The organism is Candidatus Vampirococcus lugosii (assembly GCF_018420025.1).
Lineage (GTDB): Bacteria > Patescibacteriota > Gracilibacteria > Absconditabacterales > Absconditicoccaceae > Vampirococcus > Vampirococcus lugosii.
This window is the reverse complement of record NZ_JAEDAM010000102.1, coordinates 1-45,051: the sequence shown is the minus strand read 5'-3', so window position 1 is coordinate 45,051 and position 45,051 is coordinate 1. Positions and strand designations below refer to the sequence as shown.

Genomic DNA, 45,051 nt, shown 5'->3' with positions numbered 1-45,051 from the left:
GTAATATAGAATAGTGTTATTTACACAAAAAGATATAATAGATAAAATTTTTATTTGTGATCAATGGTCTGTTGCGAGTTTGGCAAATAAATATAATATAAGTAGACCAACAGTGTATAAAGTGCAGAAGATTAATAATTTTTAACTTGAAAATAATTATAATATGTATATATATAAATATAATATTTTATTAATTAAATTGAAATTATTTAAATGAGTGATTTTTTGAAAAAAGCTAGACATAGTTTGTCGCACATATTAGCTCAAGCAGTTCAAAGAGAGTTTGGAACTGATATTAAATTATGAGTATGACCTGAAATTAAAAATTGATTTTATTATGATTTTTTAATTAAAGATCCACAAATAAAAATTCAAGAAGAAAATTTGAAATCAATAAATAAAAATATGGAACAAATAATTAAACAGAAACAAGACTTTTATTGTATATCTACTGATTTACAGAAAGCAAAAGAAATAAATATTTTTTTATGACAAGAATTAAAAAACGAACTTATTGAAGATTTTGAAAAAGAATGAATAAATAATATTACATATTTTTTGAATTTGATACCTATGAAAGCAAAAGAATCTTTATTAAAATGAACAAATGAAAATTATATTAAATATTATGAAGCTGTAAATGATTTTTTTCAAACAAATTGATATATTTGAAAAGATAAATTTATATCTTTCATAGATATGTGTGAATGACCACATATAAATAATACTCAAGATTTGGATTCTAAATCTTTCAAAATTTCAAAAATTGCTGGTGCATATTGGAAATGAGATGAAAAAAATTTCATGATGACAAGAGTTTATTGATATGCATTTGAAGATAAAGAAAAATTAAAAGAATATTTAAATTTTTTGGAAGAAGCGAAAAAAAGAGATCATAGAGTGCTTGGTAAGAAACTTGATTTATTCTGTTTTTCAGATTTAGTATGACCTGGTTTACCTATGTTTACTCCTAGATGAACTAAAATAATAAATTTATTACAAGAAAAAGTGGAAAATATTTGTAGTAAATATGGTTTTGAAAAAGTAATAACTCCTCATTTGGCAAAAATTGATTTATTTAAAATTTCTGGGCATGCAGATAAATATCCTGAAGAACTTTTTTCTGTGAAATCTCAAAGAAAACAAGAATATGCACTAAAACCTGTACAATGTCCACATCAAACACAAATATATGCTAGTAAAAAAAGATCATACAAAGATTTACCTATTAGATATATGGAAAGTAATAAACAGTATAGAGCAGAACAACCTTGAGAAATTTCTTGATTGTCTCGTGTAGTTGCTATTACAGTAGAAGATTGACATGTTTTTTGTACTGTAGATCAAGTAAAACAAGAAGTAATGGCTATGGTAAATATTATTAAAGATTTTTTTGTAGATCTTGGATTGCGATGAAATCATTGGGTAAGTTTGTCCGTTAGAGATATGGAAAATTTAGATAAATATATTTGAGAAGAAGAGGATCGACAGATATGTGAAAAAATGTTATGAGAAATAGCAGAAGAAATGAATTTATGAGCAATTAAGTGTGAATGAGAAGCAGCAGTTTATGGACCAAAATTAGATTTTATGTTCAAAGATTCTCTTGGTAGAGAAATTCAAATACCTACTGTACAATTAGATTTTGCAACACCGAAAAAATTTAATTTAAAATATGTTGATAAAGATGCAAGTGAAAAAGCACCTGTAATGATTCATAGAGCTATTTTATGATCTTATGAAAGACTTCTTGTTATATTGATAGAACATTTTGCTTGAGCTTTCCCTTTTTGGTTAGCTCCAGAACAAATTAAAATAATTCCTGTATCAGATAAATTTATAGATTATTGTAATAAAATAAATAATGAATTGATAAAATATTGATTTAGAAGTAAAATTAATTTGGATGATGATAGTTTTGCAAAAAAAATAAGAAATTGAGAAATACAAAAAATACCTTTTTTATTGATAGTGTGAGAGAAAGAAATACAAAATAATACTATAAATTTAAGAGATGTTTATAATAAACAACAATATGAAATTAATATTTCTGATTTAATTAAAAAATTTGATGAACTTAATTAATTTTTTGTTTAAATATTAAAATTAATTTATGTTTTTAGTATTATTTAAATATTATATTTAATATAAATTTATAAATAAAAAATGATAAACTTAAAGTTATTTAATTTTAATTTTTGGGCTAAATTCTTATTAATTTGATTAGTTATTCATTTTTTTTTGCATACATATATTACTTTTTTTTGGAATTTGGAAATAAATATTATATGGCTTTGGAAAGAAATTTTAATAATATGATTTTTTTTGTATTTATTTTATTTGATTTTCAAAAATAAAGAAATTAAGTTTTGGTGGAAAGATAAAACTATATTTATTTTGGAAATGTTATTTGCTATATTGGTAATATTTACTTTTGTTGTCAATACTTTTTTTATTGATAATAGTTTGAGTGAATATATTATGGCTTTTAGATATGATTTTTTGGCTTATTTAATATTTTTTACTATTTATAGAGTATCATATTTTATTAAACCATCAGATTATTTATTGAAATATTATTGAATAATAATTAAACGAATTATATTGTTTGGAGTACTTTGGTATATTATTATTTTTTTGAAACCTGGTTTCCTTAAATTTGCATGATATAACAAAAATATATTTGAATGAGAAGTATGATCTGCACCACCTGCCGCTTATTATACACAACTTAATCAATGAATAGTTCGTAATCAATTTCTATTTGAAAGACCTATTAATTATTGATTTTTCTTAATAGCTTTTTTTCCACTATTTTATATGTTATATTTGAGAAAAAAAGCTATTAAGAAAACTTGGTTTTGGTGGATTGTATATTGATTTAATATTTTAACTACTTTTAGTAGAGCTGCATGGTGAGCTTTTGTTTTTGAAATATTAATCTTGACTATTATTGATTATAGAAAAAATATGAAATATTTTATGAAATATATTCTATTTCCTATTTTATTTATTTTTTCTATCTTTATTTATTTTGCTTATGATCATATTATTTGAAGGCAACGAAGTAATACTTGACATATAAATGAAGTAATAAAATGAATAGATATGTTTATCTCTGCTCCGATTATTGGTAAATGAGCTTGATATGTTTGACCAGCTTCTTTTTGGGAATGAGGAATTGAATTTAATCCAGAAAATCAATTTTTGCAAATAGCAATAGAGTTTGGTTCTATATGATTTTTGATGTGGTTTTGAATATATTTATTTTTTGTATTTTATTGATTGTATTATTTATTTAAATCAAATAAAAAAGAAAAAAATAATAAATATATATTGTATGTTTTGGCTTTTAGTATATGATTGATCTGATTAAGTATTCAATGAATGGTATTACATAGTTTTGTAGATAGAATGATAATTTATCCTTTTATGTTTTTATTTGCTATTGCAATTTATTTACATAGATATAAAAATATATAATTTTTTATAAAATAGGGGAGTATTAATTATAAATTTTTTACTTATTTAATTAAATTTATTTGTTAATAAAAAATAATTTAAAAAATGAAAATATATCAAGATAGATTAAATTCTATATTACAAATAAATTTTAGAAACAAAAAAGTTTGTAATAAAAAAATTATTAATAATAATTTTGATGAATTTATAGTTAAAAATGATTTTGGAGATAATAAAGAATTAAATGTTTTTTTGTTGGATGAAAATAGATTTAATTACTTCTCTTATCTTATAAATGAAAATTTTACAAGTCGTATTACAATAAAACATATTAAAAAAATATTAAAATCAAAAATTAATGAAATTGAAACTGATATTAATATTGATAAAAATTGAATATTCTTGTTTTATCATATTTATGATATATATATAAATTGAGAATATAGTAAATATTTGATTTGAAATGAATGAAGTATAAGTTTTAAAATTATTTTAATTTATTTGAATTTGGAATCGACAAATCATTTCAAATTTCTTTGTGGGAACAAAATTTTGGAAAATAAAAATATTAAAATATATCCATCAAGTTTTTGTACTATAAATCATATGTATAAAAAATTATCAAAATATAATTTCTCTTTGTTATATATTATGGAAAATAATTTCAAAATTTTAAATATTACTTGAGGAATAATAAGTGATATTTCAAGTATATCTTTATGATATGATTTATTAAAAAATATTTTTAAGGATCAATGAGCTATAAATTGTTATTATAGCTGTTTTGATAAAAATATTGAACAAACTTTTTATAGTCAAAAAATAATTGATTATAGTTTAGAATTTTATGTAAAAACATTAATTAAACGAATTAAAGAACAATGATGTTACAATAATTCTAATATAATTCTTTCAAAATTAAATCAATCTCAAAAATTTATTGATATTTTTAATGATATTTATAATAAAAAAATATGATGATATATATTAGCATATAATTATTGAGATGATTTGGAAACTTTTTGATATAAATTTAAATATGATGAAATAGATATTGTAACTTATTTAAATTCAATTTAGTCTTGTAAAAAATGTTAGTCTATATTATATATTAACTTAATTTATTATGTTTTGGAATTGATTTTTTGAGATATTTATTTATATATTATATAATTTATATTATTTAATTTTATGTTGTGAAAAAAAATATATTACTTTTTACATGAGAGGGGAAATTTTTATTGGATGAGAAATTAGATAGACGAAAAAAAATATTTAAGGAAAAGTATTGACAAAACAGTGTTTATGTGTTTAATAGTGAAAATGCCGATTCTTGACTGATAAGAAATATTATTTCTTCTTGAAATCTTTTTGACGAAAAAAAATTAATTATATTAAATTGATTTCCAAAAGATTCTTATTCATGAAATTTTATAAAATCTGAAATTATAGAAGAAATAGAAAAATATTTTTCCAAGAATTTAAAAAATATTTCTTCTGAAAATGTAATAATATTTGTATCTTACAAAGTAGATAAAAGAACTAAATTTTATAAATTTTTGAAATCATCCAAAGATATTGTAGAGATTGAAGAATTTAAAAAATTAAGTCTTACTGATATTAAAAAAAATGTAAAAAGTTTTTTACAGGATTTAAATCCTAATATTAATTTGATAGATTATTTTATAAATAAAGTTGGAAGTGATTTGTATTCTTTAAAATTGGATGCTGATAAATTAAATTCTTATTGTAAAACTAATAAATTAAGATTGGATAAAAATATAATTGATTTAGTTGTTTTTTCAAATTATGAAACTAATGCTTTTGAAGTTTTGGATAATGTCTTTTTTAATAAAAAGAAAACATATATTTTGTTGGATGAGTTAAAAAATCAAGGTTTACATTATCTTCAAGTATTATGAATGGTCTATTGGTGATTTAGAAATATAATTCAAATGTTGGATTTATATATTTTGTGAGATAAAGATTCAAAATCTATTGCATCCAAATTATGATTAGCACCTTTTGTTGTATCAAAAAATATTTCTGTATTGCCAAAAATTGTAAATAGGAAAAAATATATACATAAAACTTTTGAACAACTTATAAATCTTGATTTTTCAATTAAATCTTGATTAATACCTGTAGAATCATTTTATATAGAACTTAAAAAAATAATAAGTTATATACCTGATAAATATTAATTTTTTAATAAATAATTTAAAATTATGGAACTAAAAATAATATCAATTATATTCTCAATATATTTTTTTGTATTAATGTCTTCATCTGTTTTTGCATCAATGGCAATGCCTAATTATTGAATAAATGAAAATACAAAAGAATGTTCAAGATTTTTTATGTGAGATGAATGTTCATCTTGTGAGCTTCCAGAAAATTGGAAAATGATTGAAGATTTTCAATGTCCTAATTGATATAAAGAAATTGATAAAAAATCAGTTTGTAAATCTACAAAAAATCCTTTTTGTTGTACTCTTTGAAATTCTGGATCGCGTGGTGATTGTGAAGATCTTGTTGTAAATTATGTTGATCAAAAATGTGCTTTTGTTGAAAATATTGATAAATGTGAAAAACTACCGATGAATTGGGAAAAATCTAAAAAAGAAGATTTTTGAATTTGTCCATCAATAGATTATAAATGGTTGGATGAAACATTAAATTGTGAAGAAAAAATTAAAGATAATAAAGAAATTAAAGATAATAAAGAAATTAAAGATAATAAAGAAATAACTGAAGATAGAGATAAAATATATTATAATATAATTATTAGAATTCCTTTGGCTATTAATATTTTATGAAAAATAATATAATTTTTTGATATAATAAAATTGTGTTATTTTTTTAGTAATTTAATTGTATTTATTTTAAAAACATTTTTTATTGAAAAATAGTATTTATTTGTTAAATATTTAGTATTTTGTTTTAAAAAAATAAAAAATGTATTGCTTTTTTTAAAAAAATATTTATACTATATGATTGAGATATCTGTGTAATTTTGCAGTAAAAAATTTTACTAATTAAATTTAAGTATTTATGGTTAAACAAAGGATTTGGGATAAGTTAAAAGATGATATTAATGAATTATCGCAGGATTTACAAAATTTATTGAGTAAATGACTTGATAAATGATATATAACTGAAGATGAAATAATTAGTAAACTTAATAATATTGATGAACAAATAGAAATAGTTGAGAAATTCTATGATATAGCTGAAAAAATGTCTATAAAAATAGAAACTATTGAAGAAATTTTGGAAAGGGAGGCAAGGGAAGTAATACAAAATAGAAAACTTGGTAAAGTTTCTTTATATGAAACACAATATCATGTGAATGATCATCAATATAAAGATTTTATAAAATTATATTTCAATGATATATCAAAAATTCCTTTACTTAAAGCACAAGAAGAAAAGGATTTGGCAAATGCTATTAAAGAATGAGATGGTGAAGCTAAAAAGAAATTAATGGAGTCTAATTTGAGATTAGTTATAAGTATTGCAAAAAGATTTTTGTGAAGTAGAATGTCTTTTATGGATCTTATTCAAGAATGAAATATTTGATTAATTAAAGCTATAGAAAAATTTGATCCTACCAAAGATTTTAAATTTTCTACATATGCAACTTGGTGGATTAAACAATCAATTACTAAATCTATTGCTGATATTACAAAAAATGTAAGAATTCCTGTTCATTTGATAGATGAAATTAATGCTTTCAATAGGGCATCTCAAGAACTATTCCAAAAATACTGAAGAGAACCAAATGTAAAAGAAATATCTAAATTTTTATGATTTCCATATAAAAAAGTAAAAAAATTGGAGGAAGTAATATTTGGTAATATTTCATTGGATGCAGAAGTAGGTGATGATGGTAAAAATAGTATTTGAGATCTTATTGCAGATGAAAAAACATTAACTCCCGATGATTTTGTAGAAAAACAAACTATCTCTTCTAATTTGGATAAAATTCTTGATATGTTGGATGAAAGAGAAGCAAAAATAATTAAAATGAGATATGGTATAGAATGACCAAGATATACTTTGGAACAAGTTGGTGCAGAGTTTAATGTTACTAGAGAAAGAGTGAGACAAATTGAACAAAAAGTTTTGCAAAAACTTAAAGATCATGAATGATTACAAAAATTACTTGGTATACAGGATTATATAGAAAGAATTAAGTTTATTGAAAATGATGCTTGATTAAAGTCTGGTAAATATCAAATTTAATTAATTTATAATAATATTTTAATGAAACTTTCGCAAAATTTTGTAAAAACTGCAAAACAAGTTGGACATGAGGAAGTAGCAAAAAATGCTCAACTTCTTATAAGATGAGGTTTTTTGGATAAATGAATGGCTTGAATTTATTCTTATTTGCCTATGTGAATTAGAGTTATATCAAAGATAAAAAATATTGTAAATGATGAAATGTTGAATTTGTGATCTCAAGAAATTTTGATGTCAAGTATTCAAAATAAAGAAATTTGGGAAAAAACTGATCGTTGGAGTGATGAAAATGTTGATATTTGGTTTAAGTCAAAATTGAAAAATTGAGCAGATATTGGCTTGGCATGGTCTCATGAGGAACCTATTACACAAATGGTAAAATCTCATATTTCAAGTTATAAAGATTTGCCAGTATATGTTCATCAATTTCAAAATAAAATGAGAAATGAAATTCGTGCAAAATCATGAATTATGAGATGTCGCGAATTTATTATGAAAGATATGTATTCTTATAGTGAAGATGAAAATCAACATATGGAATTTTATAATAAAGTAATAGATGTTTATAATAAAATATATTCAAAATTATGAATTTGAGATATTACTTATGTAACTTCTGCTTCTGGTTGAGTTTTTACAGATAAATTTAGTCATGAATTTCAAACTATATGTGATGCATGAGAAGATAATATATATGTTCATAATGATTGAAAAATTGCATTAAATGAAGAAATTTTTGATGATGAAACTTTATTAAAAATGTGATTTAAAAAAGAAGAATTTACTAAACAAAAAACAGCAGAGGTTTGAAATATATTTACTTTTGGTGTAGGAAAATGTGAAGAGCTTGATTTGTTTTTTATAGATCAAAATTCTAATAAAAAATGAGTTTATTTATGATCTTATGGTATTTGAATTAGTCGTTTAATGGGAGTGATAGTAGAAATTTTTTCTGATGAAAAAGGTATTGTTTGGCCTGAAAATATAGCTCCTTACAAATATGTAATAATTCCTATATGAAATAAATGAATTTCAAAATCTGAAGAAATATATGATTCTATGTTAAAAAAATGAATTGAAGTTGTTTTGGATGATAGAAAAGAATCGCCATGATTCAAACTTAAAGATGCTGATCTTATAGGTTATCCTTATCAAATTGTTGTATCTGATAAGACAATGGAAAATTCTGAAAATGTAGTAGAACTTATTAAAAGATCAAGTGGAGAAAAATTATTATTGGATTGGACTACTATTAATTAGATTGTTAATAATTTTTTATGTTTAAATATTTATAAATAATAAAATTAACTAAATGAATACAAGTAATACAAAGGAAAAAATGGAAAAAATAATTAAATATTTTAAAGAAGAACTTAGTCATATGCAAGTTGGTAGAGCATCAACTAATATGATAGAATGAGTAAATGTATATATTGAAGCTTGGTGAATGGAACAAAAACTAAATAATCTTGCAAATATTTCAATATTGGATTCTCAAACTATTAAAATACAAGCTTGGGATAAAACTACTGTTTCTAGTATAGAAAAAGCTATATATAATAGTGATCTATGATTAACTCCTATAAATCAATGAGATTGAATTATAATTAATGTCCCTCCTCTTACTTGAGAAAGAAGAAAAGAATTATCAAAAGTTGTTTGAACAATGTGAGAAAAAACTAAAATTTCTATAAGAAATGTAAGAAAAGATAGTATGCAAGAAATTAAAAATGAATTTGAAGAAAAATTAATATCAGAAGATGAAAAAAAAGATTTTGAAAAACAAATTGATAATCTTACAAAAGATTATAATCAATTAGTTGATAAATATGTAAAAATTAAATCAGATGAAATTTTGTCTTTATAAGTTTAAAAGGAAAAGTTTAAATATACTCGTTTTAAATTTTTAATAATTAATATTTAAATTATACTAGATTTAAAGATAGAAACTACTAGTATCTAATATCTAAACTTAATTTAATAAAAAACTCTTGGCTTTTGCCAAGAGTTTTTTATTAAATTAGGTTTTATCTTTTATTTATTTCATTTTCTATAATATTTTGTAAGAAGTAATATGCAGTAATTCTTCTTGTTTGTATATATCTTGCTATTCTTTGTTTTTTAAGTTGTTTCTATCATTTTTTGATAATTTATCATATGCAGATTCCAATTTATTAATACTAATATTTTTCAAAATATCTCATAAATTTGGATACTTATTTTGATATTCCTGTAATTTATCATAATCAACAAAATTTTCTGTATTCATAAAATTTTCTGTTTCTGGATTATTTGCATTACATTCTCATTTATATGCAATTTCTACATTATTTTGTTGTTTAGCTACACAAGAATTTGAATAAGTTTTTCAGTCTATTCAACAAACTGGATCATATTGCATAGTACACATTACCATATTTCAACCCATTTCACCAGTTCCACCTTCTTCCAAATTATTATTTTCATTATTTTCTTCTTCTATTTTATTAGGTTCTACTTCAGAACAATCAAATTTACAATTTGGTCATGTTCTTCATACCCAATTTCAATCAGGACACTGTTTCATATCCATAGGACAAACTCAAATATTATTATTTTCTGTTTGTTCTTTTTCATTAAGATTTTTATCTTCATACATAGTATCTATATTTAAAGTAGTTTCATTAGTTATATGCCCATCCTCTGAATAAACTTTCATTTTTTTATCAGATAACCGTTCAATATCAACTACATACCATGTTCATCATAAAACTGGATCTTCATTTATTAAGTCAGATATATTTGCTTTAACATATTTTTCATGTTCCAACTTTTCTTTATTATCTTCATTAATATGTGTTAAACAAGTCCATTTTTCTTGTCAATTTTCTCAATAAATATCTTCACAATACATCATAGTACTTGCTCAAGCTTCTCAATCATTTATTTGAATATTATTACATCCATCACTTGCAAAAGTACAATATTCTCAATGAGTTTCCAAAAAATTTTCTTTAGAATTAAAAGTTCTAGCTTCAAAATAATTTTGTGTATCATCACAAATTCATTCTTTTTCGCAATCATTAATTCAATCCAAATCCATATCCCATGTCCAATGCATTACTTTATTAGCTTGATTTGAATCATTATTATTTGTTGCAACTTGATCTGAACTTGAAACAGTATTAGCAAGACTAAAAGATATAAATGTAAAAAATATTACAAAAACAGATATTATTATATTTCTCATAATTGTTTGTTTAGTTATAAATTAAATTTTATTATGTATCTGTATAATTTAATACGATAAAAAAACATAAATATTACAATTCAAAAATGTTTTTTATATAAATTATTTAATTTTTTTATATTAATATAGAATAAAATATTAAAAAGATATTGACTTTTATGATAAAAACATTATATACTGGACACTTCTTTGAAGTGATTTATGGAGGTAATTTATCATGAAAGAAAGAATTGATGAGTCTTCTCAGAATGCTGTTGTAGGCATTCTTGTGTCTATAATTATTTCTGTGGTATTTTTGACTCTATTATATATAATATTTTATTTTTTGTCTTTTATCTTTGTTTAAAAATTGATAATTGACTACTATTTCTTTCAAGGTTTTTCCTTGGAAGATTTTTTAAATTAATTTTTTTTATTAAGTTTATATATTATTTATAAAAAATATATTTTAATATATATAAGCTATAATATACTTTTTTTCGGTTTTTTTTTGGATTTTGTAAAAATCTATATGCCCATTCAAGTTTAATTTTTCTTATTATTTTAGGAGCTCTTTTTTCACTTCCTCACAAAAATCATATCAATCAGCCAACACCAAATGTCAAAAATCATTTTTTTATCAAATATTTTCTATTTTCATATATCCGATTTTCTTGTAAAGGAGTTCATCTTCATACTAAAAGAATTTTATTTTTTTTATTTCAAATTTTTATATTTTTTGCATTTAATTTTTCATATCAATTTTTGTAATAAAAGACTTGTATACCAAAATCATTTTCTATTTTATTTTTACATTTCATTAAAGTTTCTTGATCTGAACCATAAATATATATTTGTGTATTTTTTTTATCTATATTTTGTAAAAAATATGGTAAAAAGTCAGTTCAATTTATATTATTTAAACTAATTTTATACTTTTTTTGAAAATATTTCTGTAAAGCTATTCAATCAGGTAATAAAAAATTGCTTGTAAATAATGTATTTAAATATTTTTTATTTATATTATTTTCTTTATGTAAGTTATTTGAAATTAAACTAGCAAAATATATGAAATTAACAATTCAATATCATTCTTTTTGATAATATTTATTTATATCAAAAAAAGCTTCTTTAAAATTTTTTTTATAAATTTTATATTTCAACATTTTTATATTATTTATTTTTTATATAAATTTAATAAAAAAGATAATATTTTATTTTAATTAATTTAAGAAATCTTTTATATTAATTTCAGAAAAAGTTTAATTAAACTAAACATAATTAAATTAAAAAAAGTCTCTAATAATATTAATTAATCTTATAATAAAACTAATTGGACAATATACTATATGTGATAATATATGTATTATTTTTGATAATATAAAATAAATTGGAAAAAATACAATTTTTAATGATTTATATATTGTAATCAAAAAATAATTTATTTTTGATACTACAAAACCAATTGGAAAAAAAATAATTTTTAATCATTTATATATTTTATTCAAGAAATTATTTATTTTTTTCATAAATTAGGTATATTATTTTAATAAATTAGGTATATTATACTATAATAGCACTAAAAACGAGTTCATCTCATTGATAAAAAGCAAAAGTTTGACCACTAGCTATAGCTCTCTGTTCTTTTTCAAATATTACTTTTACTTTATTTTTTCATAAATCATAAATAATACATTTTTGTAAAGTTTGTCAATGTCTAATTCTTCAAAATCACTTTTGTGGAAAATTTAATTTATCAGATAAATAATGACAGTTATCAACTAATAATTCTTTACTAAATAAATTTAAATCTTTTTCTTCTCATACTGTTATTATATTATTATTTATATCTTTATTTACTATATATAATGGATTTGGTCAAGAAACTCATATTCATCTTCTTTGTCATATTGTAAAAAACCAAGCTCAATCATGTTGTCAAATTTTATTTCCGTTTGTATCTAGTGTAATTCATTTTTGCACTGGTAATTTCTTTTTCAAAAAATCTTTCATATCTACTTTTCATATAAAACATAATCATTGACTATCTTTTCTATTTGCATTTGGTAATCAAATATCTTTTGCAAATTTTCTTACTTGTGATTTTTGTAAATTTCATATTGGAAATATTGCTTTTGATAATTGCCATTGTTCAAGTCCAGCCAAAAAATAAGATTGATCTTTAATAGCATCTTTTCATTTTAATAATTTATATTTTTTTTGTTTTTTATTATTTTCTATTTCAAGTATATTTGCATAATGTCAAGTTGCTATTCAATCAAATCATAAATTTAATGCCTCTTGTAAAAATAGTTTAAATTTAATCTCAGTATTACACAAAATATCAGGATTTGGAGTAAATCCTTGTTTATATCATTCAAAAATATATTCAACTATTTTGTTCCAATATTCTTTTTGATAATCAAAAGTAAAAAAATTAATTCATAAATATTCAGCAACTTTTTTTGCTTCTTGAATATCTTGTTTAGTAGGACAAGAATTATCATCTGCCATATAATTTATCATAAATCAAGCAGTTACATCATATCATTCTTTTTGTAATAAATAAGCACTTACTGCACTATCTACTCATCAACTAAGTCATACCAATATTTTTTTCATAAAATGTTAATTCATTTTAAATATACAACTTATAATTTTAAATATCTTATAAGAAAAATTATTAAAATATCAACTAATTTTTTTAAAATATTTTGTATTTCAACACAATTTATATATTAAAACATAGATTCCTGTTTTATTTGAATTAAACTAGAAAAATCAATAATTCAATTTTTTGCTTTGACTAGGGCATCATTATAAATTAATTTATTATTTGTTTGAATAATGTGATTTTTAATATCATTAATTGATTTATTTTCAAATATCATTTGAGATAATTTATCATCTATTTCAATAACTTCGGTTATTAGAGTAAGTCAACTATATCAATTTTTACAAAATTCGCATCATTTTTCATTAGCATTATAGATTTTATCTCATGAAATAATTACTCATCATGGATTATTTTTATTATTTAATAGATCAAAATCTTGTTTTAATTCTGAATTATTTGAAATATCTAATTCAACTTTACACTTATTACAAAGTTTTTTAACTATTTTTTGAAATATAATCATTTTTAATCAACTAGAAATTAGATAAGATTCAATTCAAAGTTGTTTTAATCTATTTATTACTCATATTCAAGAATTAGAATGAATTCATGCAAAAACTAAATGTCATGTATTTGCCGCTTGTAAACAAATAGATGAAGATTCTTTTTCTTTTAGCTCACTAATCATTATTAGATCTGAATCTTGTCTTAATATTCATTTAATCCATTTATTTAATGCTTGTTTGTCTTCTTCATCACTATTATTTGAATTTAATTCTGATTGAACAAAAGAATCATTTTCATATTCTACTGGATCTTCTATTGTATAAATTGATTTTTTACTTGTATTAAACATATTTAATATAGAATATAATGTAGTAGTTTTTCATGATCAAGTTTCTCATGAAACTAAAACCAATCAATTTCTAAAACTTTTAATAGATTTTATTTTTTCATAATCTTCGTTTATATATCATAATTTTTCTATATTTAAAAGATTTTCATCATCTACCAAAATTCTTATTACAATATTCTCTCAAAATATAGATGTAATTACAGATATTCTAAGATTTATATTTATATCTTTTCATTTAAATTTCAATTTTAATTTTATTTTTCAAATTTTGGGATTATATTCTTTTGGTTCATATTTTATTCATGCTTTATCTTTAATAAAATTAAAAAATTTGTTGTAATCATTCTTTTCAATTTTACAATAAGTATGAAGAGTATCAGCAACCCTCATATTTATAATTACATTATCTTTTTTTGGATTTATGTGTATATCTGAAACATTATTTTGACATCATATCAAAATAATTTTTTGTAAAAATGTAAATGGTTCGCTAAAAGTTTTTATTTCATTCATTTTTATTTTGATTTTATCGTAAATATTATTTACATAATAATATATTATATAGTTTTATTTTTTTTGCAAATTTTATTATACTTTCTTATTATATTAAATAATATTATTATATTTATATTTTAATATTCTTGGCACAAAAAAATAAAAAATATTGATTTTAAATAAATAATAGTTATTATACTAGAATATAACTAATATTATAATATTTATTTTCTTAATATAAAATATACGGGCTATGGCAAAAAAAATAATTTATAAAAAAAAGCATAATAAAAAAAATAATAATTTTGTAATTTTAATAGCAATATTAATAGCATTTTCTGCATTAGTAAGTTGAATATATATGTGAAAAAAATCTATAGATGATATAAAAAATGATGATAATGATAGTAATATTGATATATATAGTGGCATAAATAATAATAACAACAATAATAATAATACATATAATAATTATTATATATGAGATTCTGTAAATATGAATTGAAAAATTACTGAATCTAAATGAATGGGTAGATATTTATTTAGTGATATAGATGAAAATTTAAATAGAGAAATCTTATTAAGAAGTGATACACAATTACTTAGTAAGTATATGAATGAAAATATAAATATTAAATGAAGTGTTTTTGATGTAAATCCATGAAATTATATAATAAATGTAAATAATATAGAAATAAATTTAGATAATGATTTGGATGAGAATGAATCTGATAAAAATAATAAAATAGAATATCCAACACAATTTAGTTATCTAAAAGATTGATTATATATAGATTTTATGTGAACAACATGATTTGATGTTAAAAAAAATGATTGAGTTATATCTATAGAAGAATTTGATTCTGAATATTTAACTGGTGATAATTCTGAATATTTAACTGGTAATAATTCTGAATATTTAACTGGTGATAATTCTGAATATTTAACTGGTGATAATATTGATACAAGTATATTAAAGATATCACCTTTTGTATGTGATGAAAGCTCATCAACCAAAAATTGTGATAATATAAAAAATATATTAACTATGTCATTTATAAATAGAAATTGAATAGAGTTTTATAAATTTTCAGAGATAAATCAATGGATATTTTTCAATGAAGATAATTGGGGATATTATGTAAATCCAAGGTCAGAACAAGATTTAATTGATATATCATGATATATAAATATATATGATTCTGAAAAATTAAAACAAGATATAACAAAAAATATAAAAAATATTTGTAAAAATAATAATTATGTTATTGAAGTGGTTGATCAAATTGAAATAAAAGATTTAGTTTGAGATACTAGTGCAAGTATTATTTGAAAAGATAAAAATTTAAATAAATATGAATGTAATATAAATATTAATTTTGGTGAAAGTTTAATAATAGATTTGGAACAAATAAAACTAATAAATTCTAAAGAAAATGTTGATAATGATTCAACAGAAATATCAAGTTGATCAAAAAATGAAGAAAATTTACAATGAGAAAATGATTGAGCATGAACATATGAAGTAGATAATCCAGATACTCAAGTATTTGAATCAAATAGATGATTTAATGTTGAATTGCCTTCATCAATGATATATTATGCAGAAGTTATAAGTGATGAAAATTTAACTATAAATTGATTAAATTGTAATTATAAAATTAATGCTTCTGTTTGGCAAAATCAAGATTATTTGGAAACAAATCCTGATATTGAAATATTCCTTTGTCAAACCGAGCTTGATTGAAGAACTATAAATCAACTTATTTGAAGTAGAAATTTAATATATAAGAAATGAATAGTAAGTGAAAAAAATTTCTTAATAAGATATAGAGAAGATTATTTAGATATTGCTAATTCAATAAAAATTGAATAACATTCAATAATTAAAAATATAAACAAAAAATGAACTGATTATTTATAATATTTTGAATTCTTATAATTGCTTTAATATATTGGTTTAGAAAAAGTATAACTAGTATAACATTAAAATTTATAATACTTTTTGTTATATCAATTTTATGATGAATTTTTTCTGCTAGTTTATTATTATATTCAATAGATATTTTACAAATACAAACTAATGTTTATTATTCTAGTATATTTTGACCATTTTTTGAAGAATTAGTTAAATTTATTATTGTATTTTTAATTTTTTCTGTATTAAAAAATAATTTTTCTTGATATAGATGGATTGCAACAGTTTGAATATTAGTTGGTTTATGATTTTGAATATATGAAAATATAATATATTTATATTCATGAATTGATGATTTATGAGTTTTATTTTATAGATCAATATTTATTTGAGGTATAGCATTGCATCCACTTACTTCATGAATATTTTGATATATGATTTGAATTTCTTCTGGAATAGATAAAATAATGCCAAAAATTTTTAAAAATGAAAAGAAAAAATTTAAATGAATAGGATGAATTTTTCTTATGTTTGAAGAATTTTATTATAAAACAAAAAACTTTTTTTTCATTATTTTAAAAACTATAAAAGAGATATTGTTTATAGATACTACTATAAAACATATAATATTGAAAAGTAATAAAACAACATATTGACATAGTCCTAGTGAAATAATATATGAAGCTTTATTTTTATGAATTTGGTTGCATATTTTATATAATAGTATAATAAATTATATTACAGAAACAAATATTATTATTTTGATAGTAAATATAATAATTGTAATTATATTATTAGAATTGTTTGTTGCTATATTTCAAAGCAGATTTTTTGGTAATATGATATGAGCAATAATATCACTTTCATTTGTAATAAATTATTATACACAAGCAGAATTATTGTTATTTTTAAGTTTATTATGTATAATAAGTGTTTTAATTATTTTTAGTTGGGAAGTAAATAAATGAATAAATAATATTTAATTTAAAAAATATATTAAAAACTTGAAATTTTATTTATTAAATATATAATGATTTTATAATTAATTTTTAATAATTAAATATATAAAATATATGTCCGTATTGCAAATAACTAAATTATGTACTTTGAGTTGTACTTACTGTTTTGATAAAGTTCATCAAAATCAAGCCAAAATAAATAGAGATTGATTTTTTATGAAAGATGAGGATTTTTATAAATATTTAAGTAGAATGAATCAATTTTTTCAAAATAAAAAAGAAGATAAAAGTATTTGTTTGAGTGGTTGAGAGCCAACATTGCATCCAAGTTTCAAAAAATTTGTAAGAAGTGCAGTAAATGATAATTTTAAAATATATCTTTTATCTAATTTATCATTTAATGAAGATATAAGAAAATTCTTGAAACATTATTTTGATAATTGAGATTTAAGTTGTATGACAAATATAAATAGTCCTGATGATAGACAATATTCAGGTATGAATGATTATTTATGGGAAAATACAGTAAATAATTTACAAGAATTACAAAATCCTTCTCTTAGATTTTCATTTAATATTTTTGATCCTGAAATTAGTTATGACTTTATATATGATTTAGTTTCAAAATTTCCAAAAATGGATTCTATGATAAGAATTGGTATAGAAAATACTATATTACCAGAACTTAGAAATAGAAAATCATATGTATTTCATAGAGAACTTTGGGATAAATACAAAAAATTATGAAAAGTAATAGATAAAATAGTTGAAAACCTTCATAATATGTGAAAAAAAATATATTTTGATTGTGGTGCTTGATGGTGTATTTTTGATAGTAAAACTATTTCCAGTATTAGAGAAAATGGTGGTGTTATACATTGATGTTCTTTACCAAATGATGAAGTACAAACAAAATGACAGTATAGTACTTGTTATGCTTTATATAATTATTGAAATGAGGATTGAAACTACAATATACAAAAAAATACTATGAAACAACTTAGATGGATAAGTATATTACAAACGGAATTTTTTAAAAATCATTATTTATTATTGCCAAAATGTACAAATTGTCCTTTACTTGAGCAAGCTTGTCCTAGATTTTGTGTAAGTAATAATATTAATTATTGGGAAACGGTTTTTGATTGAAAAGAAAAATATAGTCAAGATTTTTTGAGTGATCCAAATTATCAAAAACTTAGTCAAGACCAAAAAAATTATGCAAAAATTGAATATTTATTGTCCAAACAAAGATTTACTGAAGTAAAAGATTTTTTGAAAACAATTTTTGAATCCGAAAATATAGATAATCTAAAAGATAGATATAAATTATACAATATATTAATAAACTTTTTTATAGATAATAATAGAAAACAAGCATTAGAAAATTTTGAATTATTTGTAGAATGAAAAAATTTAAATAAAAAAGATTTTGCATTAGCAAAATTAGTAGATTTGATAATAAAGAATAATAAATAATTTTTTAGTAAGAACTTATAAATTAATATGTGTAATAATAAAAAAATATTTTATGTTTCAATTTAATTCAATTTACTATTTTAAAAAGTATTTTAAAATAAATTTATAATAGCATTGTACTGACAATTTAACATTGTTGGCACAGTTTTATTGTTGATATTTTGACAAATATATAATTTTAAATATAATTTAATAAAATTTAAATTTATTAAATTTATTAATTTAATTATAAAAAATGAATATTGAAAAACCTACACAAGATTTATATAATCAAGATAAATTAAATTGAAACATAGAATCTATTGAAACAGAAATTTCTTTGGAAAATTTAAAAAAAGAAATTTTTCCTGATTTTTTTGATGAATCTGGTGAACTTAAAGAAACTTATGATATAAGTTCTATGAAAAATTTAGAAGATTTTTATGACGATTTAACTGTTTTATTATGAAATAAACAAGATGCTTACAATTCATGTTTAAATTTTTTTGAATGATATTTTGTAAATCATGATAAAGCTTTTACTTCTGATTATTTTTTCTTAAAAGATTTGATAAATAATCTTTCAAAAAATGAATCAAAATCATATGTTTCAGATTTATTTAAAAATGATTCTGATATTTCATATATATGACAACATTTTGATAAATTTAAAGAATTTAATTGATATAAATTAAATGGTATTTATTATTCTATTTCTTTCATTGATTCTTGAAGTATATCAAAATTTATTGATGAAAGTAAATATTATGAAGCTCAATCAAGTTCTTTTGAAGATTGAAATCAATCAAATGAAAATTTGAATCAATCATTTATTAATTCTAATAATAATCCAAGTAATTTTGTAGATAAAATTACAAATTCAGATAAAGATTTAAATTATGAAATTCTTAATAATTATAATTTTCATAAAGCTTTTGAAAATTTATTTTGATTTTCTTTTTCTGATTTATGAATAGAACAAAAAGAATGATTTACTTCAAAAGATAATGATTTTTTAAATTATTTTTATGCTAATGTTAATAAATGATATAAATGATTTGCTTTATTCAATTTGGAAAATTATTTTAGTGATAAATTTGAAAATTGAAGAAAAGATATAATAAAAATATCTGATAAATTATTTGAAGAAAATTATGATATCTCTAGTCAAAATTGAAATTTTTTTGATGTTTTGAAATGATCTTATTTAAATAAATATTCATTTGATTTAAGTAATCCTAGTTTGTATCTTCATGCAAATTTAGCTTTGAATGATTCATGATTAAAAACATTTGCACATATTGATAAAAAGTTAAACTCATGAGAAAATTTATCTGATTTGACTGATTATATAATAAATGAATCTAATGTTGTTTATACTTCATGAGCTTTTTCTATACTTTTGGATTCGCTTTTGGAGTCTTATTGATATTCAGAAAATGATAAAGAATTTATTGATTTTAAAAATACTTTGGAATTTGCAAAAGATTCTAGAAATTGGGAATATATAAAAATTTTACAAGAAGAATGAAAATTAAGAAATTCTATATCTGAAAAATATTCTAATTTGGAAAATTTTAATGAGCAAGAAAAAGAAAAATTGATAGATCTTACTTTGGATTCTTTAGGTAAATCTTATGATTATGCAATATCAGAATGAGCAAATTTTTCAAATGATTTTTTGAGCAGTTTTTTTTGATCTAATTGAAAAAATTGAAATTTTTATAATAATTTTATTAAAGAATTTCCAGATAAAAAAAGACAAGCAAATGAACTTGTTGAAATATGGGGACAAGATAATGCTAGACATTCCTTAAATTCTTTTCTGTCAAATTTAAATGTTATACAAAATATCAAAGAATGAACGGATAAAACTAATGAATTAATCCCATATATTATAGAAAAATATTGAGATGATGAAATACTTATGAAAAATACTGGTTTATTGTCAGCAATTATTCATTATAAACAAACTAATCCTGATATTGAATGATTAGATTGATTTAAATTAGATTATTTACAAACTAAATTCTATACTAGTTTATGGAATAATCATATAAAACATGGTTTTAGTATTGAGGATTTTAGACAAAAAATTTCTTGAACTGAAAATATAGAAGATTTTTTATCTTTATCTCAAAAATATTTGAATGATAGTTGATTAAAAGTTCTTGATAAATTTCAAACTCAACTTGAATATACTGATTATATTAATTCAAGTATATCAAATGATGATTTTATTGATGAAAAAATTCAAGAAAATATCAAAATATTAGCAGAAAATAATGAAAAAAGAAATGAATGATTTTTCATAACGGAAGAAGAATATCAAGAATATTATTATTGATGATTTGTAACTAATATAAATCAAGAAAAATTTGAAGAATGGGAAAAATCAAATGCAAATGATCTAATAGATAAATCTTATCCTCAATCAAATGAAGAAATTTGACAATTGGAATTTGTATATAATTGATGAACTAGTATTAATAATCCTTTTTTTGATGAAGAAAATCCTGATTCTAAAGAAATTATAAAATGAAAAAATATTGTTGATACAAATAAGAAATTAATATGAGAATATTTTGTTAATAAATGATTAGATTTTTCTTCTTTTCCTGGAACTGCAGATGATTTTTATGATAGATTATGAATGAATTTAAATAAAGAATTTAATCAAGATGATTTTCAAAATTTTGAAAAAGTTTTGAGTAAACAAATTGTTATTGATATAGAATCTTCAATAGATGAACTTCCTTTATCTAAACAAGATATATTTAATTCTATAAAAAAAGATATTTTATTTAATCCATCTTATTGATTAAATAAATTTTTTGAATATTTTTCTATGTGAGATAGTTTACAAAATTATGATTTTTCTTTTTTGGGTTCTGAATGAAAATTTGATATATCATCTTTTGAAAAAAATTGATATATAGATATAAATAATTGGTTTTATGATAAAAAAAATGAAAATATTATTAATGATGATCCTTCAATATCTTGATATTTAAGAAATTTCATTTGAAAATAGTAAAATACTAACTTGAAATATAAAATAAAATGTTTATTATAATTTCAATTATTTATATCTTTTATTAAGTAAATGTTAGATAAAATACATAATAAACTTTTTAGAAATTATTGAAAAAGTGAAAAAAAGTGAATTTTTTTGTCCGGTATTGATAAAGATGGTAATACTATATTTTCAAATTGAGTTATAAAAACTGATGAAAATTTGTTTGATACTGTTAATCTTTTGTATGAAAATTTTGTAGAACCTGAAGAAGATGTAAAATATATAGTAATAGATGTAGTAGATAAAATACAAGAATTAAATGAAGCAGAACAAATATTTTGAACAAATGTTTCCAAAAATTGATTTCTTATAATTTGTGAAAATACAAATGAATCTGGTCTTATTTTGCCTAGTATAGAAAATGTTGCCGATGCTAAACATGCAATTTCTTTAGTGAAAAATAAATGTGAACTTAGTTGAGATGTAGAAATTTATTCATTTACTACCAAAAAAATTTTAGTAATTTAGTTTTTTATTATGTCAAAATTAAAAGAATTTGAACAAGAATTGAAACAAGAAACTAAAAAAAAGCAAATAAAAAAATCATTGATAGATAATATAAAAAGTACTTTTGATTGATCTATTAATGAAATGAAAAAAACTGCTTTTTTTGTGCTTTCTACTTCAAGTTGATGAAAAAATCAAATTTCAATAGAAATTGATAAACTTGAAACATCTGTTATCAAAAAAAAGAAAACATATATAATTGTAATCATTTTTAAGTTGTTAAAATAATAAAATGAAGAAATTCTTTTATGCATTTAGAAATTTTTTTTCTATATTTTGGGGTATTCTATCTTACTTATTTTTTGTTTATTATTTTTTCTATATGGAATACTGGCTTATGTGAACAGTCTTTTTGTTATTGTTTTTTTTGTCAATGCCTTATTTTTTTATATCACTTAGAAATTATTGAACAAATTATTTAGTTTGAATATTTTTAATATCTGCTTTTTTGATAAGTTTTATTATAGGTTATGATGATTTATTTAAAATAATTTCTTTATTTGTTTTTCATATTTGAATTTCTTTTTTTCTTTTGAAGTTGGATAGTGAAGTAAATAATAGAAAACTACTTTCATCATTTTCAATATTTACTGCTTGAACAGGAATTTTTAGTTTGTTTGTTTCATTAACTTATGCAAGTTGATTTTTGGCAAAATATGATGAATTTAATATGACTTGTGATGATATCGGTGAATATATAGATTCATTTTTGGGTATGGTTCTTTCTCCATTTGAAGTTACTGTTAACGAAGCTAATAATATTAAAAATTATACTTCTTCATTTTATGAAAAAAGTTTTGGAGAATTAATTTGAATTTCTAATTTATCTTCTATTGAACAATTAACTTGAGATTTACAAAATATAAATAATTTAACTTGAAACTTACAAAATTTAACTTGAGAAATTCAAAATTTGAGTTGAGATTTGCAAAATATAAATACAGAAATTATTCAAGATCAAAATTATAATTCTTGAATACTTGGAAAAGTAGAATCTTGGAAAAATAAATTAGTAGATAATGTAATGAAAGATAAAGAAATAGTAGATCAGTGAGTTTGTGAAGTTTTTATTGAACAAATTGATAAAAGATATGAGGAACCTTGATTTAAATTTTCTGTTATACTTTCATTATTTTTATTGCTTTGGCCATCATTTAGATTATTCATATTTATATTTAGTTTGATAAATTTTTTATTTTTTAAATTTCTTAATTTAATAAAAGTTTATTCTTTTTTTGTCAGAACTGATGAGGTAGAAGATATAAAATAATTATTTAATTTTTTAGTTTATTTTATTTATGTCAAATTTAGTTGAAGATATACTTGATAATATTGATATTGTAGATGTAGTTTGAAGATATGTTGATTTAAAAAAATCTTGAGCTAATTTTACATGACTTTGTCCTTTTCATAATGAAAAAACTCCTTCTTTTGTTGTATCTCCTGATAAACAAATGTTTAAGTGTTTTGGTTGTTGACAAGGAGGAAATGCTATTAAATTTGTTATGGAAATAGAAAAAGCTGATTTTTTGGATTCTGCAAAAATTCTTTGTGATATGTTAAATTTGGATATTAATAATTATTTATACAAAAATTGAAATGATAATAAAAATGATAATTGAATAAATCAAAAAGAAAAAATAAAACTTATTAATAAAAAAGCTTTAAATTTTTTTAAAACTTCTTTTGAAAATAATATTGATATAAAAAAATATGTTATAAATGATAGAAAATTGGAACAAAAAATAATTGATGATTTTGATATAGGTTTTGCTCCAAATAATTATTATGATTTAATAAATTATTTGAAGGATAAATGATTTGATAGTCAAGATATTATTGATTCTTCTTTGGCAAAAAAATCTCAAACTTGAGAAATATATTCTTTTTTTAGAAATAGAATGATGTTTTCTATTTATGATCATATGTGAAATTTGGTAGCATTTGCTGGTAGGGTAGTAGATAATAATGATTCTCCCAAATATTTGAATGTATCAGAAACGAAGGCTTATGATAAATCAAAAGTATTGTATTGATTGAATATTGCAAAACAGAATATAAAATTCCATAACAAAATTATTGTTGTAGAATGATATATGGATGTAATAGCATTATATAGAGCATGATTTGCAATATGAGTTGCTCCTTGTGGTACTGCTTTGACTTCTTATCAAATTAAATTATTAAAAAGAATTACAGATAATGTTGTTTTTAGTTTTGATTCGGATGATGCATGAATACAAGCAACTTATAGATGACTTAAAATATCTTGGTCAATGGATGTATTTCCCAAAATATTAATTATTCCAGATAAATATAAAGATATAGATGAATATATAAATTCCAATGATGAAATTAATTTTGATGAAATAGATTGATTTACTTATATTTTGAATAAATTAACTTTATGAGTTGATTTAAAATCTCCTGTAGAAAGAAGACAATTGAATGAAAAAGTATTTGACTTGCTTTCAAATGTAAACGATTTTTCTATACTTACTTATTATTTGGAAATATATTCAAATTTATTATGAATAAATTATGATATACTTTTTTCTCAATTTAAAACTTATTTAAAAACAAAAAGAACTTATACAAAATCTAATTTGGATCAAAAAAAACTAAATTATGAAGATAAATATGTAGTTTGAGCTTTATTTTATCAAGATTTTATAAAAAAAAATACTGATAATTCAGAAAAATTAAATAAATATGTTGATTTATTTGTTAATATGAATTATATATTAAATGATTATTTTATATCTTTATTGATAGATAATAAAATTGATTGAGAAGAAAAAGAAAAAATTTTGGAGTACCAAATGCGATGGGAAAGACAATTTGATCAAGTAAAAACTGAAAAAAAAGATGCAATATTGATTAATTTTTTTAAAAATCAAATCCATAAATTAAGTAAAAAAATATTAAAATCTTGAAATTTGAATGATAAAGAAAAACAAGATTTTGTAAAAAAAATAAGTAGTTTGGAAAAATAAAATTTTTTTATACATAATGGAATTAAATTAGTCCCTTTTTAAAGACCAATTATATATTTAATTATTTTAAATGTTTTTTTAAGTATTATATTTTAATTAAAATTTAAAATTTAAAAGTTATTTTTATATATTATTAATATTTTTTTAAAAAATCTTAAAAACTATTGAAAACTAATAAATAAACATTATATTTAATTCAAATTTATTATTGATATATATTATATTGTTGTTTTTTTATAAAAAAAATATTTTTATATTAATTATTTAATTAAAATATAACTACAAATGAAACTTTTTTTATTTTATATTTTATCATTTTTCCTTTTATTATTTTGATGAATAAGTTATTGACAAGCTCCTAGCTTTGATGACTTTTGATCTGATATAGACTCTTCTACTTATGATATAGATGTTGATTCTAAAAAGGATTTACAAACTAATATATTATCTATTTTTTATCCTACTGAAAAAAATTCACAGATTTGGCAAGCTATTAGAATAATTTGAGTTGGTATATTTTTTGTTTTTCTTGTCTGGGGTGGTGTTTTATTTTTGTTATGAGCTTGAGATGAATCAAGTTTAAAAAAAGCAAAAATGAATTTGATTTATATTATGTATTGAGGAGTTTTGTTTTTTGGTGTTACTTGGATATTAGGAACTGCTTTGAATATATGATGAGTTACATGAACTGAAGATCTTGTTTGAAATATTTGAGATAATATTATGTTTCAAGTATTATCATTTTTGAAAGCAGCTGCTTTTTTTATGGCTGTAGTTATGATTTTTTATTACTGATATAGAATGATACAAGCTTTTGAAAAGGAAGATAAAATTTCTGAAGCTAGAAAATGAATTATTAATGTTGTTGTGGCATTAGTATTTATTAAAGTTATAGACTTTATTTATTATATTGCTCAACAAAATACTTTCAAAACTCAAGCAGGGGAGTTGTTAATATGATTTTCAAAAATACTTTGATATATATTGTGAGCATTATTGATAATTAGTATATTTTATTCTTGATTTTTGATGATTACTAGTAGATGAGAAGAAGACCAATTTAATAAATGAAAAAATATTATTAAAGCAGTATTTATAATATCTTTAATAATTATGTTGTTCTTGTTGATAATTTATCAAGTAATAGGAGAATTATGATAGTTTAATTTTATTTATAATAATTATTATGAAGGAAAAAATACTTAATTTTGTTTATACTATAATTGCTAATTCTGCCAAAAGATATATAAATAAAACTAAACCAATTGTAGTTGGTGTTACTTGAAGTGTAGGTAAAACTTGATTTAGAATGATTTTGAATAAGATTCTATCTGAAGGCTTAAAAGATAAAAAAATTTATACATCTCCACATAATTTTAATTGAGAATTATGACTTCCTTTATCTATATTTTGAATAGAAAAATATAATCCTTGAATTTTTTCTCTTTTAAAAATTTTATTGAAAACATTATATTTATCTTTTTTTGAAAAAACTTTTTATGATATAATAATTTTGGAATATTGAATAGATCATATTTGAGAAATGGATTTTATGTTAAAAATTGTAAATCCAGATTTTTCCGTTGTTACTAATATAGATAAAGTTCACTGTAAACAATTATGAAGTCCAGATATTACTGCAAAAGAAAAATATAAATTGACTTATAATACTAAAGATACTAGTTTTGTAAATATAGATGATTCTTATTGAGCTAGTATTAATTGAGTATCAAATGATTTATTTTTTTATACAACTAATGCAAATGACCAAGCGAATATAACTTATAATAATTATTCTTTTGATATACAAGATTGAAATATTTATTCTTTTTTTACTGCCAAAATATGAAGTAAAGATATTTTAGTTAAAACAAATTTAGTTTGATTAGAAAATGCTTGATATACTTGTGTTTCTTTATCTATTTTGGATATTATATCTTATAAAGAAAAATATATAAATAATTTTGAAAATACAAATTCTATTGAATTTAATTTAGATTTGCAAAATTGAAGATTTTCTTTTTTAAATTGAAAAAAATGATGTGTTTTGATAGATAGTACATACAATGCTTCACCTGCAAGTATGATTAGTGTAATTAATAACTCTTATTTTATTTACAAAAAGAATTTTTCAAATAAAAATTTTGTACTTGTATTATGAGATATGAGAGAATTATGAGATTTTGAAGAGTCAGAACATAGAAAACTTGCTAGTAAAATAAATACTATAGCAGATTATATATTTTTATTATGAAATGTAATTACTAATTATACTTATGATGAACTTTTGAAATCTTGATTTGATGAAAATAAAATATTTTTATTTAAAGATTATATATCTCTTTGAAAAGCTTTGAATAATTTCAATGAAGAAAATAATTGAGACAATTTTTTTGTTTTTAAATGAAGTCAAAATACTATATTTATGGAAGAAAGTATTAAATATTTATTAAATAATGAAAATGATTTTTCAAAATTAGCTAGACAATCAGAAAATTGGAAAAAAACAAAAGCAATTTAAAATTTAATTTTGTTAATACAAAAAAATGGAGAGTATAAAATTCTCCATTTTTTTTAATGCTCATTTTTCGATGCTCGTAGTTTCGAGCTTTTAGTCTACCAAAGCTTTTAGAAGACTTACATTTTGCAATATCAGAGTTTCGATGCTCGTAGTTTCGAGCTTTTAGTCTACGGATACTTGGGGATTTACTACCAGTATTAGTGCCAGTAATGTTTCGATGCTCGTAGTTTCGAGCTTTTAGTCTACACGTTAAACATAAGTAGTGAAGACACTCTGACGAGTGTCGTGTTTCGATGCTCGTAGTTTCGAGCTTTTAGTCTACCATAGAAGAGCTTCTATTTTACTTTAGGGTCGCTTCCGACATGTTGGGTTTCGATGCTCGTAGTTTCGAGCTTTTAGTCTACATATGTTTTAAATATTAATTAAACAAATATGATAATAGGAATAAAGTTTCGATGCTCGTAGTTTCGAGCTTTTAGTCTACTTAATAAATAAACAAACATGATTATCATAAATGTTTCGATGCTCGTAGTTTCGAGCTTTTAGTCTACGAAATAAGCATAAAAGGGTTTATAATCTCCGGAGAGGAGGTTAGTTTCGATGCTCGTAGTTTCGAGCTTTTAGTCTACCTTTATACATTTTAAATTGTAATGAATAAAAAAAATGAGTTTCGATGCTCGTAGTTTCGAGCTTTTAGTCTACTTAGGTGTTGAAGTAAGTGAAATAAAGCTTGATGAGTTTCGATGCTCGTAGTTTCGAGCTTTTAGTCTACTGGAAGACTTATATTTTGCTGTTTCAGATTGAGACAGTGAGTTTCGATGCTCGTAGTTTCGAGCTTTTAGTCTACTTGAAATTATTAATAATTTTGGGTTTGAAAAGGAGGAGGTTGTTTCGATGCTCGTAGTTTCGAGCTTTTAGTCTACCGATACAATTTTAAGACCAGTTTAGAACTACTATCTGAGATAGGTTTCCGAGAAAATTTTTAATTTTTTGTTTTTTCTCTCAAAATCTATCTTTAATAGCACGAAACACTAGTTCTAAACTGTACCGAGAAAATTTTCATATATTTTTACTATTTCTCATCTTAAAATTTACTACAATAAACTATTTATTAGTATAATAATTTATTTTCATTTTGCAAGTTTTTTTATTTAAATTTATTTAAAATAAAAATTAATATAATTTTATTTAGTTTTTATTATATTAATCATTGTCTTCTTCTTCATAATCTTCTTCAATTTCCTCATCTTCTCAATCTCTATATTTTCAAGATTGTCATTTTGCTTTTATAGCAAAAATTATTACTAATATGATAAATAATCAAACTATTCATCATAAAACATATATCATAACAGAAAATAATGTACCAAGAATTCATCATTCAGAATCTTCTATTGTTTCTACTCATTCTTCTTCATGTCAACAAGCTGTTGATTTTATATCATAATATTCCAATATTAAACATATATCTGATTGAACTATGTTATAATCATTATTATCTATTGTTCATTTTTCCAATTCTTGAGAGAATATATCAAGAATTTCTTGTAAAAATGATTTTACTTGTTCCAAATCTCAATCAAGAGATTCTATATTTTTAAATATTTCTTGAACTTCAGGTTTTCTTTTATTTGGTGTAAATAATATAATATTTCATTTTGCTATTTCATAATCATTACCTCCAATAGCAGCTTGAATTCATTCATTCATAAGGCTATCCATAATTTCAAGAATTTCATCTTCTTTATCTTGATCAATAATTACTCATTGTTCAAACCAATCATATATTTGTAAAACTAATCAATCAACTCAATCTCAAGCAACAATATTATCTCTCAAATTAATTAATAATGATCTAAGATAGGCTATATCTTGATCAGCAGATGATAAAGAAGAAATTAATCAATTTAATTGATTATACATTTCAATCACATCTTGTGGTAAATCTATATTGAAATCCAAAAAATTAATTATAATATCTTTTGATACTTTTCATTGACTATTTTCATAATATAATCTGGCTATACTGTTATCAGCTTTTGGAATATATGTTTTTGATCAAAGTTTTCAACATTCCAAATCTTTGTCATTATCAGGTTGTCAATCCAAGTTGGAATCATGACTAACATCAAAATCTATATAACAATTATTTAAATTTTTACCTTTTACAAAAAAATCAACAGTATTATTAAGACTACTACCTACATCAATATTGTATTTGTCTCAAGATGATTCAGCATTTGGTATAGATAATAAATAAATATCATTTTCTTCTTCTTTTATATCAATAGTATTTCTCATTTCATCTTTATTTCAATATTTATCCGTTGTATTTAGACTTATATATTTTTTACCAGATTCTTCATATTTAAAATGAAAAACTTCTTGATTTTCCAAAATATAATCCTTATTTCATTTTCTACATTCTATTAAATCCATACAAAATTCTATTGATTCAATATTTCATAAACTAGCATCTTTTAAAATAACATCTTTTCAAGCAACATCATAAGCAAAAGATGAAGTAAGTCATTCCAAAACTTCAAATCTTTCCAAATTATCAACTCATGCATATCATCTATATGACACTTTAACTCTTGGATTATATTCTCATGGTTTTTTGTAAACATGTTTTACAGAATCACTTTTGGTAGTAAGATCATAAATTCAATCTCAATCAAAATCATATCTTATTGTTCTATTTGCTTCAAAATCATCTCTATTACCAAGTATTCTTGCATTAACTTCAAATCTTGTTTCTTCTCAAACTAAAACAGTATCAGAAGAAACACTAAGTCAAACTTCTGGTATATCAGGATTTTCAGTAGATGGAGGGAAAAATACTGAAGGTCATTTTCAAATAACATCTTCACTATCAATTTCTGAACCATTATTATCTATTATTCTTACACCAAATACAAATTCACCAGGCATTCTAGGTATAGAAAACACACTACTATGAACATTAGCTGGGGAAGTTTTAACTTGTAATATTCTTCTAGGGTTATTAATATCATAATAATATCGAATAAAATAAGATATTTGACCATCTGGATCTTCAGCTCCTTTAGCAGAGACTCTTACTATCAAAGGATCAAATTTTTTTTCAAAAATATTAGCTTGTACTTGTTGTTGTCCAAATCATACTCATACTTCATTTCAATATTGTGGGAAAGTCATTGTAATATTATCTAATTCCGGCAAAGCATTTTTTACATTAAACCAAATTCTTTTGTTATCAATTTTATTTATTGTTCTATCTTCTACTCTTAAATCTATATAAGAACATCAAACTTCAGAAAATTTATATTCAAAATTATTTTTTTGATAAGTTTGATCATTTTTTGGTCTAAAATCTATTTTTAAATTATCACTTCTTCAAGATGCATTTATAGAATCTTTTGTATTTATAGTTATATCTTGATATCTTTTTATTTCAAAAGCAGGTTTTTTTACAATTTCTCAATCTTCTTCAACTTCACATACTCAATCTTGTGTTAAAATAGCATTTTTTGAATTAACTTGATAGGCTCATACTGGATATCATCTTTGACCAACAAATACATCTCTTCTTACAGTATTTGTTTCTCAAGAAGGTGTTGCAACTTTTAAAGCTACATTATATATTCAAGTTCTATTATAAATATTAGAAATAGTATTAGATTGATTTTCTAATATTTTTCAATTACCAAAATCCCATTCATAATAACTTATAGTTTTATTTGAATCAGAAGAGAAATTTACTGTCTCTCATATTTGAGTTGCAAAAGGATTTGCTATTATGCTAGGTCTAAGTGCAGATTCTACATTTATTGTTTTTTTTATAGAATTAGATTCTCAATATCAATCTTTTACAGTAAGAGTAACATCATATTCTCATTTATCTTCAAAAGATATTAATATTCTTTTTCATCATTCAAATGATCTTTCTTTTGTTACATTTCCTCTATTAGTAAAACTCCATTCATATTCAATATCAGTATGTCAATTTATTTCATCTATATCATATGAAGAACTTGCATCAAACAAAAATTGAGATGGTTTATCCCAGTTTCTTATAGGATTAATAGTAAATTGTGGTATAGGTTTAGTTGATTTTACATTTAGCTTGTATGTTTCACTATTTTGATTTCAATTTTGGTCTATAGCTATTAATCTTATATTATAGTTTCAAGGTTTTTCAAATTGTCTATCAAAACTTTTTGATTCAAAACTATCTATTTGATTTCAATTTGGATCAAATATTGTCCATTTATAATTTTTTATTCTTGATTCTATTGAGTATGAAGTAGATGCATCAAAACTAAAATTTGTTGAACTATCTCATTGTTTTGGATTTGCTACAATTCTTGCTACTGGATCAGATACAATCAAAGGATATTCTTCGTAAATTAAATTATTTTCATTATCTTGTATTTCCAATCTTATTGTATATTCTCATTTATCTGGTAAAGATATACGAAAATTTGAAGGACTTCATCTATTTCAACGAGTTTCATTAAATCAATTTGGTCAAGTAATTTCCCAAGTTGTTTTTTCTATAGTTCTTCATCAAGTAGGATATGTTCAAGATCAATCAATTATTACTCATGAATTTCCTTCTTGAACTCATATTTTTGCATTACTTAATTCATCTAATTTTTGTCAATTTATATAAGCTGATAAAACAGCAGATTTTGGTGAAACATTTATTGAAGTTGTTGCTGATCAATCAAAAATTCATTCTGATAAACGATTAACACTTTTGGTAGTTAAATGAATAATATAGTTTCATTCTCTATTGAAAGTATGATTAATTACTGGTCATTGTCAAATTATAACTTCATTTCAAGAAGTATTTTTATAATACCAATAATAATTACTATCTGGAATAGTATCATTTGAAGGATCTATTGAAGATCTAGCATCAAAAGTAACACTTAATGGTGCTGATCAAGATTTAGGATTTGCATTAATATTTGCAATCATTGTATAATTATTATTTACATCTTTCATAATATCATTTAATTCTTGGAAACATCTAGTTCTAAATGTCAAAAATTTATCATAACTATATCAAGAGGTTAATGAATTTGTTGTTATTTTACATTGTTCAAAAACAACTCTATTATTTGGAGTTTGAGGGAAATACGGAAAAACTTCATCAAAATCTTTTGATAAAGTAGAAAAAATTTCTATAGGAACATCTTCATTTGTAGATTTATAGGCTTCTAGTTTACTAAAATTTTCTGTAATACTTTCAATATTTTCTGCTGTTTCATAATTTGGATAGTAAGAACTTGGTAAATTTGCATACGATAATTGTCAATAAAATAACAATAAAAAAAATAATATAATTTTTTTACTCATTTCAATTTTTTTATTTAATAATTTTAAACTAAAATACTTGCTCATTATTATAAAAATTTTTTTAAAAATTGCAAAATATAATTTTATTTTGTAAAGAAAAATCTATAATAAACTCAATTATAGAATATAAAGTAAATGATAATATACATATAAATAAAGTAGAACAAATAAATGAGTTTCAAAAAAAATATTTAAAATATTAAAAATAAAATTATAAAATTTGTGTAGTACATAAATCTATTTTTATTCTCTCGCAAATCCTTGTCTAAATCAAGGATTTAGAAATTTTATTCTACAAATATGAGTTATATTATTTTTAATATTTATTTTCAATGTATTTTTACCTAACTCAATTTCATTAATGTGTCTTAATTTTGTTTATTTTTTGTATTTTTGTCATTATTAAGACTCAACAAGATAATGGTAACGATAATTTAATATTGTTGCTACAAAGTTTAAAATAATTGCTTGAAATTATTTATATTTTAGTTATTATCAAAAATAATTAAATTTTATATTAAATTTTTGAAAATGAATATTTTTGATTTTAAAAGGACAAAAAACGATTTTATTGTAAAAGAAGTTATAAATGATAAATTAACTTGAAAATGAGAATTTATATATATTTTGATTAAAAAAAGATGAAAAACAACATTTGAAATAATAGATTTTATTTGATCAAATATTTGAGTTGATAAAAAAAATATAGGTATTGCATGACTTAAAGATAAAGATTGAATTACTTATCAATGGTTTAGTATTCATAAAAAAGATATAAAATATAAAGATAAAGAAAAATGTATCAGAAAATGATTGAATAAATTTTGTAAAATAATTAAAATAGAATATAATGATAAACCATTAAAAATTTGACAAAATTTATGAAATAATTTTGAAATTAATTTATATAAAAATAAAAAAATAGAACTTGATAAACTTAAAAATGCTATACAAAAAGCTTTTGAAATTCTAAAAAATAATTGATTTCCAAATTATTATTGAGTTCAAAGATTTTGAAAATGAAATTTAAAATGATTTATAGGTAAATGAATAATTAAATCTGAAGTAAAAACTAAATTTATGTCCAAAAGAGAAAAAAAAATAAAAATACAAAGTTTCTCAAGTTATTTATTTAATTGTTATTTAAAATTGAGAGAACATAGAAGAATTCTTAATAATAAAATAGATTGAGATATTATTATAGATAATATCTGTACTTGACCTGTTTATTGATTTGATATGAAATTTGCTACTGATAAGGCTTTATCTTTAGAAATTCAGATTCTTAAAGATGCTTGATTAACTATAAATGACTTACAAAAATTTTGAGAATATTGAGTATTTGGATTCAGAAGAAAACTTATATGTATTCCACAAAACTTAACATATGAAATTAATGATAATTGAGATATAAATATGAAATTTTTTCTTGAATCATGAGTTTATGCTTCAAGTATGTATAATCATTTTGAAAAATTAGTTTATAACTTATTGAAATAATAATTTATATATACAAATATTAAATATTTTTAATTATAAAAAAATGTATTACTATTACTTTCCAAAAAGTAATTATAATACATTTTTTATTTTATTACTTGTAATTACATAAAAACATATTTTTGTATAATTACAAGTAATAGATATATAAAATACTATGATAAAAATTTGTCTAACATATCTTTCATTTTTTCTTTTTGAGTTTTTTTATCATTATTTTCTTTTTTATCATTTTTATCATTTTTTTTCAATTTTTCATCATCTTGAACTTCTATTATATCTTTTTTTTCTAAATTTGTTTTTTTTTCTTTTATAATTTTGAATTCTTTCAAAATTTTATTTGCTTTTTTAGGATTTTTCATAATTTCTTCAAATTCTTCTTTTGTAAGATATTCTTTTTCCAGTAAAACTTCTGCCAAAATGTCCATTAATTTCCTATTTTCATTAAGGATTTTAATAGCTTTTTCATAAGCATTTTTTACAATATTTTGTATTTTTTTATCTATTTGTTGAGAAGTTATATCGCTATAAGGTTTAAACATTTGATATTCTTTATTTTCTTTGAAACTATAAGATATAGTTCAGATCTCTTCATCCATTCAATATTTAGTAATCATTTGTGTTGAAATATTTGTAACTTTTTCAAAATCATTACTAGCACCTGTAGTTATTTCATCTTTACCAAAAACTATTTCTTCAGATGCCCTTCATCACAATAAACTAACAATTTCATCAGAAAATTTAGCTTTACTATTTAAATAAGAATCTTCTTTTGGCATCATCCAAGTAACTCATAATGCCATTCACCTACTTACTATACTAATTTTTTCAACTGGATCTGCATTTTCCAAATGATAAGCAGTAATAGCATGTCATAATTCATGATATGTAATTATTTTTCTTTCTTTATCTTTCAATGTTTTTATTTTTTTCTCAGGTCACATTACTATTTTCTCTAATGCATACTCAAAATCTTCATTTGTAAGAACTTGTCTATCATCTTTTGCAACTTTTAATGCAGCTTCATTTGCCAAATTTTCCAAATCAGCTCATACAAATCAACTTGTTCTTCTAGATAAACTATCAATATCAACATCTTTTGCAAGTTTTTTATTTTTTGTATGTATTTTCAAAATTTCTATTCTTTCTTCTACAGTAGGAGTTCATATATAAACTTTTCTATCAAATCTACCTGGTCTCAAAAGTGCACTATCAAGTATATCTGGTCTATTAGTCGCAGCTATAACTATAACATTAGTATCTTTATCAAAACCATCCATCTCTGTCAATATTTGATTAAGAGTTTGCTCTTGTTCTTGATGTCATCAAGTAGAACCTTGTCATCTTTTCTTACCAATAGTATCAATTTCATCTATAAATATTATAGATGGAGTTGCTTCTTTTGCTTTTTTAAATAAATCTCTTACTTTAGCCGCTCACATACCAACCAACATTTCCATAAATTCACTACCAGAAGCAGTAAAGAAAGGAACATTAGCTTCTCATGCAACTGCTCTTGCTATCAATGTTTTACCACTTCAAGGAGGTCAGTATAATAAAACTCATCTTGGAATTTTTGCTCCGACTTTATTATATTTAACTGGATTTTTTAAATATTCTACTATTTCTTCCAATTCATTTTTTGATTCTTCCATTCATGCAACATCTTTAAATTTAGCTTTCAAACTATCTTTTGAATGCAATTTACCAGCATTTGCACCAAATGGAAATCATCATCATTTTGGTCAGAATAATTTAAAGAAAAAAATAATTAATATAAGAACAAGAAATAATGGAAGCATTGTTTCCAAAAAAACTCTTTGAAAAAAAGAATCTTCTTGATATTTTACATTAATTTCAGTTTCTCAATCTAAATCGAATCATAATTCTTCTAAAGTTGTTTCTGTAGGTTTATTAGTTTTAAATTTATCATAAGAAACTTGTTTTGCAGTAGTTCAAAACAATGTATTTTTTATAATTTCTTCTTCATCTAATTTTATTAAACCTATAAGTTCTTTTGAATTAACAAGACTAACTTCAGTAAATTTTCATTCATTATAAATACTTATAAATTTATTTAAATTAGTATCTACAGTTTTTTTAATTTTTACAATTTCATTAGTTCAATCAGGTAATCTTTTAATATTATCATTTCAAATATTACTTACTGTAATAACTATAACAAATAATATCAAACTCGTAATAATAAATATTTTTCATTTACTAATATTACTTTTATTTTTTTGCATTTAATTTATTAATTTACTACTAAAATACACAGACAACATTTATATCAAAAACATATACAAAATCAACAAGAAAATATCTTTAAAATTTAATCAATTCAAAAAATATTTTTTAATATAGCAAAATCATTTATAAAAAATTTTAAAAATCAAATTAATTAGATATTATTGCTTCTATAGCAGCTATTTTTATTCCACTTTCAGGATTTACTATAATACTTAATTCATCACCTGCTTTTCATTTAAAAAATGTAACAGCTGCTTGATTTAAGTCATATATTTTTCAATCGTCTGTCACTCATATATATTTTTCCTCTTCAGATTTACTCAAAACAGCTTTAATATAATTTCTATTTGCTTGTCAAATAAGTTTATACAATAATTTACCATCTGCCATAACTCTAAGCTTCATAATATCTCACGGAACTAATTTCGTTTTACTACTATAATTCATAGGCACAGGATATTTTTTATTATCAGAACCTACCATAAAGTATCAATCATAGACTCATTCCACTACTTTTATATTTTCTCATTCACTATAATTCATTAATTTACTAGCTATTTCATTTACATCTTCTGTACACACATCTGTATCATCAAATTTACCTTCCTTAATATTATTTAAAATAAATCTAACTCTCCTTAATTCTGTTTCTATATTTGCCAATAATGTATCCAATGTATTCAAAGATTTTTCATTTTTGTTCATATTAATTTTTTATTTATTATAAAATAATGTAGTCCTACATATATATAGTTTTAAAATCAAATGTCAAATAACAATAAAATATTTAAATTGTTTTTAATTTAAAATTTTAAAAAAAATATTGACAATTTAAATATATTAAATTATATATTATATCAAACATTAAAAATTTTCTTAAATTATAAACTGATTTATATATATTATTTTTTTTTTTTCAATATAATTTTACTCTAAAAAGATAAATTATAATTTCATTTGGAAATTTTTTGCAAGAAAAGGTAGTGTTGTTAAAAAAAGTTATTAAGTAATAGAACTGTTCAATAACCTTGTAGGAAGTTTTATTATCAATTCATTTATAAAGTTTGACACAATTATATCGATTTATAAATCTTTTTAAAGACCTTTTTTTGTTTTCTCTTGATTTACTATGTTACATATCCATTAATGTTTTTATTACTCTTTCAGCTTTACCGTTTGTTTGTGGTCTTTTTACTTTTGTGTATTTTTTCTTTATTCAGGCTTCAAGACAATATTTCATAAGTTCATGATCTGGTGTTCACTTATATTCTTTACCATTATATGTATATTCATATTTTATTATTTTACACAAATAAAAATTTTATCTATTATATCTTTTTTTGTAAATAACTCTATTCTATATTACATATAATTATGAATACATATAAATTAAATAGAAAATTTTTAAAGTTTTACAAAGAGAATATTAAATAAATTTAATGGGATTAAGGTTGTAATTTTAAGAAACATTTAAAGGAGTGTGAGTTTAGATATTGAAAAACAGAACTCGAAATAGATAAAAAATAATTAAATTGATTAAAGTTTATTTAAAATAGAATATTTTTTATTTAAAATTGTATCATATACCATTAATAGTTATATATTAATATTTTAAGAACAGAATAATTCTAAACATCTATTATCAAAGACTAAATCAGGTATTCAATTATAATAAGAAAAAAAAATTATTATTAAAAATAATATAATTAAAAAATAAAATAAAATTTTATTAGAAAAAGTAATTTTAAATTTATTTAAATATTTTCACTTTTTATCCTTTGATTCATAAAACCATATAAAAGGTAATAAAATAGTCATAAAAAATAATCATCAAAGTATAGAATAATTTTCATTAATAAAATATTGTAATATATAAAAGAAGAATGTAATTCAAATTCAAAATAAAATTTTATTAATGAAATTTTCAGGAACAGTTTTAGGATCAGTTATCATAAAAAATATAAATGTAAAAAATGATCAAGTAAAAAAACTTAAAGCAGAATTATAAGATTCTTGAGCAAAGAAAAAAAACATTATAATGCTAGATAAAAAGAAAGATATAATAACTGGTAGAGTACTTTCTCAAATTATTGATTTACATTTAAATTGCATTCTAATACCTAATATAATTATTACCAATAATATAATATAATAGTAAATAGAATCAACATAATTTCACCATTGTAATGGATTTATCCAAGTAAAAGCTGGAAATAAAATTAATGTTATAAAAACAGCAAAATTTGAAGGATTAAAAAAATGTCTAGGTTTATTATCATTAAATAAAGCAGTAGTAAAAAAATGTTTTACTAATATAGCTATTATTCAAGCCCAAAAGAATAATATAGTATCAGTAGCTCTAAGAAAAAAAGATATTCAAAATCATGAATTAAGTCAAGAATACGGAAAAAAAATTTTTCAAGTTTTGTACCAATTTATCAAAAAATCAGTAGTTATAACTGTAGAAAAAACTACAAAAACTTGAAAAAAAGATATATTTAAATTGTAAATATTGATTCACAATAATAATATCATAGATAATGTAAGTGTTTGATTAAATTGAATATTTTTTTTAATCAAAGAATAAATAAATTTAAATGGTAAAAAAAAGGTCATATTATATATATTTAATAATAAAATACTCAAAAAATTCTTGAATAATTCATTTTATTCAAGAATTTTTTGAGTATTAAGATCCAAAACCAGTAGGAGGATTGTTTAATATACTTGGATTGAATTTAATTATAAATGGATCATCATATCATTCATTTTTATCTCCATTTAAAATTCAATTACCTCTTCTTATATAATTCAAGTCATATGTGATAGCTTCATCTACATCATCAGTTCTATTACCATAAGGTAATACATAATTTCATTCATCAGATAATAATGCTCAACCTATAGTATTCCATGTAAAAATACTTCATTCCAACACTAATTGATCTGATAATGAATTTGTCCTAACAATATCATTTTTATCAAAAGGATCTCAATTAACATCTGCACTTACAAATCATCATTCTGCAAATATTGCTGCTTTTATATAAGTAACATTAGGCTTTACATATACATTAGACATTGTTCTATCTGATAAATCATCCCTTATCAACATTATTCATAAATTTTTATCTACATTTTGGTCTATTATTAAATTACCATTTTTAATAACTAATGTGTCATTTTTATCATAACTCAAATCACTGATGTCTAAATCTCATTCTTTATAATGTATTGTTCAAGATTTTTCTCAACTAGAAAGTCATCTAATAATAAGTGATGCTCTCTTTCTAAATATGTTTCTAACATCAGAAGTTGATACATTCGTTGCATTAGGATCTATTCAATATACAGATTGTCTTCATTGTCATTGCATCATTCATATTATTTTAACTCACATTAGTTTTATATCTTTTAGATACATAGTATTATCATCTGCTGTTGTACTAGATCATAAATGATATTTAATATCTTCTCATCAAATTTTATATAAAATATGTGGTGATGTTTTTATATTTCAAGTTCATAAAATTCAATGTCATATATAATTCATTGTTGTATCAAAATATATTTTTTTTGGTCTTGAAGATCATAAGTTTTCATTTTCAGATCATGTAAGAACATAATTAACAGTATCAGTTGGTATAGTTTCTGACAAAAATCCTTCCATTTTATAATCAATATTTAAGTTAGATCAAGTTTTAATAGATACAACAAGTCTATTCTCTTCTCATATTTGCATATCAATTTCATTAAAATCTTGATCTGTAAAATAGAACTCTCAATAAAATAATTTCAAAAATGAGTTTGTATGCTCTTCTCATAAACTATCTATACCATTAACTTCTTCTTCTCTATATGATGATAAATCTTGATTATAATTATTATCCCAATTTGGAATCTCAAATTTAAATTTCTCATCAAAAACTCACGGAGTTACTGATGATACTTCAAAAATAAATTCTCAATCTCTATTTGTTTTTAAATCACTATCATAATGAAAAGACATTGCATTTCATCACTTTTCATCTACCATATCAACAAATATTTTATTATTAATACCATCTGGATTATCAATATTCTTAATATTTCTATTATATAATGGGTTTCAATAAATATCTTCTATTTTTAATTTATACTCATAACGATCCACATTATTTGCAAACATTTTATTCCTATCAGGAGAAACATCTACCAATGAAGTATCTGCTAAATTAATGTTTGGAAATACATCTATATTTTTATTATAATGTCTTATATTACCAGCCCAATCTTCCAATATAAGAGATATTTCATATGAACCATTATTATGATATTTATTTGATTCAGTAATATCACAATCTAATTCAATATCTATATATTGATCTCATTTTGTAAGATCTATATCGGGATTATACTTATCAAAATCTTTTACAAAATAACATATTTTATCATTATCATAACTTTTTACCTTTAAACCATATTTTTTAATTCAAGATACTTCTCATTCATTTCCTCTATCAGCTAGTTTAAATTTTAATTTATATTTATCTGCCAAAATACTTACAGTATTAGAATTTGATAAATCTATATTTTTTCCTTGAGAATTACTTCAACTAAAATAAATAACATTTTCTGCATCATTATTCCAATGAGTAAGTATAGGATCAATCATATCTATTCAAATATTAGGAGATTTTCAATTTGACATAAGCATTTTTTGATTATTAGCAGTATTATCCATCATATCTGTTATAGTAACTGTATGTATATCATTTGTAGAAGAATTAATATTAACTTCTACAGGCGAGACAGAACAATCAGAAACATCAGATGAAGTTGGTTTAGCATTCGCATTTTTATCATTACAAGGAGCTTTAAATTTAACTGGTATACCATTAAACCATTCTCAATTAGCTTCTTCAAAATCATCATATTTTTTTCAAGATTTATCAACCACATACATATCATCAAGATTAGGAGCAGTACTATCATACCAATAAGACTTATAATAAATAGCTCTATATTCTTGAGATTGAGATGATCCATCATATCATGGAAAATAATTACAAGTTCATGGATATCAATTTCAAATAATCATAATTCTATCATAAAGATCTCAATAACCATCATCAGGTTTAGATATAGAAAGACCTAAATCATCTGAAAATGTAGAATCATTTATATCAATATAATCTCAATTTTTAAAGTTACTACATAAATAATTACTATATTCAGGAGTAGTAGAAAATCACATAGGTGCTCATAAATCAGTTTCATTTTGAGTCACTTCTCCAAGATTTACTAGTGGATTTATTTTTCACTCCTGTATAACTAAAACATAATATTTACCATCTTTTAAATCTAAATCAAAATCTTTACTAGGTGTATCAGTAAAACCATGACTAGAAGGATCTGATAAATAATTAATTAAATTTGAATCATTAAATTCATTTGATGGTATTACAAGATATTTCTCATTTGCAGAAAACGATAAAGAACCAAACATTAAAAACAACAATATAACAAAAAAGATATTTTTTTTCATTTTATTTTTTTTTATATTTTAAATATTTAAATTATTTTTTAAGCATTCTAAATGCTCATATAATTAACACAATAGATGCAAAAAAAAGTATTATCATAAATATATATGTATTATTACTTTTTTTTGAGACTGATCATTCTTCAGAAAGAACTCTTGATTGAGTATCAGAAACTAATGAAGAATCAGACATAAATTCTGAGATTCTTTCACTTTCAAATTCATCAATAGATGCATTAAACTCCATTCTTCTATCTAAAATCTCATCTTCTAATTCTTGCAATTTTTGCAATTCTTCATTAGACAAATCAGATTTAGACCTTAAAAGCTCTCTTTCCATATTAAGATCAGATATACTATCCAAGAATTCAGATTCTAATTCATTTTTTTTAGCCATTAATTCTTCATATTCATCTTTATATTTTCTTTTAAATGCATTAATTTGATTTTCATAAAAACTACCAGGAACAACTTTATCACGATGTCTTACATCTGGGTATGGTATAACAAAATCTCAAAAACTAGGATCTAAATATTGAATTTCTTCAGTATTAATTTCTCATTTACTATGATAATTATCCAAAACATAAACAATATTCTCCCTAATTTCTTCAGTAGAAAAATCTGAATTTAAAAATACCTCATCATTATAAGATACATTTTCTCATTTATCTAATCTATGTTGAATAATTGCTTTCGAATTAGGATTTATAACATTTAAAAAATAATTTTTTAAATTTTCATTTTCTAAATTAGTTATCATTTTATAATAATCATATTCTAATCACATCATAGTAATAGATGCAGAATCTTGATGAGACTGCAATTCCTCAGAAACATCATCAGGTATAGTTAACTGAGCATGAACACTAGGAACTAAAAAATCAATAATATCAGTAAACAAAGAATCAGAATTATTTATATAAGCAACCTTATCTTTAAAACTTCAACCACAAAAATCAGGCAATGTAGAAGCATCATGAACAAGCTTATAACAAGTTTTTTCCCTCAAAAGATCTCTATATTTCTCCATAGTATCCAGCATTCATTCCATTGAAAGATCAGCATTAGTCATCGCATCTATTTGAAATTGAAAAGTAGAATATTGATTAAAATAATCAGATCAATTATCATAAAACACCGCAACAACATCCTGTCTAAGCAAATCATCTTCATCAAAATCAAGTCAATTTACTCAAACTTTTGCAACATTAAATTTTTTTCAACCTTTATTTATTCCTGAATTTATCCACTCAAAAGATGCTTCACCTAATCTGTTTGCTAAATAATTAGTTTGATTAAGATCTCACTCTGTTTTTCAGAATGCTGGAGATGTCTCCATATATCAACAATTCAATAAATCTAAATTTCAATCTTTAAGTATAAATTGAGTCCAAACTATTTCATCAGACATAATACCCCAATCATCTCATTGATCTTCCAAATCCCTAATTTCTCAAGGTCTAGTAGAAATCAAAGGAAACTCAAATCATGTATTACTTCATAAATTAACAAAATTTGAGAACACCCAATAATCACTTGCCATTACTGTTCATATATTATTTCTTTTTCACCAAAAAAACTTTCAATCCATATCAGTTCAACTATCTGGTCGTGTAGATCTTGAGTTATTAACTACTGCTCCTTGTATAAATCAAGGATATTTATCTGTTTCTCAATTTAATTCTCAATTTTCATCTCTACCTAAAACTAATTCTTGATCGTAATTTACAATATTGTGTATTTTACCTCAAATATTAACATTAGATAAATTTGGAATACCTTCTTGTTCTGATAATATTTTTAGACATAAAGACTGACTATCTTCACTACTAGCATATATATTTATTGGATACAAAAATGATACAACAAACAAAAATATAAATAATATATTTTTCATAATTTAATCTCATCTTTGTAGAACAAAATTTCTAAATCCTTGATTTAGACAAGGATTTGCGAGAAAATAAAATTATAAAATTTGTGTACTACACAAATTTTATAATTTTATTTTAAATAATTTAAATATTTTTTCTTGAAGCTCATTTATTTGTTCTACTTTATTTATATGTATATTATCTATTTTAAAGTAAACTTTACT

30 protein-coding genes and 1 CRISPR repeat array are annotated in these 45,051 nt (G+C 21.5%); of the genes, 19 read left to right on the top strand and 11 right to left on the bottom strand.

All coding sequences use genetic code 25. The features are described from left to right. Positions 1 to 213 precede the first annotated feature (213 nt). The 8 genes from thrS (at position 214) to frr (ending at position 9,577) form a co-directional block, all read left to right on the top strand. Positions 214 to 2,085: a threonine--tRNA ligase gene (gene thrS / locus VAMP_RS07245; RefSeq protein WP_213349984.1), complete on the top strand. Its 1,872-nt coding sequence runs from the start codon at positions 214 to 216 to the stop codon at positions 2,083 to 2,085. 81 nt (positions 2,086 to 2,166) lie between these two features. After that, a complete protein-coding gene (locus VAMP_RS05720) occupies positions 2,167 to 3,483 on the top strand; it encodes an O-antigen ligase family protein (RefSeq protein ID WP_213349983.1) in 1,317 nt (438 codons plus the stop codon). 84 nt (positions 3,484 to 3,567) lie between these two features. Next, positions 3,568 to 4,542, top strand: a complete 975-nt coding sequence (locus VAMP_RS05715; protein ID WP_213349982.1) for a hypothetical protein — start codon at positions 3,568 to 3,570, stop codon at positions 4,540 to 4,542. 116 nt (positions 4,543 to 4,658) lie between these two features. Continuing rightward, complete coding sequence (gene holA, locus VAMP_RS05710; RefSeq protein ID WP_213349981.1) at positions 4,659 to 5,666, top strand: DNA polymerase III subunit delta; 1,008 nt, start codon at positions 4,659 to 4,661, stop codon at positions 5,664 to 5,666. Between the two features lie 24 nt (positions 5,667 to 5,690). After that, positions 5,691 to 6,293 carry a hypothetical protein gene (locus VAMP_RS05705; protein ID WP_213349980.1) on the top strand — a complete coding sequence of 201 codons (603 nt, stop codon included), beginning with the start codon at positions 5,691 to 5,693 and terminating at the stop codon, positions 6,291 to 6,293. A 223-nt stretch (positions 6,294 to 6,516) separates the two neighbouring features. Continuing rightward, entirely contained in the window at positions 6,517 to 7,710 is a 1,194-nt protein-coding gene (locus tag VAMP_RS05700) for a sigma-70 family RNA polymerase sigma factor (protein WP_213349979.1), read from the top strand. 21 nt (positions 7,711 to 7,731) lie between these two features. Next, positions 7,732 to 8,970: a proline--tRNA ligase gene (locus VAMP_RS05695; RefSeq protein ID WP_213349978.1), complete on the top strand. Its 1,239-nt coding sequence runs from the start codon at positions 7,732 to 7,734 to the stop codon at positions 8,968 to 8,970. 52 nt (positions 8,971 to 9,022) lie between these two features. Then, positions 9,023 to 9,577, top strand: a complete 555-nt coding sequence (gene frr / locus VAMP_RS05690) for a ribosome recycling factor (RefSeq protein ID WP_213349977.1) — start codon at positions 9,023 to 9,025, stop codon at positions 9,575 to 9,577. Positions 9,578 to 9,817: 240 nt separating this feature from the next. Here frr and VAMP_RS05685 read toward each other — a convergent pair whose 3' ends face one another. From VAMP_RS05685 to VAMP_RS05670, 4 genes are all read right to left on the bottom strand, one after another. After that, the gene (locus VAMP_RS05685; RefSeq protein WP_213349976.1) at positions 9,818 to 10,939 is read right to left on the bottom strand and encodes a Kazal-type serine protease inhibitor family protein; all 1,122 of its coding nucleotides are present in this window, start codon (positions 10,937 to 10,939) and stop codon (positions 9,818 to 9,820) included. Positions 10,940 to 11,367: 428 nt separating this feature from the next. Then, entirely contained in the window at positions 11,368 to 12,084 is a 717-nt protein-coding gene (locus VAMP_RS05680) for a WecB/TagA/CpsF family glycosyltransferase (protein ID WP_213349975.1), read from the bottom strand. A 397-nt stretch (positions 12,085 to 12,481) separates the two neighbouring features. Next, a complete protein-coding gene (gene mnmA, locus VAMP_RS05675; protein ID WP_213349974.1) occupies positions 12,482 to 13,540 on the bottom strand; it encodes a tRNA 2-thiouridine(34) synthase MnmA in 1,059 nt (352 codons plus the stop codon). 116 nt (positions 13,541 to 13,656) lie between these two features. Continuing rightward, positions 13,657 to 14,904, bottom strand: a complete 1,248-nt coding sequence (locus VAMP_RS05670; protein ID WP_213349973.1) for a GspE/PulE family protein — start codon at positions 14,902 to 14,904, stop codon at positions 13,657 to 13,659. Positions 14,905 to 15,139: 235 nt separating this feature from the next. Here VAMP_RS05670 and VAMP_RS05665 point away from each other — a divergent pair, with 235 nt between their 5' ends. The 10 genes from VAMP_RS05665 to VAMP_RS05620 all read left to right on the top strand — a co-directional run bounded on the left by VAMP_RS05665 (position 15,140) and on the right by VAMP_RS05620 (position 28,324). Next, complete coding sequence (locus VAMP_RS05665; protein WP_213349972.1) at positions 15,140 to 16,762, top strand: hypothetical protein; 1,623 nt, start codon at positions 15,140 to 15,142, stop codon at positions 16,760 to 16,762. A gap of 29 nt (positions 16,763 to 16,791) precedes the next feature. After that, on the top strand, positions 16,792 to 17,787 hold the full coding sequence (locus tag VAMP_RS05660) for a PrsW family glutamic-type intramembrane protease (RefSeq protein WP_213349971.1): 996 nt from the start codon (positions 16,792 to 16,794) through the stop codon (positions 17,785 to 17,787). A 90-nt stretch (positions 17,788 to 17,877) separates the two neighbouring features. After that, the gene (locus VAMP_RS05655) at positions 17,878 to 19,242 is read left to right on the top strand and encodes a radical SAM protein (protein ID WP_213349970.1); all 1,365 of its coding nucleotides are present in this window, start codon (positions 17,878 to 17,880) and stop codon (positions 19,240 to 19,242) included. Between the two features lie 235 nt (positions 19,243 to 19,477). Further along, complete coding sequence (locus VAMP_RS05650) at positions 19,478 to 22,255, top strand: hypothetical protein (protein WP_213349969.1); 2,778 nt, start codon at positions 19,478 to 19,480, stop codon at positions 22,253 to 22,255. Positions 22,256 to 22,327: 72 nt separating this feature from the next. Then, the gene (locus VAMP_RS05645) at positions 22,328 to 22,768 is read left to right on the top strand and encodes a hypothetical protein (protein ID WP_213349968.1); all 441 of its coding nucleotides are present in this window, start codon (positions 22,328 to 22,330) and stop codon (positions 22,766 to 22,768) included. A gap of 9 nt (positions 22,769 to 22,777) precedes the next feature. Beyond that, positions 22,778 to 23,035, top strand: a complete 258-nt coding sequence (locus tag VAMP_RS05640; protein ID WP_213349967.1) for a hypothetical protein — start codon at positions 22,778 to 22,780, stop codon at positions 23,033 to 23,035. Positions 23,036 to 23,129: 94 nt separating this feature from the next. Beyond that, a complete protein-coding gene (locus tag VAMP_RS05635) occupies positions 23,130 to 24,077 on the top strand; it encodes a hypothetical protein (protein WP_213349966.1) in 948 nt (315 codons plus the stop codon). 28 nt (positions 24,078 to 24,105) lie between these two features. Beyond that, positions 24,106 to 25,803, top strand: a complete 1,698-nt coding sequence (dnaG, locus tag VAMP_RS07240; RefSeq protein ID WP_213349965.1) for a DNA primase — start codon at positions 24,106 to 24,108, stop codon at positions 25,801 to 25,803. Between the two features lie 285 nt (positions 25,804 to 26,088). Continuing rightward, positions 26,089 to 26,964: a hypothetical protein gene (locus VAMP_RS05625; RefSeq protein WP_213349964.1), complete on the top strand. Its 876-nt coding sequence runs from the start codon at positions 26,089 to 26,091 to the stop codon at positions 26,962 to 26,964. A gap of 25 nt (positions 26,965 to 26,989) precedes the next feature. Then, positions 26,990 to 28,324 carry a Mur ligase family protein gene (locus VAMP_RS05620; protein ID WP_213349963.1) on the top strand — a complete coding sequence of 445 codons (1,335 nt, stop codon included), beginning with the start codon at positions 26,990 to 26,992 and terminating at the stop codon, positions 28,322 to 28,324. A gap of 64 nt (positions 28,325 to 28,388) precedes the next feature. Next, a CRISPR array of direct repeats spans positions 28,389 to 29,247; the repeat unit is 35 nt; unit sequence GTTTCGATGCTCGTAGTTTCGAGCTTTTAGTCTAC. A gap of 280 nt (positions 29,248 to 29,527) precedes the next feature. On the opposite strand, the gene VAMP_RS05615 is transcribed toward VAMP_RS05620, so the two are convergent. Continuing rightward, the gene (locus tag VAMP_RS05615) at positions 29,528 to 33,673 is read right to left on the bottom strand and encodes a PKD domain-containing protein (RefSeq protein WP_213349962.1); all 4,146 of its coding nucleotides are present in this window, start codon (positions 33,671 to 33,673) and stop codon (positions 29,528 to 29,530) included. Positions 33,674 to 34,204: 531 nt separating this feature from the next. Between VAMP_RS05615 and truD the strand changes: the two genes are divergently transcribed. Then, positions 34,205 to 35,173 (top strand): tRNA pseudouridine(13) synthase TruD, encoded by a 969-nt coding sequence (truD, locus tag VAMP_RS05610; protein ID WP_213349961.1) that lies wholly within the window; start codon positions 34,205 to 34,207, stop codon positions 35,171 to 35,173. 155 nt (positions 35,174 to 35,328) lie between these two features. Here the strand turns inward: truD and ftsH are convergent, their stop codons facing one another. The 6 genes from ftsH to VAMP_RS05580 all read right to left on the bottom strand — a co-directional run bounded on the left by ftsH (position 35,329) and on the right by VAMP_RS05580 (position 44,850). Beyond that, positions 35,329 to 37,422, bottom strand: coding sequence for an ATP-dependent zinc metalloprotease FtsH (gene ftsH, locus VAMP_RS07235; RefSeq protein WP_213349960.1), 2,094 nt, complete (start codon positions 37,420 to 37,422; stop codon positions 35,329 to 35,331). Positions 37,423 to 37,573: 151 nt separating this feature from the next. Continuing rightward, complete coding sequence (locus tag VAMP_RS05600; protein ID WP_213349959.1) at positions 37,574 to 38,131, bottom strand: hypothetical protein; 558 nt, start codon at positions 38,129 to 38,131, stop codon at positions 37,574 to 37,576. Between the two features lie 427 nt (positions 38,132 to 38,558). Further along, entirely contained in the window at positions 38,559 to 38,738 is a 180-nt protein-coding gene (locus VAMP_RS05595; RefSeq protein ID WP_213349958.1) for a DDE-type integrase/transposase/recombinase, read from the bottom strand. Positions 38,739 to 39,037: 299 nt separating this feature from the next. Beyond that, complete coding sequence (locus VAMP_RS05590; protein WP_213349957.1) at positions 39,038 to 40,042, bottom strand: RnfABCDGE type electron transport complex subunit D; 1,005 nt, start codon at positions 40,040 to 40,042, stop codon at positions 39,038 to 39,040. 73 nt (positions 40,043 to 40,115) lie between these two features. After that, complete coding sequence (locus VAMP_RS05585; RefSeq protein WP_213349956.1) at positions 40,116 to 42,953, bottom strand: hypothetical protein; 2,838 nt, start codon at positions 42,951 to 42,953, stop codon at positions 40,116 to 40,118. A gap of 31 nt (positions 42,954 to 42,984) precedes the next feature. Next, the gene (locus VAMP_RS05580; protein ID WP_213349955.1) at positions 42,985 to 44,850 is read right to left on the bottom strand and encodes a hypothetical protein; all 1,866 of its coding nucleotides are present in this window, start codon (positions 44,848 to 44,850) and stop codon (positions 42,985 to 42,987) included. Positions 44,851 to 45,051 lie beyond the last annotated feature (201 nt).